General features: G+C 72.9%; 52 protein-coding genes, 1 tRNA gene and 1 pseudogene (2 of these 54 only partly in view). 21 read left to right on the forward strand and 33 right to left on the reverse strand.

Translation table 11 applies throughout. The annotated features are described in order from the left end of the window. Both CRYAR_RS37980 and CRYAR_RS37985 read left to right on the forward strand, forming a co-directional pair. Positions 1–42, forward strand: the 3' end of a protein-coding gene (locus tag CRYAR_RS37980; RefSeq protein WP_035858063.1) for an ester cyclase. The gene continues 387 nt to the left of window position 1, outside the view; only the last 42 of its 429 coding nucleotides appear in the window; the start codon falls outside the window, past its left edge; its stop codon occupies positions 40–42. A gap of 49 nt (positions 43–91) precedes the next feature. Then, a complete protein-coding gene (locus tag CRYAR_RS37985; RefSeq protein WP_035858067.1) occupies positions 92–2,779 on the forward strand; it encodes a helix-turn-helix transcriptional regulator in 2,688 nt (895 codons plus the stop codon). A gap of 44 nt (positions 2,780–2,823) precedes the next feature. Here the strand turns inward: CRYAR_RS37985 and CRYAR_RS37990 are convergent, their stop codons facing one another. The 4 genes from CRYAR_RS37990 to CRYAR_RS38005 all read right to left on the reverse strand — a co-directional run bounded on the left by CRYAR_RS37990 (position 2,824) and on the right by CRYAR_RS38005 (position 6,118). Further along, positions 2,824–3,444: an SRPBCC family protein gene (locus tag CRYAR_RS37990; RefSeq protein WP_035858070.1), complete on the reverse strand. Its 621-nt coding sequence runs from the start codon at positions 3,442–3,444 to the stop codon at positions 2,824–2,826. Positions 3,445–3,525: 81 nt separating this feature from the next. After that, on the reverse strand, positions 3,526–4,470 hold the full coding sequence (locus CRYAR_RS37995; protein ID WP_035858072.1) for an NADP-dependent oxidoreductase: 945 nt from the start codon (positions 4,468–4,470) through the stop codon (positions 3,526–3,528). Between the two features lie 76 nt (positions 4,471–4,546). Continuing rightward, entirely contained in the window at positions 4,547–5,401 is an 855-nt protein-coding gene (locus tag CRYAR_RS38000) for a helix-turn-helix domain-containing protein (protein ID WP_035858074.1), read from the reverse strand. 36 nt (positions 5,402–5,437) lie between these two features. Next, complete coding sequence (locus CRYAR_RS38005) at positions 5,438–6,118, reverse strand: VC0807 family protein (protein WP_051571471.1); 681 nt, start codon at positions 6,116–6,118, stop codon at positions 5,438–5,440. Positions 6,119–6,156: 38 nt separating this feature from the next. Here CRYAR_RS38005 and CRYAR_RS38010 point away from each other — a divergent pair, with 38 nt between their 5' ends. Then, positions 6,157–6,975 carry a PaaX family transcriptional regulator C-terminal domain-containing protein gene (locus tag CRYAR_RS38010; RefSeq protein ID WP_051571472.1) on the forward strand — a complete coding sequence of 273 codons (819 nt, stop codon included), beginning with the start codon at positions 6,157–6,159 and terminating at the stop codon, positions 6,973–6,975. On the opposite strand, the gene CRYAR_RS38015 is transcribed toward CRYAR_RS38010, so the two are convergent. The 3 genes from CRYAR_RS38015 to CRYAR_RS38025 form a co-directional block, all read right to left on the reverse strand. Then, positions 6,949–8,151 (reverse strand): MFS transporter, encoded by a 1,203-nt coding sequence (locus CRYAR_RS38015; RefSeq protein ID WP_035858076.1) that lies wholly within the window; start codon positions 8,149–8,151, stop codon positions 6,949–6,951. The two genes, CRYAR_RS38010 and CRYAR_RS38015, sit on opposite strands and share 27 nt — an antisense overlap. A 128-nt stretch (positions 8,152–8,279) precedes the next feature. Continuing rightward, positions 8,280–9,266, reverse strand: a complete 987-nt coding sequence (locus CRYAR_RS38020) for a hypothetical protein (RefSeq protein ID WP_051571473.1) — start codon at positions 9,264–9,266, stop codon at positions 8,280–8,282. A gap of 112 nt (positions 9,267–9,378) precedes the next feature. Further along, complete coding sequence (locus CRYAR_RS38025) at positions 9,379–10,851, reverse strand: tetracycline resistance MFS efflux pump (protein WP_035869477.1); 1,473 nt, start codon at positions 10,849–10,851, stop codon at positions 9,379–9,381. 196 nt (positions 10,852–11,047) lie between these two features. Here CRYAR_RS38025 and CRYAR_RS38030 point away from each other — a divergent pair, with 196 nt between their 5' ends. Beyond that, a complete protein-coding gene (locus tag CRYAR_RS38030) occupies positions 11,048–12,631 on the forward strand; it encodes a peptide chain release factor 3 (protein WP_245620595.1) in 1,584 nt (527 codons plus the stop codon). On the opposite strand, the gene CRYAR_RS38035 is transcribed toward CRYAR_RS38030, so the two are convergent. After that, positions 12,628–14,049 (reverse strand): FAD-dependent monooxygenase, encoded by a 1,422-nt coding sequence (locus CRYAR_RS38035; RefSeq protein ID WP_035858080.1) that lies wholly within the window; start codon positions 14,047–14,049, stop codon positions 12,628–12,630. The two genes, CRYAR_RS38030 and CRYAR_RS38035, sit on opposite strands and share 4 nt — an antisense overlap. 232 nt (positions 14,050–14,281) lie before the next feature. On the opposite strand from CRYAR_RS38035, the gene CRYAR_RS38040 reads away from it, so the two are divergent. Together CRYAR_RS38040 and CRYAR_RS38045 are read left to right on the forward strand one after the other, a co-directional pair. Beyond that, on the forward strand, positions 14,282–15,064 hold the full coding sequence (locus CRYAR_RS38040; protein WP_035858082.1) for a hypothetical protein: 783 nt from the start codon (positions 14,282–14,284) through the stop codon (positions 15,062–15,064). A 5-nt stretch (positions 15,065–15,069) separates the two neighbouring features. Beyond that, positions 15,070–15,444: a GntR family transcriptional regulator gene (locus tag CRYAR_RS38045; RefSeq protein ID WP_035869480.1), complete on the forward strand. Its 375-nt coding sequence runs from the start codon at positions 15,070–15,072 to the stop codon at positions 15,442–15,444. Position 15,445: 1 nt separating this feature from the next. Here the strand turns inward: CRYAR_RS38045 and CRYAR_RS38050 are convergent, their stop codons facing one another. Beyond that, positions 15,446–16,327: a TIGR03854 family LLM class F420-dependent oxidoreductase gene (locus CRYAR_RS38050; protein ID WP_035858084.1), complete on the reverse strand. Its 882-nt coding sequence runs from the start codon at positions 16,325–16,327 to the stop codon at positions 15,446–15,448. A 7-nt stretch (positions 16,328–16,334) separates the two neighbouring features. Next, positions 16,335–17,303, reverse strand: coding sequence for an SEC-C domain-containing protein (locus CRYAR_RS38055; RefSeq protein ID WP_035869483.1), 969 nt, complete (start codon positions 17,301–17,303; stop codon positions 16,335–16,337). Positions 17,304–17,385: 82 nt separating this feature from the next. On the opposite strand from CRYAR_RS38055, the gene CRYAR_RS38060 reads away from it, so the two are divergent. The 6 genes and pseudogenes from CRYAR_RS38060 (at position 17,386) to CRYAR_RS38085 (ending at position 22,817) form a co-directional block, all read left to right on the forward strand. After that, a tRNA-Met gene (locus CRYAR_RS38060) sits at positions 17,386–17,462 on the forward strand. Between the two features lie 407 nt (positions 17,463–17,869). Further along, positions 17,870–18,287 (forward strand): annotated as a pseudogene (locus tag CRYAR_RS51400) (RNA polymerase sigma factor); the annotation flags it as partial. Positions 18,288–18,469: 182 nt separating this feature from the next. Beyond that, complete coding sequence (locus tag CRYAR_RS38070) at positions 18,470–19,639, forward strand: cytochrome P450 (RefSeq protein ID WP_035858087.1); 1,170 nt, start codon at positions 18,470–18,472, stop codon at positions 19,637–19,639. Between the two features lie 18 nt (positions 19,640–19,657). Next, complete coding sequence (locus tag CRYAR_RS38075; RefSeq protein ID WP_035858090.1) at positions 19,658–20,932, forward strand: hypothetical protein; 1,275 nt, start codon at positions 19,658–19,660, stop codon at positions 20,930–20,932. A gap of 73 nt (positions 20,933–21,005) precedes the next feature. After that, positions 21,006–21,839, forward strand: a complete 834-nt coding sequence (locus tag CRYAR_RS38080) for an alpha/beta fold hydrolase (protein WP_035858092.1) — start codon at positions 21,006–21,008, stop codon at positions 21,837–21,839. A 24-nt stretch (positions 21,840–21,863) separates the two neighbouring features. After that, positions 21,864–22,817, forward strand: coding sequence for an NAD-dependent epimerase/dehydratase family protein (locus tag CRYAR_RS38085; RefSeq protein ID WP_035858093.1), 954 nt, complete (start codon positions 21,864–21,866; stop codon positions 22,815–22,817). Between the two features lie 159 nt (positions 22,818–22,976). Here CRYAR_RS38085 and CRYAR_RS38090 read toward each other — a convergent pair whose 3' ends face one another. From CRYAR_RS38090 to CRYAR_RS38100, 4 genes are read right to left on the reverse strand one after another with little or no spacing between them, the layout of a single operon-like run. After that, the gene (locus CRYAR_RS38090; protein WP_035858095.1) at positions 22,977–24,026 is read right to left on the reverse strand and encodes a hypothetical protein; all 1,050 of its coding nucleotides are present in this window, start codon (positions 24,024–24,026) and stop codon (positions 22,977–22,979) included. Positions 24,027–24,028: 2 nt separating this feature from the next. Beyond that, entirely contained in the window at positions 24,029–24,535 is a 507-nt protein-coding gene (locus tag CRYAR_RS38095) for a SigE family RNA polymerase sigma factor (protein WP_157018390.1), read from the reverse strand. Positions 24,536–24,556: 21 nt separating this feature from the next. Continuing rightward, complete coding sequence (locus tag CRYAR_RS51405; RefSeq protein ID WP_211247840.1) at positions 24,557–24,697, reverse strand: hypothetical protein; 141 nt, start codon at positions 24,695–24,697, stop codon at positions 24,557–24,559. Further along, on the reverse strand, positions 24,694–25,026 hold the full coding sequence (locus CRYAR_RS38100) for a VOC family protein (protein ID WP_051571475.1): 333 nt from the start codon (positions 25,024–25,026) through the stop codon (positions 24,694–24,696). Before CRYAR_RS38100 ends, CRYAR_RS51405 begins: the two co-directional genes overlap by 4 nt. Positions 25,027–25,066: 40 nt before the next feature. Between CRYAR_RS38100 and CRYAR_RS38105 the strand changes: the two genes are divergently transcribed. Further along, positions 25,067–25,321 (forward strand): hypothetical protein, encoded by a 255-nt coding sequence (locus tag CRYAR_RS38105; protein ID WP_035858097.1) that lies wholly within the window; start codon positions 25,067–25,069, stop codon positions 25,319–25,321. On the opposite strand, the gene CRYAR_RS38110 is transcribed toward CRYAR_RS38105, so the two are convergent. Both CRYAR_RS38110 and CRYAR_RS38115 read right to left on the reverse strand, forming a co-directional pair. Continuing rightward, the gene (locus CRYAR_RS38110; protein WP_157018805.1) at positions 25,304–25,951 is read right to left on the reverse strand and encodes a LuxR C-terminal-related transcriptional regulator; all 648 of its coding nucleotides are present in this window, start codon (positions 25,949–25,951) and stop codon (positions 25,304–25,306) included. The genes CRYAR_RS38105 and CRYAR_RS38110 overlap by 18 nt on opposite strands. Beyond that, positions 25,951–27,183 carry a sensor histidine kinase gene (locus CRYAR_RS38115; protein ID WP_211247841.1) on the reverse strand — a complete coding sequence of 411 codons (1,233 nt, stop codon included), beginning with the start codon at positions 27,181–27,183 and terminating at the stop codon, positions 25,951–25,953. Before CRYAR_RS38115 ends, CRYAR_RS38110 begins: the two co-directional genes overlap by 1 nt. A gap of 110 nt (positions 27,184–27,293) precedes the next feature. On the opposite strand from CRYAR_RS38115, the gene CRYAR_RS38120 reads away from it, so the two are divergent. From CRYAR_RS38120 to CRYAR_RS38140, 5 genes are all read left to right on the forward strand, one after another. Further along, positions 27,294–27,998, forward strand: a complete 705-nt coding sequence (locus tag CRYAR_RS38120; RefSeq protein ID WP_157018392.1) for a hypothetical protein — start codon at positions 27,294–27,296, stop codon at positions 27,996–27,998. Further along, the gene (locus CRYAR_RS38125; protein ID WP_035869492.1) at positions 27,998–28,855 is read left to right on the forward strand and encodes an ABC transporter ATP-binding protein; all 858 of its coding nucleotides are present in this window, start codon (positions 27,998–28,000) and stop codon (positions 28,853–28,855) included. The genes CRYAR_RS38120 and CRYAR_RS38125 overlap by 1 nt, the downstream gene beginning before the upstream one ends. Continuing rightward, positions 28,852–30,342, forward strand: a complete 1,491-nt coding sequence (locus tag CRYAR_RS38130) for an ABC transporter permease (protein ID WP_035858102.1) — start codon at positions 28,852–28,854, stop codon at positions 30,340–30,342. The genes CRYAR_RS38125 and CRYAR_RS38130 overlap by 4 nt, the downstream gene beginning before the upstream one ends. A gap of 135 nt (positions 30,343–30,477) precedes the next feature. Next, entirely contained in the window at positions 30,478–31,425 is a 948-nt protein-coding gene (locus CRYAR_RS38135) for a daunorubicin resistance protein DrrA family ABC transporter ATP-binding protein (RefSeq protein ID WP_035858105.1), read from the forward strand. Continuing rightward, positions 31,422–32,189: an ABC transporter permease gene (locus tag CRYAR_RS38140; protein WP_035858107.1), complete on the forward strand. Its 768-nt coding sequence runs from the start codon at positions 31,422–31,424 to the stop codon at positions 32,187–32,189. Before CRYAR_RS38135 ends, CRYAR_RS38140 begins: the two co-directional genes overlap by 4 nt. Here CRYAR_RS38140 and CRYAR_RS38145 read toward each other — a convergent pair. The 6 genes from CRYAR_RS38145 to CRYAR_RS38170 all read right to left on the reverse strand — a co-directional run bounded on the left by CRYAR_RS38145 (position 32,131) and on the right by CRYAR_RS38170 (position 40,049). Continuing rightward, a complete protein-coding gene (locus tag CRYAR_RS38145) occupies positions 32,131–35,199 on the reverse strand; it encodes an ATP-binding protein (RefSeq protein WP_051571476.1) in 3,069 nt (1,022 codons plus the stop codon). The genes CRYAR_RS38140 and CRYAR_RS38145 overlap by 59 nt on opposite strands. Further along, positions 35,196–36,578 (reverse strand): MFS transporter, encoded by a 1,383-nt coding sequence (locus CRYAR_RS38150; RefSeq protein WP_035858109.1) that lies wholly within the window; start codon positions 36,576–36,578, stop codon positions 35,196–35,198. Before CRYAR_RS38150 ends, CRYAR_RS38145 begins: the two co-directional genes overlap by 4 nt. A gap of 63 nt (positions 36,579–36,641) precedes the next feature. Then, complete coding sequence (locus CRYAR_RS38155; RefSeq protein ID WP_035858113.1) at positions 36,642–37,121, reverse strand: MarR family winged helix-turn-helix transcriptional regulator; 480 nt, start codon at positions 37,119–37,121, stop codon at positions 36,642–36,644. Between the two features lie 52 nt (positions 37,122–37,173). Next, positions 37,174–38,067, reverse strand: a complete 894-nt coding sequence (locus CRYAR_RS38160) for a CPBP family intramembrane glutamic endopeptidase (RefSeq protein ID WP_035858115.1) — start codon at positions 38,065–38,067, stop codon at positions 37,174–37,176. A gap of 72 nt (positions 38,068–38,139) precedes the next feature. Then, the gene (locus CRYAR_RS38165; protein ID WP_035858120.1) at positions 38,140–38,799 is read right to left on the reverse strand and encodes a response regulator; all 660 of its coding nucleotides are present in this window, start codon (positions 38,797–38,799) and stop codon (positions 38,140–38,142) included. Next, entirely contained in the window at positions 38,787–40,049 is a 1,263-nt protein-coding gene (locus CRYAR_RS38170; RefSeq protein ID WP_051571477.1) for a sensor histidine kinase, read from the reverse strand. Before CRYAR_RS38170 ends, CRYAR_RS38165 begins: the two co-directional genes overlap by 13 nt. Positions 40,050–40,187: 138 nt before the next feature. On the opposite strand from CRYAR_RS38170, the gene CRYAR_RS38175 reads away from it, so the two are divergent. Continuing rightward, on the forward strand, positions 40,188–40,376 hold the full coding sequence (locus tag CRYAR_RS38175; RefSeq protein ID WP_035858122.1) for a hypothetical protein: 189 nt from the start codon (positions 40,188–40,190) through the stop codon (positions 40,374–40,376). Here the strand turns inward: CRYAR_RS38175 and CRYAR_RS38180 are convergent. After that, positions 40,358–41,194, reverse strand: coding sequence for a DUF4037 domain-containing protein (locus CRYAR_RS38180; protein ID WP_035858124.1), 837 nt, complete (start codon positions 41,192–41,194; stop codon positions 40,358–40,360). The genes CRYAR_RS38175 and CRYAR_RS38180 overlap by 19 nt on opposite strands. Positions 41,195–41,205: 11 nt before the next feature. After that, positions 41,206–42,819: a C40 family peptidase gene (locus CRYAR_RS44215; RefSeq protein WP_084701490.1), complete on the reverse strand. Its 1,614-nt coding sequence runs from the start codon at positions 42,817–42,819 to the stop codon at positions 41,206–41,208. A gap of 315 nt (positions 42,820–43,134) precedes the next feature. Here CRYAR_RS44215 and CRYAR_RS38190 point away from each other — a divergent pair, with 315 nt between their 5' ends. Continuing rightward, complete coding sequence (locus CRYAR_RS38190) at positions 43,135–44,607, forward strand: DedA family protein (RefSeq protein ID WP_035858126.1); 1,473 nt, start codon at positions 43,135–43,137, stop codon at positions 44,605–44,607. 69 nt (positions 44,608–44,676) lie between these two features. Here CRYAR_RS38190 and CRYAR_RS38195 read toward each other — a convergent pair whose 3' ends face one another. From CRYAR_RS38195 to CRYAR_RS38225, 7 genes are all read right to left on the reverse strand, one after another. Further along, on the reverse strand, positions 44,677–45,324 hold the full coding sequence (locus CRYAR_RS38195; protein WP_035869502.1) for a response regulator: 648 nt from the start codon (positions 45,322–45,324) through the stop codon (positions 44,677–44,679). Between the two features lie 41 nt (positions 45,325–45,365). Further along, positions 45,366–48,827: a M12 family metallopeptidase gene (locus tag CRYAR_RS44745; RefSeq protein WP_063725823.1), complete on the reverse strand. Its 3,462-nt coding sequence runs from the start codon at positions 48,825–48,827 to the stop codon at positions 45,366–45,368. A gap of 14 nt (positions 48,828–48,841) precedes the next feature. Continuing rightward, positions 48,842–49,336: a hypothetical protein gene (locus CRYAR_RS38205; RefSeq protein ID WP_035858128.1), complete on the reverse strand. Its 495-nt coding sequence runs from the start codon at positions 49,334–49,336 to the stop codon at positions 48,842–48,844. 187 nt (positions 49,337–49,523) lie between these two features. Beyond that, positions 49,524–50,522, reverse strand: coding sequence for a chymotrypsin family serine protease (locus tag CRYAR_RS38210; protein ID WP_035858130.1), 999 nt, complete (start codon positions 50,520–50,522; stop codon positions 49,524–49,526). 147 nt (positions 50,523–50,669) lie between these two features. Next, the gene (locus tag CRYAR_RS38215; protein ID WP_211247842.1) at positions 50,670–51,527 is read right to left on the reverse strand and encodes an SMP-30/gluconolactonase/LRE family protein; all 858 of its coding nucleotides are present in this window, start codon (positions 51,525–51,527) and stop codon (positions 50,670–50,672) included. A 45-nt stretch (positions 51,528–51,572) separates the two neighbouring features. Beyond that, complete coding sequence (locus tag CRYAR_RS38220) at positions 51,573–52,805, reverse strand: MFS transporter (RefSeq protein WP_035858134.1); 1,233 nt, start codon at positions 52,803–52,805, stop codon at positions 51,573–51,575. Further along, entirely contained in the window at positions 52,802–54,013 is a 1,212-nt protein-coding gene (locus CRYAR_RS38225; RefSeq protein WP_035858143.1) for an MFS transporter, read from the reverse strand. The genes CRYAR_RS38220 and CRYAR_RS38225 overlap by 4 nt, the downstream gene beginning before the upstream one ends. Positions 54,014–54,115: 102 nt before the next feature. On the opposite strand from CRYAR_RS38225, the gene CRYAR_RS38230 reads away from it, so the two are divergent. Continuing rightward, positions 54,116–54,706: a CGNR zinc finger domain-containing protein gene (locus CRYAR_RS38230; RefSeq protein ID WP_035858145.1), complete on the forward strand. Its 591-nt coding sequence runs from the start codon at positions 54,116–54,118 to the stop codon at positions 54,704–54,706. 92 nt (positions 54,707–54,798) lie between these two features. Here the strand turns inward: CRYAR_RS38230 and htpX are convergent, their stop codons facing one another. Together htpX and CRYAR_RS38240 are read right to left on the reverse strand one after the other, a co-directional pair. Next, positions 54,799–55,692 (reverse strand): zinc metalloprotease HtpX, encoded by an 894-nt coding sequence (htpX, locus tag CRYAR_RS38235; RefSeq protein WP_035858147.1) that lies wholly within the window; start codon positions 55,690–55,692, stop codon positions 54,799–54,801. 113 nt (positions 55,693–55,805) lie between these two features. Further along, positions 55,806–56,682: the 3' portion of an NADH-quinone oxidoreductase subunit N gene (locus tag CRYAR_RS38240; protein WP_035858150.1), read on the reverse strand. 626 nt of this gene lie beyond the right edge of the window; 877 of the gene's 1,503 nt are visible here — the last part of the coding sequence; the start codon falls outside the window, past its right edge; it ends in the stop codon at positions 55,806–55,808.

The raw sequence follows: 56,682 nt of genomic DNA on the forward strand, positions 1-56,682 counted from the left end.
ATGCTCCTGCTGCTCACCCAGCTGCAGGTCAAGTTCGCCTGATCACTAGGGCATTTCGGGAGTTCGTGCGCGGCGCGTTACCGTTCACATCGTGTGGACGGCCGCGCCCGCCGATCGCCTCGTAGGACGACACGAGGAGATCCGGCGTCTCGACGAGCTGCTCGCCGCGGCGCGGGCCGGGACGGGTGGCGTCCTGGTGCTGCGGGGCGAGGCCGGCATCGGCAAGAGCGCGCTGCTCGACCACGCCCGCCGGGCCGCCACCGGCTTCCGGATCGTGGACGCGTCCGGGGCCGAGTTCGAGAACGTGCTGCCGTACGCGGCGCTGCACCAGCTGTGCGCTCCGTTCCTCGAGCACCTGCCGGACCTGCCGGCCCAGCACCGCGACGCCTTACGCGTCGTGTTCCAGTCCGCGCCCGGCGCCTCCGACCTGTTCCGGACCGGCCTGGCGACGCTCAACCTGCTGGCTACCGCGGCCCGCGACCAGCCGCTGCTGTGCCTCGTTGACGACGCGCAGTGGCTCGACGCCGCCTCGGCGAACGCGATCACGTTCCTCGCCCGCCGGATCACCGCCGAGCCGGTCGCGATCGTGTTCACGGTCCGCACCCCGGCTCCGGAGGACGCGCTGGACCGGCTCCCCGGGCTCACGCTCAGCGGGCTGACCGACCTGGAGGCGCGGACGCTGCTCGCCGGCAGCGGCGCCGCCCACCTCGACGAGGAGGTCCGCGACCGGATCGTCGCCGAGGCCCAGGGCAACCCGCTCGCGCTCCTCGAGCTCCCGCGGGCAGGCGGGTTCGCCCCGCCGGACACGACGTCGCTGACGAACCGGATCGAGGGCGGCTTCCGCGAGCGGCTGGCCGACCTGCCCGAGGCGGCGCGGATGCTGCTGACGGTGGCGAGCGCCGATCCGACCGGCGACCCCGGCCTGCTGTGGCCGGCCGCGCGACGGCTGCGGCTCGACGCGCCCGGTGTCCGCGCGACGGTGACCGACACCGGGCTGGTCGAGTTCGCCACCCGGATCCGGTTCTGCCATCCGCTGGCCCGGTCCGCGGTGTACCGCGCCGCGTCCGGCGAGCAGCGCCGCCGAGCCCACGAAGCGCTTGCCGACGTCACCGACCCGGTCACCGATCCGGACCGGCGCGCCTGGCACCGGGCCCAGGCCTGCACCGGGCCGGACGACGAGGTCGCGACCGCGCTGCAGCAATCCGCGGCCCGGGCCCAGACCCGGGGCGGGTTCGCCGCCGCGGCCGCCTTCCTGGAGCGCGCGGCGGCGCTCACCACCGACCCCGGCAAACGCGTCGAGCGGACGCTCGCGGCGGCGCAGGCCGGTCTCGACGCGGGCGCGGTGGACAGCGCGGCCGAACTCCTGCGGACCGTCGGGACCGACACGCTCGACGAACGCCGCCACGCCGAGGTCGACCTGTTACGCGGCCAGATCGCGCTCGCCCGGCACGACGCGGACGACGGCCCGATGTACATGCTGCGTGCCGCCGAGCGGCTACGTGACGTCGATCCGCGCCGGTCACGCGAATGCCTCGTCGACGCGTTGGAGATGAGCCTGTTCGTCGGCCGGCCCACCGGTGTCCTGGAGAAGGTGCTCGCGGGCGCCCGATCCGCGGCCCCGGCCCCGCCGGACCTGTTGACCGCGCTCGCCACCCTGGTCGCGGGCGGCCACCGGGCGGCCGCGCCGCTGATCCGCCGGGAACTCGAGAACGAGCAGCACCCATTGTGGATGCGGCGTCCGGCGCTCGCCTCGCTGCTGGCGGCCGAACTCTGGGACGCCAACGCGCACCGCGCCATCGCGGAAGGGATCGTCGAGGCCGGCCGCGAGTCGGGGTCACCGCTGCTGCTCCGGCTGGGCCTCGGCCAGATCGCGTCCAGCGCCGCGCTGATGGGCGACCTCGGCCGCGCCTACACGGCGACCGCCGAGGGGGAAGCCATCGCCGACGCGATCGGGATGGCTCCGGTGTACTACGACCGGCTGTACGTCGCCGCGGTACGCGGTGAGCGCGACGCCTTCGCGCTGTTCGACACGGTGACGGCCGCGGCGACCGCACCGGGATCCGGGCAGCTGGTGGCCAACGTGCACTGGTCCGCGGCCGTGCTCAACAACGGCCTGGCCGACTACCCGGCCGCGCTGGCCGCCGCTTCCCGGGCCGTCGCGTCCGGCGATCTGTTCCTCGCCGGGGCCGCGCTGCCCGAACTGGTCGAAGCAGCCGTCCGCACCGACGAGCCGGGCGCCGCGGCCACCGCGCTGGCGGAGTTGTCCGAGCGGGCGCTGGCCGCCGGGACGGAGTCCGCCTCCGGGATCGCGGCCTACGCCAGTGCCCTGGTGACCGGGGCGGAGAGCGACTACCAGCGCGCGGTCGAGGACCTGGAGAAGTCTCCGCTGGTGTTCTACCGGGGCCGCGCCCAGCTCCTCTACGGCGAGTGGCTGCGCCGCCAGGGGCGCCGACGCGACAGCCGCAGGCACCTCCGGATCGCCCACGAACTGTTCTCCGACGCGAGGATCGACGCGTTCGCCCGCCGCGCCGCCGACGAGCTCCGCGCCACCGGCGAGACCGCACGCAGCCGGACGACGCCCACCTACGAGCAGCTGACCACGCGCGAGCTCTACGTGGCCAGGCTGGTCGCCACCGGCGCGACGACGGGCGAGGTCGCGGCCAGGCTCTACGTCAGCCCTCGCACCGTCGACGCGCACCTGCGCAACATCTTCCGCAAGCTCGGCATCACCTCGCGTCGCCAGCTGAAGGACCTGCGCGGCCTCGGCACCGACACGTGATGCGGCCCCGCCGTGGGCGGGGCCGCATCAGCATCGGGTCGACGTCAGTGGCGGCCGCACTCCCGCTCGGCCGTCGTCTTGAGCTCTTTCAGCCAGGCGTCGAGCCCGGCGCCGAGCATCGCGGTCGAGAACTTGACGTCCCGCTCGGGCTGGGCGCCGCGCCAGGTCTCCTCGGTGCGGACGTGGACCCGGCCGTGGACCTCGCGGAACTCCCAGACGTGGACACCCTGGTCGATGCGGAGGCCGTTGCCGACCGCCGGACCGGTCCAGCGCAGGCACTTCTCGCGCTTCAGCTGCTTGACCGTCGAGGTGACGGCGAGCGTCGTCGCCGGGTTGAGCGCGGTCTTCGGCACCGGCGTCGTCCAGCGGAACGACGATCCGGGGCGCAGCGGCCCCCGGTCGAGGCGCTTGCTGGTGGTGACGGCCGCCTGCCACTTCGGCCACCGGGCGACGTCGGTCTGGATCCGCCACACGGTGCGCAGCGGTGCGTCGATCACCGTCTCCGCGCGGTAGCGGATTTTCGCGTCCGGGTCGGTGCCCCGCCCGGCGCACTGCGGAGCGCCAGGACCGGAGCCGGTGGCCGGCGTTGCTGACGCGGGCGCGGCGGCGACCGTCAGCACTCCGACGGCCGCCAGCATGGTCAGCATCGCTCGAGCAGTTCGCATCAATTTCCTCCGCAACGGACTTCGGATCGGACTCACCGAGAGTGCGCGCGGAGGGGCCTGCTTCGCGTCGGCAATAGCCACCTAGGCCGAGGGGGCGACGACGACCGCCTTGCCGGAGAGGTCGCCCGCGCCGGCCTGGGCGTGGAGTGCGGACAGGTCGGCCAGCGGCACCCGCTGGGCGACGTCGACGGTCAGCTCGCCGGTGTTGACCCGGGCGACCAGGTCGGCCAGCTGGTCGGCGTCGCTGCGGACGAACAGGTCGATGCCGCGGACGCCGCGCTGCTCGTCGGACGGGGCGGGCATCCAGACCGTGGTGTTGACCAGGGTGCCGCCGTCGCGGATCAGCGGGACGAGCGCCGCCAGCTGCTCGGGGGCGACTGGCGCGAGGTTGAGCGCGAGGTCGACCGGTTCCGTCACCGCCGCGGTCACGTCCGCGGTGGTGTGGTCGATCACCTCGTCGGCACCGGCGGCCCGGACCCGGTCGGCACTGCGCGGGCTCGCGGTGGCGATCACCCGGGCCCCGGCGCCCTTGGCGAGCTGCACGGCGTAGCCGCCGACCGCTCCACCGGCGCCGTTGATCAGCACCCGCTGCCCGGCGACCAGGTTGCCGTGCTCGAACAGCGCCTGCCACGCGGTGAGGCCCACCAGCGGCAACGCCGCCGCGTCGGCCAGCGGGACGGTCTTCGGGGCGGCCGTCAGGATCTCCGCCGGTGCGATCGCGTATTCCGCGGCCGCGCCGGTGCCCGCCATCGGCAGGAAGCCGACGACCTGGTCACCGACCGCGACGCTGTCCACCCCGTCGCCGACCGCGTCGACCGTGCCGGACACGTCGATGCCGGGGGTGTGCGGGAGCTCGACCGGGATCGGCCCCTGCATGAAGCCGCCGCGGATGTTGCCGTCGACCCCGTTGAACGACGTGGCAGCGACGCGGACCCGAACCTCACCGGCGCCGGGGGTGGGCTGCTCCACGTCCTCGTAACGCAGAACCTCGGGACCGCCGAACTCGGAAAAACGCACTGCCTTCATTGCTGGGCCTGCTTCCTGTGAGTGATCCGCGGCCCCGTCACCAGGGCCGCACTCAACATCGCAGGATCCGGCGCGGTCAGCCTGGGCCGAGTTGGCCCACCCGCACGACGGCCGGCCCGTCGGCGGCACCGACGACCTCGGCCAGCCGGGCCGCGTCGGCCGAACCCGGCGCCGCGGTGAGCAGCAGCGCGGTCAGGTCGTCGCCGGGGACCGCGAGCAGGCTGCCGACGAGGGTGACCGAGTGGCCGTCGGGGTGCTCGAACGTGGCGCTGCTCTCGTAGGCCGCCACCGGCCGCGGTGCGCGCCACAGGGCGTCGAACCGGCGGCTGTGGGTACGCAGCTCGTCGACGAGCGCGGCGAGGGACGCGTCGGCCGGGTACCGGAGCAGCGTGCTCCGCACCTGGGCGACGAGGATCGCCTCGTGATCGGACGCGTCGGCGTCGGACTGCTGGAACTGGTCGAACGGATCACAGAACGTACGCCAGGCGACGTTCCAGTCCCAGGGGTTCCCGGTGAGGGTCCAGTGCTCCAGGGCCAGGAACGCGCTGTTGACGGCGACCAGGTTCATCGCCGAGTCGGAGATGAACATCGGGGTGTCGGCGAACCGCTCCAGCAGCCGGGTCGCGCCGGGGCCGACCTCGTTGGGCACCTGCCCGTCGGCGGCGGCGTACCCCGCCAGCGCGCAGAGCCGCTCGTACTCGGCCCGCCCGACCTTCAACGCCCGGGCGATCGCGTTGACCACCCCGGCCGACGGATGGCTGCGCCCCTGTTCCAGCCGCCGCACGTAGTCCGCGGACATCCCGGCGAGGTCGGCGAGTTCCTCCCGCCGCAGCCCCGGGACCCGTCGGTCACCCAGCGCCAACCCGACGGTCGCGGGGGCTGTGCTCTCGCGCAGCTGGCGCACCGCGGCGCCGAACTCCTGTCCTCCCACGCCCTCATTGTGCCCTGACGTCCCACGGATGGGACCTCACGGATTCGCGGCCGCCGGCGGCGGTTCCGCGCCGGCCAGCCCGCGCCGCTGCGCCCCGGCCTGCGCCCGGCGACCGGCGGTGACACTCAGCGTGATCAAGCCGATGATGACGACGTACGGCACGACGTTGTTGACCACGACCATCGGCCCCGTGCCCAGGCGCCACGTCAGCACCGCCCGGATCACCGCCTCGCCGACCAGCGCGAGACCCCAGATCGTCGTCAGCCGCCGCTGCAGGCTGCGGAAGTCGGGGTGCCCCCAGAGTCCGTCCCACCAGTCACGCTGGGCCTTGGAGCCGTCGGTGGCGAACCGGCGCCCGAAATAGAACGTCAGCGGCTTGGCGACGACGAGCGTGACGAGGAACGCCAGCCCGATCACACCGGTGGTGATCGAGTCCTTGAGGAACACCGCCCGCGCGTCGTCGGAGAACACCGTCGTCGCGATACCGGCCAGCAGGCCCAGCAGCACGAACACGCTGAACTCGTCGACGTGACGCTGGCGGTGCAGGGTCCAGGCCAGCTCGGCGGCCGGCCAGACACCGGAGAGCAGGAGCGCCGGAACCTCACCCACCCCGGCGCCGACGAGCACGAAGTACGTCCCGATCGGTAACGCGATGTTCGCGACGAGCGGGATCACCCACGACTGCAGTACCGACTGGTTGCTGGCCGGCTTGTCCATGTCCGTGCCCCCGATATGTGACTTGGTAGCCTACGACCGTGAGCGAGGTTATCACGCGAGGATCGTCGGTCGGGCTCGTTCCGTTCCTGTTCGGCCTGGCCGGTCGCGCGGCTCTGCCCGGCGTCGGGCTGCGGCGGTTGCTCGGTGACCTCGGCCTCTCCGACGACGCGGCCCGCGCACTGCTGTCCCGGCTGACCCGCGCGGGCGAGCTGACGAGCGAACGGCACGGCCGCACGGTCGACTACCGGCTCGCCGGCAACCTCGCCCGTGGCTTCGAGCGCATCCGGACGTCCGGCCAGGCTCCACCGTCCGACTGGTCCGGCTCGTTCGCGGCCGTGCTCTACCAGGTACCCGAGGAGCACCGAGCGTTCCGCGACGCGCTGCGCCGAGCGGCGGTGCTCGCCGGTTACGGCATCCTGCAACCGGGCGTCCTGATCTCGATGTCCGAGCTCGGCACCCGCCTCGACGGTGTCCTCGCCGATCGGCCGGTGGAGGCCAGGGTCTGGCCGGCGCGGCTCGCGCTCGACGTCGACGACGCGGCCGCGGCGGCGTCGATCGCCTGGGGCCTGCCCGAGCTGGCCCGCGGCTACCACGTCCACCTGGGCCGCCTGGAGACCGCCGGAACGCGGACGCCCACCGACCCGCCCACGGCACTGCGCACCTACGCGGACACGCTGATGCCGATCCTGGTCGAGACGCTCCGCGAGCCGCGGTTGCCGCCGGCCCTGATGCCGCCGGACTGGCCCGGCTCCGAGCTCCGCACCGCCATCGGCCGGTACTCCGCCGTCACGGTCCCCGCTTTCACCGCCTACGTCGACGCCGTGACGAGCTCAGCGGGTGCGCGAGAGCGCGCCTGAGAGCGCGATGATGAGCACGCCCACGATCGCCAGGCCGGTGGCGATCAGCGCGGGAGCGCGATAGCCGAACCCGGCGGCGATGACGACCCCGCCGGCCCACGCCCCCAACGCGTTGCCGACGTTGAGCGACGCGTGGTTCATCGCCGCGCCGAGCGTCACCGCGTCGCCCGCGACGTCCATGAGACGCAGTTGCAGGTTCGTCACCACGATCGACCCGAGGCCGGCGAAGACGAACACCACCGGGAGCGCCCACCAGCCGTGCGGCGCGGCGAACCAGAACGCCAGCATGGCCAGCGTCGTACCGATGGCGCCGAACAGCAGCGACCGGTAGACCGACCAGGCCGCCAGCTCGCCGCCGGCCCAGGTGCCGACGGTCAGCCCGAGGCCGAACGCGAGCAGGAACAGCGGGACGGCGGACGCCGTGAGACCGGCGACGCCGGTCACGGTCGTGGCGATGTAGGAGTAGATCGCGAAGACACCGCCGAGGCCGATGGAGCCCGCCGCGATCGTCAGCCACACCTGGCCGCGGGTGAAGAACATCCGCGCCTCGGCACGGCCGCTGCTCTGGCCGGCGGCCGGCGTCGCGGGCACGAACGCGGAGATCAGCGCGACCGCGAGGGCCGCCAGCACGGCGCAGGCCAGGTAGGTCGTCCGCCAGCCCAGGTGCTGCCCCATCCAGGTCGCCGCGGGCACGCCCACGAGGTTCGCGACCGACAGGCCCAGCATCACCGACGCGATCGCGCGACCCCGCCGGGCGGGGTCGACGAGCGCGGCCGCCGCCAGGCTGGCGATACCGAAGTACGCGCCGTGCGGCAGCCCGTCGAGGAAACGCGCGGCGACGAACAGGCCGTAGTTCGGCGCGATGGCGGTGAGCAGGTTGAACGCCGCGTACGCGCCCATCAGGGCCAGGAGCAGCCCGCGCCGGGGCAGCTTGGCCCCGAGGATGGCCAGGATCGGCACGCCGACGACCACGCCGAGCGCGTACGCGGTGATGCCGTGCGCTGCTTGCGGCTCGGTGCGGTGGAGCCCTTCGGCGATCTGCGGGAGCACGCCCATCGTGACGAACTCGGTGGTGCCGATCGTGAACCCGCCGACGGCGAGCGCCAGCAGGCCCGGGACGGCTCGGGCGCGGCGGGGAGTGTCGGGGAGCGTGGCAACGGGCGACGTGACGGTCATTCGGGCGCGATTCCTCTGGGTCGGACGTCGTCACCCGTCTGGTAGCGGCAGGCCGATCGCCTCTCGGTATCTCGGCAACGCTGCCGTCCGGAAGAGTAATCCGCGTCGGTTGCTCCCGCCCACTCCCGTCAGTCGTCGAGGAGGGCCCCGATCCGGTCCAGCGCGGCGACCGCGTCCGCCTGGTCACGGCGCCCGAGGCCGCAGCTCGTCGACACGTCGACCCGGTCGCCGATCGCGTCCTCGACGTAATCGCGGACGCGCCGCTGAGCGGCCAGGTCGTGTCCCTCGTGGGCGTAACCGGCGACGACGCGCACGTCACGCGGCCGGAGACCGCGCAGCGGCCGGTAGAACGCGGGGTCGGTCGCCGGCGGTTCCGCGCCCGCCGCCAGCGGGAGGTGCACGAACTGCAGCGGGCGTGTCGCCGGCCACCGCTCGACGAGCGCGTTGGCCAGCTGGACGAGCGGCTCGGCGTCGTTCGGCGCCCCCAGCGCGCGGTGATTGAGATCACCGAGGCAGAGGTGCACGCCGAACCGGGCCCCGCGGGGGGCGCCCAGGGCCAGCGCCGCCACCCGTCCGGCGAGCAGCGCCGCGAGTGCTCGGCGGGCGGGGCGCGGCGCCCTGGTCAGGAGCACCGCCTCGGCCGGTAGCTCCAGCTGGAACAGCACGTCGTCGCCGTGCGCCTCGTTCATCGCGATCGCCAGCGCTTCGGCGAACGGCCGCTCGTAGCGCAGGACCCCGCGCGGACCGAACGTGAACAGGGCCAGATCGATCGCTCCGGGAACGCCGACCTGGAATCCGCCGACCCCGTCGGCACGGTGCTCCCGGTAGATCGGGTACGCCGCCCGCGCGGCCTCCGTGATGCCCAGCTCGAGGGTCGCGCCGTAGAGCCGTTCCCCGGGACGAACCCGGTAGCGGGGCACCGTGTCGTACCCGGAGAAGTCCCCGGGCCGGCTGATCTCCAGCGCCGGATGGTGACGGAAGTCATCGAGGACGTTCATGATCCACTGGCTCCGCTCGCCGGTTTCGCCGTCGGAGAGGTAGTCCAGGCGCCCCCGGAGGTGGTCGACCGCTAACCGCATCGCCTCGGCGGCGTCGGCCGCCGGGATACTGCCCACGAGGTGGGCTCGGCGTCCGCTAGTGGATCCAGGCACACGTCGAGCCTGTTCGGTCGGGCCTGGCGCCGCGTCGGCACTTCCTGCCTATTCGTCGAGTGCCTACTCACCGGCGTCACTCGCTGGTCGAGCGCGAGTTGGTCAGCGTGAGCGCGCCGCCGGCCGCGACCAACCCGACGATCACCGCCACCACCGCGTACGTGATCCGCTCGCCGTGGAAGAACGACGCCACCAGGCTCTCGCTCCAGGCGCCGGCCGGCAGCTGGGTGGTCACCAGCGCGGCGATGAACGTGCCGATCACCGCGGTTCCGACGCTCGTGCCCACCTCCTGCGCCGTGTCGTTGAGCGCGGTGCCCATCGAGGTGCGGTTGCTCGGCATCGCGTCGACGAGCTCGATCGCGCAGATCGTCATGACCGTGCGCAGGCCGATCGTCATCAGGACCAGGCACGCCGCGATCACCGGGTAGCCGTGGTCGACGCCCCAGGACAGACCGGCCAGCGAGGTGGCCAGGAAACCCGCCCCGACCAGGCACGCGATCCGGTGGCCGAACTGCTTCGCGAGCCACTCCGAGAGCGGGGTCGCGGCCAGCATCGTCACGATGATCGGCAGGTTGGCCAGGCCGGCGCGCATCGGGCTCCACCCGTAGGCGTACTGGAAGTGCAGGATCAACCCGAACATCACGGAGGCCATCGCGATCGACGTCCCGATCTGGGCGATCGCCGCGCCGCGCACGGTGCCGTTCGAGAACAGGCGGAGGTCGAGCATGGGAGCAGCGCTGCGCCGCTCGTGCCAGACGAACCCGACCCCGGCGGCGACGGCGCCGAGGATCGACGCGATCGTGATCCCGGAACCCCACCCGTTCTCGATCCCGCTGGTCAGCGAGTAGCAGGCGAGCCCGATCGCGGCGACGCTGAGCACGGCGCCCGGCAGGTCGAGAGCGTCGTCGGTCAGGTCCTCCTTCCGGTCGGCCGGGACACCGAACCGCACCCCGAAGAAGGCGACGAGCGCGATCGGGGCGTTGATCAGCAACAGCCACTGCCAGTCGAAGTGGGCCAGCACGGTGCCGCCGAGCACCGGCCCGAGGACGAAGCCGGACATGCCGACGACGATCATCACGGTCATCGCGCGCATGCGCAGGGTCTGGTCGTCGAAGAGACGGAAGACCAGCGAGTTCGTGATCGGCGCCATCGCCGCGGCCGCGATGCCGAGCCCGGCTCGCAGCGCGATCAGCTGCCAGCTCTCCGAGACGAAAGCCACGCCCAGGCTGAGCAGGCCGAACACGGTCAGGCCGACGAGCAGGACACGGCGGCGTCCGAGGCGGTCGGCCATCGACCCGGCGGTGAGCAGCAGACCGCCGAACGTCAACGCGTAGGCACCGGTGACCCACTGCAGGCCGGTGGTGCTGCTCCCGAGGTCACGGGCGATCGTCGGGAGCGCGATCGACAACAGCGTGTTGTCGACCATCTCGACGAAGAAGGCCAGGCAGAGGGCGGCCAGCGGAATCCAGGCCGCGCCCAGGGAGCGGTAGGTGTGCGACGACCGGCCAGAAGCGGCGACGTCGGTGGTGGCGGTCACGGTGGAACCCATCGGTAGGTACTTCGCGGTCATGAGGCGCGGTTGCGCACAGCAACGACCTTGGCCGCCACCGCAGTCAGATCGCGCACAGATCGCTGCCAACCGCCTCTCAGCGTGCTGTCAGCGCGGGAAGTCGGCGTTGGCGGACATCTACCGCGTCCGCATACGCTGACGGCCGAGACTTTGGTCAGCTGGAAGTAGGGATCTGGTGTCCGACCCGGACGTCGCCGTTCAAGCCCGCCGTCGGCGGACCTTCGCCGTCATCAGCCACCCCGACGCGGGAAAGTCCACGCTGACGGAGGCGCTGGCACTGCACGCCGACGCCATCACCCAGGCCGGGGCGGTGCACGGCAAAGCGAGTCGCCGCGGCGTGACCAGCGACTGGATGGAGATGGAGCGCGAGCGCGGCATCTCGGTCACGTCCGCCGCGCTGCGGTTCACCTACCGCGACACGATCCTCAACCTCGTCGACACGCCGGGGCACGCCGACTTCTCCGAGGACACCTACCGGGTCCTGACCGCGGTCGACTGCGCGGTGATGCTGCTCGACGCGGCCAAGGGCCTGGAGCCCCAGACGCTGCGCCTGTTCGACGTCTGCCGGCACCGCGGCATCCCGATCCTCACGTTCATCAACAAGTGGGACCGGCCGGGGCAGGACGCGCTCGGGCTGCTCGACGCCGTCGAGGAGCGTCTCGGCATCCGCCCGACGCCGGTCACCTGGCCGGTCGGCATCGCCGGTGCCCTGGACGGGATCGTCGATCGCCGCCGCGGCGACGAGGTCGTCGGGTTCGAACGCTCGGCCGGCGGCGCCACCGTGGCGGCGGAGAACGTGCTCGCCCCGGACGCGCTGCGTGGCAACGCCGCGTACGGCACGGCGGTCGAGGAGCTGGACCTGCTGAGCAGCATCGGCGCCGTCCACGACCCCGACGACTTCCTGGCCGGCAAGGCCACCCCGGTGTACTTCGGCAGCGCGGTGTCGAACATCGGCGTGCGTCACCTGCTCGACGGCATCGTCGACCTGGCCCCGTCGCCCGGCCCACGGCCGACCGCCGGCGGGCCACCGCGGCCGCTCGAGGCCGACTTCTCCGGCGTCGTGTTCAAGGTCCAGGCGAACATGGACCGGGCGCACCGGGACCGCATCGCGTTCGTCCGGGTGTGTTCCGGCCGGTTCGACCGGGGCATGCAGGTCGTCCACGCCACGACCGGCCGCCCGTTCAGCACGAAGTACGCCAGCTCGCTGTTCGGTCAGGAGCGCTCGACCCTCGACATCGCCTACCCCGGCGACGTGGTCGGCCTGGTCAACGCATCCGCGCTGCGTGTCGGCGACACCCTCTACACCGGGCGCGCGGTCGCGTTCCCGCCGCTGCCCGCGTTCGCGCCCGAGCACTTCGCCGTGCTCCGCCCCAAGGACCTCAGCCGGGTCAAGCAGTTCCGCCGCGGCGTCGTCCAGCTCGACGAGGAAGGCGTCGTCCAGGTGCTGGTGTCCGACCGCCGCGGCGAGCAGGCCCCGGTGCTCGCCGCGGTCGGTCCGATGCAGTTCGACGTCGCGCTGCACCGGCTGGCTCAGGAGTTCGGCGCGCCCGGCGTCCTGGATCCGCTGCCGTATCAGCTGGCCCGCCGCACCGACGCCGCCGCGGTCGGCGTCCTGGAGCGGGCTCCCGGGGTGGAGGTGTTCACCCGGACGCGGGACGGGGCTCTGCTCGCGGTCTTCCCGTCGCCCTGGCGGCTCTCCTCGGTGTCCCGGGACAACCCCGGCATCCGGCTCGACGACATCCTCGACAGCTCGAGCTAGGTGGCGGGGCCGAACCAGCGGGCGAGCCGGTCGTCCAGCTCGTGCTGTTCGTCACCGGCCCAGGCGACGTAGCCGTCGGGGCGGAGCAGGACGGCCGGAGCCTCCAGCGGCGCAGTGGGATCCGCGACGTGATCGACCCGGTCCGACCAGCGCCCGACGGCCAGGCGTCCGGTGCGGTCCAGCACCAGGCCCCGGCCCCCGTGCATCCGGTCGTAGAGGCTCCCCCCGGCGAGGGCGAGGTCACGCAGGCGGCGGCCGACCAGGTCGGGGCCGTCACCGACGTCGTAGCGGACGTCGATCGCGGTGATCTTCCCGATCAGGTGGCGGTTCACCTCGGGGAAGTTCATCAGCTCGGTGAGCAGCCGGCGCACGGCCTGCGGACCGGGTTCGGTGGACGAGAGCTCGATCTGGGCGCGGGTGTTGTCCAGGACGTCAGCGGCGACCGGGCGCCGTTCGGACTCGTAGGTGTCCAGCAGCGTGTCCGGCGCCCAGCCGCGGACCTGGGCGGCGAGCTTCCAGCCCAGGTTGAACGCGTCCTGCAGACCCAGGTTGAGGCCCTGCCCGCCGATCGGCGGGTGGATGTGCGCCGCGTCGCCGGCGAGCAGGACCCGCCCGACCCGGTAGTGCTCGGCGAGCCGGGTGGCGTCGCCGAAGCGTGACAACCAACGGGGTGAGTGCACCCCGAAATCGGTTCCGGCGAGCGCACGCAGCCGCAGCCGGAAATCGTCGAGCGTCGGTGGTTCCGCGCGATCACCGACTCCCTCGGCCGGAACGATCACGCGATAGACCTGGTCGCCGACCGGGCTCACCAGGAAGCGCGGGTCGGCCCGGCGACGCTCGGCCACCGTGGCGGCGATCTCCTCCGGTGGCGCCCCGGCCGCCATCTCGCCCATCAGCGTTTCGGTACGCGACGGCTCGCCGGGGAAACCGACGCCGAGCAGCTTGCGCACCGTGCTGCGGGCCCCGTCGCAGCCGACGAGGTAGCGCGAACGCACCGGTTCCGCGCCGTCGACCTCGACGGTCACGCCCTCGTCGTCCGACTCGAACCGGGTGACCGCGCACCCGTGCCGGAACTGGGCTCCCAGCGCGGCCGCGTGCTCCTCGAGCAATGTCACGATGACCGGCTGCGGAATGCCGAGCAGATAATCGTGCGCGGAGTCCAACCCGTCGGGGACCGGAGCCGGAATGGCCGCGAAGAAGCCGGCGGCCGGGCGCTTCCGCCCGCGCTCGGCGATGCGCTCGAGCAGACCACGCATCGCCATCAACTCGAGGCTGCGGATGTGCAGGCCGACGATCCGAGCGAACGAGACGGGTTCGGTCTCTTTCTCCAGGACGAGGACCCGGACGTCGTGCCGCCGCAATTCGGCCGCCAGCACGGCTCCGGTCGGTCCGCCGCCGGCAATGACTACGTCGAACATGTGGTGGTGCCTTTCGGGAGAGAGGCGCTCCCGGCGACACCTACGTCGATCGCCCGATCGTGACGGGAGGGGGAGCACCCACGCAGCCAACGGTCATGGGTCTCACCTCCTCCGGCAGGGTCACGGCTGCCCGCAAGCTACAAGACCGCGCGGCGGCCCGTCCACGGGATATTGACTTGTCGCAAGTCTTGTCTCAAGCTCTTGAGACAAGACTTGCGACGTTGGAGGTGCCATGTCTGCCGAAACCGTCCCGACGGAGATCAAGATCGCTCGCTTGTGGCTGGCCGCACGGGGCCTGACCGACGTGCGGTCGACCCCGGTGCTCGCCGCGCGCCTGACGGTCCGGCGGCGCTCCCGCGTGATCGCCGCGCTCGTGCTGGCCCTGTTCCTGATCGCGGTCGCCCTCGTCAACGTCGCCCAGCTGCCGTCCGACGCCGCCGACGACGAGCTGGGGTGGGGCCGGCGCGTGGCGTTGCTGGGGCTGGTGGCGCTGGTGCTCGGGCTGGTGCTGAGCCTGTCCCTGCTCGACCGGTGGGTCTGGCGGGTCGACCAGCGGGCGGCCGCGGCGCTGCCCCGCCGGGCCGCCCATCCCGTCCGGCCCGACTGGCGCACCGTGCTCGGCCGGGCGCGGGCCGCGTTCCTGGTGACGACGTTCGCGGCGGCGTCGACGCTCGCGGTCGCCAACCTGATCGTGCGCGACTCCACCGCGCGGTACGCGGCGATCATCCAGGTCGTCGGGTTGTGCGGCCTCGCGGTCGGCACGGCCCTGCAGCTGCGCCACGTGCTGACCCGCCCGGTCGTCGCCGACGACGAGAGTTCGCTGACCGCCGATTTCCTGATGCGGGTCGAGGATGCCCGGGAGATCGCGGTGCCGACGGCGGTGTGGTCACTGCCGGTCGTGTCGGTGTTCGCGACCGGGCTCGACTCGTGGACCTACGCCTGGCTCGCGTTCATCGTCGCGAGCGTCGTCGCGCTCGCGGTGATCACGGTGCTGACCGCGCGGGCCGCGAGGTGAAGCAGATGCTGGTCATCGACTCGTCCTCACCGACGCCGCCGTTCGAGCAGCTCCGGGCCCAGCTCGCGCAGCAGATCCAGGACCGCACGCTGGCCGTCGGAACCCGGCTGCCGACCATCCGCCGCCTCGCCGCGGACCTGGGGCTGGCGGTCAACACCGTCGGCCGGGCCTACCGGGAGCTGGAGGAGGCGGGGCTGATCGAAACCCGCGGGCACGCCGGGTCGTTCGTGTCCGCGGCCGGCGAACCGGGGCGCGCCCGGGCGCAACGCGCCGCCAGCGAGTACGCGGCGGTGATCACGAGCATCGGCCTCGACCCCAACGAGGCGCTCCGGATCGTCCAGGCGGCGCTGGGCCGGGGCATCCCCGACCCGACGGCCTGACTCAGGTCTCCAGCGGCTTCGCGTGCTCAGCGAAGGCGTCGAGGAAGGTGTCCCACTCCTCCGGGGTGATCACCGGGTAGAGCACGAACTTGGTGACGCCGGCCTCCACGTACCGCTCGATCGTCGCGGCGATCGCCGGCCAGCCCACCGGTACCAGCTCAGCCGGGTCGACGTCGGGCCGGCGGGCGCGGAGGGCTGCCGCCGTCCCGTCGGGCAGCGAACCGAACGCCACCGGCAGGCTCAGCCCGAAATGGTCCGGTTCGATCTCGCGCCCGGCCCGCTCGGCGGCCGCGTTGATGCTCACGATGCCGGCCGCCGTCTCCGCAGGCGTCTGCCGGCTGGCCAGCCATCCGTCGCCGAACCGGCCGACCCGCTCCAGCGCGGCCGGCACCGCACCGCCGAGCCAGATGTCGGGCCGGCGCTCCGGCCACTCCCCGATCCCGATGTCGTCGAACGAGAAGTGGTCGCCGTGGAAGCTGACCGTCGGCTCGGACAGCAGCCGGCGCACCACGGTGAGCGCCTCGTCGAAGACCGCGCCACGGCGGCCCGGTGGCACCGGGAACGCGCCCCGCTCGCTCGCGCGGGCCGGACCGAGGCCGACCGCGGGTAACACCCGCCGCGGAGCGAGCAGCGCGAGCGTCGCGAGTTCCTTCGCGAACAGCACCGGGTTCCGCCCGGGCAGCACGACCACACCGGTGCCGACCTTCAGCCGCTCGGTGCGGGCCAGCGCCCAGGCCAGGCCGGCCATCGGGTCGACCGACCGGGCCGAGAGCTGCTCGGAGAGCCAGAGCGAGTCGACGTCCAGCTCTTCGAGCCGGGACACCAACCGCTCCAGCGCTCCGGCGGGCAGCGAGCCGGTGCCCACCCCGATGCGGATTTTCACCCGCTTCTCACCCCCGCGAGCGGGGAAGGCAGCACTTCTTGTACTTGCTGCCGGAGCCGCACCAGCACGGGGCGTTCCGCTCGGGCGGCCAGTTGATGTGTTCGGTGCTGTTGCTGACGTAGGCCGCCCTGGTCTGCGGGTCGGCCGGGTCGCCGGCCGCCTCCAGGCCCGCGACCGTGCCGGGAACCAGCACCAGATCGGGCCCGGACCGCCGGACCAGCTCGCGCTCCAGCCGGGCCCGGTGCTCGTCCCAGTTCGCGCCGTAGGTCTCGGTCAGCGCCGGCCACCGCTTCACCAGCTCGTCGAACTCGGCCTGCGGCCAGAACACCAGGTCGTCGGTGGCCTCCGCGGCCGTGCGGGCATTGGCGTTGGCGAGCTTGGTCTCGAGCCGTTCGGCGAGCACGTCGTGCGCGTCGTGCGAGCGGCCGAGCGTGTGGCGGATGCGGTGGCGCTGCTGCAGCAGGAAGAACAGCAGGCCGGCGTCCTCGGCGCTGGTCGGGTCGGGGCCCTCGCGCTCGGCCAGGACCTCCTCGACCGCTCCGGTCAGCCACTCCTCCGCGAGCTGGGCGCGCCCACCGACGGCCAACGCCACGGTGAGGTACGCGGCCGCTTCGGTGTACTGGGTGAGCACGGGGCGCAGCGGCTCGAGCTCGGCCACCGCCTCGTCGTCACGGCCGGTGCGGAACAGGATCCGCGCCCGCAGTGCCCGGGCCGCCGCGGACTGGCTGTCTTCGCGTTTGCCGTACGCCTCGAGCGCGCGGTCCACGTACCGGAGAGCGGCGTCGAGCTTGGAGCGGCTCTCGGCGATCTCGGCGGCGAGTACGAGCGCGAGCCCGGCGTCTTCCGGGTCGGACAGACGACCGGCGTCCACGGCGCCCGACAACTCGGCGGCTATGCCGAGCGGATCGGCCGCGCCCAGTGCGGACTGTCGGATCTCTGCAAGGTCTGTGCTGGTCAGATCAGCTTTCAGCGCCACGCAGCAACCGTACTCCGCCGGAGCGGATTTGCCGTTCACGGGATAGCGAGCTAACGTTCACAACGTCCTCACGGGGACGCGGCGCGGGGTGGAGCAGCTCGGTAGCTCGCTGGGCTCATAACCCAGAGGTCGTAGGTTCAAATCCTGCCCCCGCTACCAAAGGAACGGCCCGGACGGTTTCCGTCCGGGCCGTTCCGTATGTTCCAGGTCACATCTCACCGGGTAGCGCGGCGCGCTGACCGGACCGCTCTTCTTCCGCCTCCGCGCTGATGCCGTCGCCGGGCTGGGCACGCCGGCACCGGCCGTCGGTCTCCGGCGCACGGCCGCCGACCCGCCCCGCGCCGGGTCGGTGCCGATCGGGTCGGGACTGTTCACGTTGGATCCCCGGTTCGGCTTTCGGCCGGCGCCCCCGACCGGACGTCCCGGCCCGCCGTCACGCACGGGGTGGCGTCACGTTCACCGCGCTGGAGGCCGCCGCGGCGGCGCTCGGCGTTGAGCCCCCATCGCCAGGTGGGACGACGCCGACGTTCCCTCCGAAGAGGGTCTCGGCCTCCCGGCGCCGGGAGGTGCCCGGCGCGCTGGTGCGCTTCGGCCGTTTCGACCTGGCCGAGGACGCCGTGCCGGTGGCGCTGCTCGTCGCGAGCCGCCGCGGGCCGACGACCGGCGTCCCGGAGGATCCGCGCGGGTGGCTGATCCGGATCGGGCCGCAAGATGGTCGACCGGCTCCGCGCCGAACAGGCCCGGCGGGCCCGCGAGCAACGCGTGCTCAGCGAGCCCGTCGGCCCGGAGCCCGCGGCCGACGACGGCCTGACGCCGTTGGCGCTGTGCTGCCACCCGGCGCTCAGCAGCGTCTCGCGGGTCGCGCTCACGCTGCGTGCCGTCGGCGGCCTCACGACCACGGAGCACGCCCACGGCACCAACGAGGCCACGATGGCGACCCGGCTCAGCCGCCCGAAGCAGCAGCTGACCCACACGAACGCGCGCGGTGCACACCGCCGCGTCGACGCCCGACCGCACCGACCGGCCGCAGATCGCGGCGCTGTACCTGGGGGTGGAGCGGCTCACCCGACCGCGCCGGTCCGGCTCAGCCGAGTCGTCGGGGTGGCCAACGCGTACGGCCCGCGCAGCCAACCTCCATAATCCCCCTTAATGGGTAAAAATAGGGCATGACCGCACTGCCGATGTACATGGCCAGGGACGGCTTCGATCCGGTGCCCGATCTCGTCGACGCTCCGCGGGTGAGCCGGGTCCGGACACCGTTCGGCGTCGACGCCTGGCTGGTCTCCCGGCGCGACGACGTCCGGGACGTGCTGTCCGACACCGGGCGGTTCAGCAACGCCAGGCGCTTGCGTGACTTCCCCGGTTTCGAGGACCTGGACGACGAGCAGTTCGCCCGCGCCCGGGCGGGGAACCTGCTCAGCTTCGATCCACCCGACCACACCCGCCTGCGTCGCTTCCTCACGGCGGAGTTCACCGTCCGGCGCGTCCGCGCGCTCGAACCCCGCGTGCACGAGATCGTCGACGAGCACCTCGACGCGATGGAGCGCACCGGTCCGCCCGTCGACCTGGTGCCGGCGTTCGCCCTGCCGGTGCCGTCGCTGGTGATCTGCGAGCTGCTCGGCGTCCCGTACCGCGACCGCGACGGGTTCCAGCAGCGCACGCGCGGGCTGCTCGACATCCGCACGACACCGAAGGAGCGCCGCCGGCTGGGTGACGAGTTGCGCGCGTACATGGCGTCGCTCGTCGAACGGGAACTCCGCGACCCCGGTGACGCGCTGCTCGGCTCGCTGATCCGCGAGCACGGCGACGACCTGTCGACCGACGAGCTGGTCGGCATGGCGCTGCTGCTGCTGATCGCCGGGCACGAGACCACGGCGAACATGCTCGGCCTCGGCACGCTCGCGCTGCTCCGTGCGCCCGCGCAGCTCGAGCGGGTCCGCGACGACGACGAAGCGGTCGGGCCGGCCGTGGAGGAGCTGTTGCGGTGGCTGTCGATCGTGCACGCCGGCGCGTTCCGCACCACGGTGACCGACGTGGAGTTCGGGGACGTGCGGATCCCGGCCGGGGAACTGGTGCTCTGCTCGCTGGCCGCGGCCAACCGCGACACCGCCACGGTCGACGACCCCGATCGGCTCGACATCGGCCGCGGCGAGATCGGGCACCTCGCGTTCGGGCACGGTGTGCACCACTGCCTGGGCGCCTCGCTCGCCCGCGTCGAGCTACGCGTCGCGTACCCGGCGCTGTTCCGCCGCTTCCCGGGCCTGCGCGAGGTGAACGCCGAATTCCGGGCGTCGCATGCCATCTTCGGCCTGGAGAGCTGTGTCGTGTCGTGGTGACGGCCCATACTCTCCGGCGTGGACGGTGCGGGGTGGCTGATCGGGCTGGTCGTGTTCGCGGTGGTCTCGGCCGGTGTCACCGCCGTGGGCACCCAGCGACGCCAGCGCCGGGTGGTGGGCGGTGAAACCGTGCGGTGCCGCACCACGCTGGTCGTCGGCGAGGAACGGCCGCCCTGGTGGCGGGGACTACGGGCCGGGTGGCTGCACTTCTCCCCCGGCCGCGCCGAATGGCGCAGCGCGTTCGGCCGGACGCACGCCGACCTGTCCGGTGCGCGGGTGCACGCGGTCAGCGGCACCGCGGGTACCTACGGCGCCGTCGGCGACACCGATCTCCGCCTGACCCTTGCGAACGGCGGGCGCGTGCGGCTGGACCTCAAACGCCGGGACGCGGTGACTCTCACCGGAGCACTCTCGGCCCGCGCCCCCCGCGGGAACCCGGCCCCGCCGGCGCGGCGCCGATGGCCGGTGATCGCGCTGGCGCTCTGCGGCGCCTGGCTGCTGACCTGGGCGCTCGACGGCCCGACCGTCGATCGGGACTGGACGGTCGTCCTGGCGCTGGCCGGGACGCCACTCGGGATCGCGGGGCTGGCCGGGCTGGCGTTCGACCACGGCGACCGGCGCACCCCGCACCGGACCCTCCCGGTGCCGGCCCGTCCGCTCGAACCCGAACTGCCGCCGCTGATCGAGCCGCGGTTCGACGACCTCGCCCCGTACGCGGCCCGCGAGGCCAGGCCGTACGTGTGGCTGGACCCGCGCCGGCCGGACGGGATCCGGCTGCGCCCCGGGCGTCCGGAGGTGCTCGATCGGCTGGGAGCACCGGCCGCGGTGATGATCCTCGTGGTGAGCGTCCTGCGTCCCACGTCGGTCACCAGCGTCGCGGCCATGCTGACGCTCGGCGCCGCGCTGCTGCTCGGCGTGTGGGCACTCCAGCGGGTCGTGACGCTCTTCCCCGCGCACCGCACGCTGCGCGCCCTCGCCGACCAGCCGGGAGAGGCGGTGTCCGGGCTGGTCACCGCGGACCCCGACGGAGCGCCCGTGCTCCTGCTCAGCGGTCGGGACCGGTGCCGGGTGCCGTTGCGCTGCCCGCTGCCGGCCGCCGCGCTCGATTTCACCGGCCCGCTCCGGCTCCGCTCCCACGACCGCCTGTTCACGTTCGACGACGTCCCCGGCGTCGCCCTGCTCCCCGACGGCCCGATCACGGCGTTGTCCGCCGATGAGCTCACCACTTTCTTCGACTCGGCCGGTGCCCTCCGCCGGGACGGCAGACGAGCCGCCGCCGGCTATCGCGTCTGACCCCACCCTTGACAGGTGAAGCTAACCGGATTAGCTTTTAGCTAAGCCTATTAGCTAGTGCCTGGAGGCAGCCATGACCGAGTTCCTCACCGTCGACGGCGGCACGATCGCCTACGACGTCACCGGCACCGGGCCGCTCGTCGTGCTCGCGCACGGCATGGGCGACAGCCGCGCGTCGTACCGCTTCGTCGTTCCGCCGCTGGTCGCGTCCGGCTACCGCGTCGCCAACGTCGATCTGCGCGGGTGCGGCGAGTCGAGCGCCGTCTGGTCGTCGTACACCCGCACCGACATCGCCGGGGATCTCCTCGCGGTCGTCCGGCACCTGGGCGGCCCGGCCGTGCTGGTGGGGCAGTCGATCTCCGGCGGCGCGGCCACCGTCGCCGCGGCGCTCGCCCCCGACCTCGTCGACGGCATCGTCGAGATCGCCCCGTTCACCCGCAAGCAGGCGATCAGCCTCGGATCCCTGCGTTCGAAGAGCTACCGCACCGGCATGGTCCGGCTGCTGATGATGGCCGTCCTGGGCAGCACCACCTGGTGGCACCGCTACCTCGACCACGCCTTCCCCGGGCGCAAGCCGGCCGACTGGAGCACCCAGCTGGAGAACAACCGGGCGATGCTCGCCGAGCCGGGCCGGATGAAGGCACTGCAGGCCATGGGCCGGACCCCGGCCACCGACGCCGCGGAGCAGCTGGCCGACGTCCGCTGCCCGGCGCTGATCATCGAGGGCTCCCTCGACCCCGACTGGGCCGACCCGCGCGCCGAGGGCGAAGCGATCGTGGCCGAGCTGCCGTCCGGCGTCGGCACGCTCGCGGTGGTCGACGGCGCCGGCCACTACCCGCACACCCAGTACCCCGATGAGACCGTCGCGCTGCTGTTGCCGTTCCTCGGGGCTCACGCGCGCGCCTAGAGCACGTCCGGGAAGATGACGGGTATGCGACGGGTAGTGGTGATCGGGGCTACGGGGCACATAGGCAGCTATCTGGTGCCGCGGCTGGTGCGCGCCGGGTACGAGGTGGTCGCGCTGAGCCGGGGTGAGCGCGCGCCGTACCACGAAGCTCCGGAGTGGCAGTCCGTCCAGCGGCTGACCGTGGACCGGGACGCGGAGGACGCGGCCGGGACGTTCGGCACGCGGGTGGCGCAGCTGGAGCCCGACGCGGTCGTCGACCTCATCTGCTTCACGCCCGACTCGGCCCGGCAGCTCGTCGAGGCGCTGCGGCCGACCCGGCCGCTGCTGCTGCACTGCGGAACGATCTGGGTCCACGGCCGCGCCGCCGGGGTGCCGATCACCGAGGACGAGCCGCGAACGGGCTACGGGGAGTACGGCACCGGCAAGGTCGCGGCCGAGGAGCTGCTGCTGCAGGACACCGGCGTGCCGACCGTGGTGCTGCACCCCGGGCACATCTCCGGCCCGGGCTGGCCGGTGATCACCCCCGCCGGGAACCTCGACCCGGACGTCTGGCGACGGCTGGCCACCGGTGAGCCGCTCGCCCTGCCGGCCCTCGGGCTCGGCGTGCTGCACCACGTCCACGCCGACGACGTCGCCCAGGCGTTCGAGAAGGCACTGACCCGGCCCGACGCGGTGGGGTCCAGTTTCCACGTGGTGGCCGAGCGGGCGATGACCTCGCGTGGGCTCGCCGCCGGTGCCGCGGCCTGGTTCGGCCGCGAGCCGGTGCTCGAGCTGGTCGAGTGGGCCGAGTTCGAGGAGCGGGTGGGGCCGGAGCACGCCGGGGTGACGCGCGACCACATCGAGCGCAGCATCACCGCCGACATCACGCGCGCCCGCACGGTGCTCGGCTACGCGCCGAAGTACACCGCGCTGGACGCCCTCCACGAATCGGTCACCTGGCTGGCCGCGAACGGCCACGTCGACCTCGGCGGCCACTGACCCCACCGGTCAACGTCGCCGGGGCCCGGCGGACGGGTGCGGCAGGGACGGCGAGCCGCCCGGCTCGGTGTTCGCGGAATACCAGGTGCTGTCCGACGTCAGGCCGGTGCTGCGACGCCTCGAGGCCCGCGAGACCGTCGGCAAACTCGTCCTCAAGCCCTAGCCGACGAACGGGCGCTTCCAGTTGTTCGGATCGCCGGGGTCGTCGACCAGTTTCACCGTGGACGCGGCGCGCCGGGCGACGTCGGGCTCGATCACCGGCCCGGAGCCCGTCACGGCCACCGGGACGACGCCCACCACGTCCTTCGTGGTCGGACGCACGACGGCGGCGTCGTCGGGCACCGTGTTCGTCGCCCCGCTGTCGTGCTCGTCGTCGCCGGCCAGCACGTACGGGGTCGACGAGCGCACGGCGTCCTGGTCGTTCGTGGCCGAGACCGTCACCCAGCTCCCGTACAGCCAGCGGCCGTCGGAGCTGAACTTGAGCACACCGGCGTAACGGCCGTCGGGGCCGGTCATCGTCGCGGCCCTGGCCAGTTTCAGCCCCCCGGGCGCCGGGACGGTGAACGGCATCCGCACCGGGGTGTTCCCCGTGGTCCGCAGCGCCTTGGCCAGCCGGACGGCCAGCTCGACCGGGTCGGACGAGTCGTAGATCTTGACGACGGCCCACGCGGTCGGGCCCCAGAACCACCAGAGCTCGCCGGCGCGGTCCGACTTCGGGTCGGGGCGGAGCCAGTGGCTGGGGTTGCCGTCGCCGTAGATGCTCGCGGCGTTCGTGGACGGCCACTCTTCGCTCGGCAGCACCTGCCCGGTGCCGTTGATGCTCAGCGTGGCCAGCGGCGCGTTTCCCTTCCCCAGCAGCGTGATCCGCTGGTAGGTGGTGGCGGACTCGTGCTCTTCGGCGACCACGCCCTCGGGGCGCCAGGTGAGTTCGAGCGCGAACCGGGTCGGGTCGAACACGTGCCTCGGCGACGGGTTGAACTCCGCCGGCGCGGCCGCGACCGACGTCGGCTCGTCGTTGCGCAGCGTCGGGAGCAGGGCCAGCACGAGGCCCAGCGCGACGACGAACGCGCCCGACGTCAGCCCGGCGATCCGGTTCCGGCGGCGGCGACGCTTCACGCCGGCGATCGCCCGCCGCGGATCGACCCGGCTGGGCGGTGGTTCGTCGGCGACGAGGGTGCGCAGCAGCGTCGCGGCCCGGTAGTCGTCCATCATCAGCTCCTCGTCGCCGCGGCGGTGTCGTTCTCCGTCAGGGCTTCGCGCAGCTTGGCCAGGCCGCGGGCGGCCTGGCTCTTCACCGTGCCCGGACGGCAATGCAGGGTCTCGGCGGTCTGCTCCACCGAGAGGTCGCAGTAGAAGCGCAGCACCAGCACCGCCCGCTGGCGCGGCGGCAGGGCGCGGAGCGCGTCCTCCACGAGCAACCGTTCGGCCACGTCGGGCCCGGGGGTGGCCAGCTCGGGTGGCCGGTCGAGCAGCACCACCCGGCGGGCCCAGCCCGTGCGCTGCTCGCCCAGGAAGACGCGGACCAGCACGGTCCGCGCGTAGGCGATCGGCTCCCGGGCCCGGCCCGCCTTCCCCCAGTGCCGGTACACCCGCTCCAGCGTGCCCTGGACGAGGTCGTCGGCTCGATGCCAGTCCTGGCACAGCAGGTAGGCGACCCGCCGCAAACTCGGTAAGACCCGGTCGACGTACTCCAGGTACGCCTCGTCGTCGGTGGTCACCGAACCTCCTGCTCTCGCGTCTCACCCTCCAGATGCGGACGGGTCCGATTCGGGTTGCACGAGATCGGCGGCATTCTCGAGCGCGTCGGCCGCGCGCTCCCGCTCCTCCGGGGTGAGGACGACACCCGCGACCGGGTCGTCGGCGGCGTCGGGCCGTGTCAACGCGGTGTCGAGGATCCGGGCTCCCTGCGCGGTCTCCCCGCGGGAGTCGGCCTGGTCATCCGCGGAACGCCCGACACCAGCACCTTGCCGTAGGCGGCACGCATGCCCGCAGCGAAGGCCCGGTGCATACCCGCGACGTCCGGCGTCACCACCAGACACGACCCGTACGACTGCGCCGGCTCGAACCCGGGCATCGCGAAGAAGTGCAGCCCCACGTCCGCTCGTCGCACCACCACGTACGGGTGGGGTTTGTGCTGCTCGTAGGTGGTGCGGAAGCCGAGCGCCAGGTAGAACGTCTCGATGTCGTCGATGGCGTCCGTTCGCAGCACAGCCGGAGTGCGCCGAGGTGACCGCGCTACGGTGACGGCCATGTTCGGCGACCCGGTGCAGACCTTTCAGGTGAACGCGGAGGCGATCCTCGCCCAGCAGTTCGATCCCCGCCGGTACCCGCACCGGCACCTGGTGATCGTCGGGTCCGGGTTGCGCTGGGTGGAGCAGCTGGCCCGGGTGATGGCCGCCGTGGAGATGCTCACCACGGTCGGGTTCGAGCTGGTCACGGTGGGCGAGAACGAGCAGTCACATATCCGCTACGCGGTGCTGCGCCGGTCAGCCCCGGCTGCGTAGCCAGGTCAGGACGGCCAGCACGCGGCGGTTCCCGTCGGTGGCCGGGGGCAGGTCGAGCTTCGTCAGCACGTTGCCGACGTGTTTGCCGACCGCGGCCTCCGACAGGAACAGCCGACGCGCGATCGTGGCGTTGGAGTGCCCCTCGGCGACGAGCTCGAGCACGACCCGTTCCCGGTCCGAGAGCCGGCTCACCGGGTCGTTGCGCCGCCGCAGGAGCTGCCGGACGACGTCCGGGTCGACGACCGTGCCGCCGTCGACGACCCTGCGCAGCGCGGCGACGAAGTCCCCGACGTCCACGACCCGGTCTTTGAGCAGGTAGCCGACCCGGTGGCCGTCCGCGGACTCCAGCAGGTCGGTCGCGTACGCGTGCTGCACGAACTGGCTGAGCGCCACCACGGCCAGCTCCGGACGACGTTCACGCAGCGTGAGGGCGGCGCGCAGCCCTTCGTCGAGGAAACCCGGCGGCATCCGCACGTCGGTGATCACCAGCTGTGGCTCCAGCCGGGCCGCCGCGGCCAGCAGGGCGTCGGCATCACCGACCGCGGCCACCACGTCGAACCCGAACCGGCCCAGCACCCCGGCGAGCCCTTCGCGGAGCAGCACACCGTCCTCGGCCAGCACCGTTCGAATCAGTTCCACGGCAGCTCCACCCGCATCGTCGTCGGTCCGCCGTCCGGACTGGACAGCAGCAGCCGGCCGCCGGCCGCCCCGACCCGGTCGGCCAGCCCGGTGAGGCCGGTGCCGCGGTCGGGCGACGCGCCGCCGCACCCGTCGTCCCGGACCACGACCGTGAGGAGCTCACCCTCCTGACGGAACGTCACCGCGGCGGACGACGCCCCGCTGTGCTTCGCGACGTTCGTCAGCGCCTCGGCGACGACGAAGTACGCCGTGCTCTCGACGTGCGACGCCGGCCGTCCCGGCAGCGACGTGTGCACGGTGACCGGCACCGCGCCGCGGTCGGCCAGCTCGCGGACGGCGTCGGGCAGCCCGAGATCGGTGAGCAGCTGGGGGCGGATGCCGTGGATGAGCTCACGGACCTCCACCATCAGGTTCTTGGCCTGCTGGTGGGCGTCGGCGACGGCCTCCGACGCGGGCGAGCCGTCGTCGAGCAGCAGCCTGGCCACGCCGAGTTGCAGCGAGAGGCTGACCAGCCGCTGCTGGGTGCCGTCGTGCAGGTCACGTTCGATCCGCGTCCGCTCGGCCTCGAACGCGTCGACGAGCCGGGCCCGCGACCGCGTCACCTCGATCAGCTCCTCGGACTCGCCGACCAGCGCCCGCGCGGCGGCGGCGTGCGCCCAGGCCGCGACCCCGAGCAGGTACGGCAGCGCGGGCAGGAAGGTCAGGCCCACGACCGTGTACGGCAGCGCCTCGGAGACCGTGGACGCCGTCCCCACCCCGAGCGCCACCGGCCCGTCCCCCACGGCCAGCGGGGCGAACAGCCAGCTCACGGTCAGCACCAGCACGAGGCACAGGGCACCGTAGAGCACCGGACCCGCGGTCAGGAGCAGCACGGCGTAGGCGACCTCACGCCAGGTGGCGGCCTCGGTGTAGCGCGTGCGGAGCCAGCGTTCGGCCCGGACCGGCCGGTGCCCGGAGCGGACGGCCCGGTACCCCAGCAACCGCAGCCGCGCCCGCTCGACGTCGGCCAGCGGCATCGCCACCAACGGGCCGAGGCCGACGAGCAGCGCCAGCCCGGGCAGGATCCAGATCGGCTGGAGCCGGGAGTAGGCCAGCAGCAGCGGCAGGCCGAGCAGACCGAACGGGACCGCGGCCGCCACCCCGACCGGCACCGTCGACGCCAGGTACCCGATCGCGCGCCACGGCCCGACGGTGAGCAGGTATCGACGGTCGAGAACGTTCACCGGCGCCAGTGAACCGCCTGCCCGGCGCGTTGTCGGTAGAGCCAGGTCTACCGGGATGCGATGGCTACGGTCCGTGTGGCGGCCCCGGCCCCGCTGGTGTGCTCGGTCGCATGAGATTTCGCCTGGCACCGATCCTGGCGGCGGTCGTCCTCAGCGCCGCCTGCACCGACGTGAGCTCGATCAACGAGACCAGCCGGGACCAGCGTTCGTTCCCGCTGTCCGGTACGGCGCTCGTCGTCGACGCGACGGGCACCAGCGTCCGGCTCGTCGCCGGTGACGACGACGAGGTCGGCGTCGACCGCGAGCTCACCGGCAAAGCCACCGCCGACGGGCAGGCGTCCTGGTCGATGAGCGGCAACCGGCTGACGCTGCGCGTCACCTGCAGCGGTTTCGTGCCGGACTGCAGCGGCCTGCACGTCGTGCAGGTCCCGGCCGGCGCCGCGGTGACGATCACGAGCGACTCGCCGGTCCGCGCCGTCGCCCCGGCCGGCCCGCTGACCGCCACGGTCACCGGCAGCTGGCTGCGTGTCGAGGACCCCTCCGGGGTGTTGCGCCTGCGGGCCGAGGAGTCGGTGACCGTCACCGGCGCCACGGCGGGCGACGTCACGGCCGCGTCCGGGACCCGGGTCGAGCTCGGTTTCCGCGCGGCTCCGGAGCGCGTCGACGTCCAGGCGACCGACCGGGCCACGGTCGCGCTCCCGAAGGGCCGGGAGACCTACCGGGTCGACTGCGCCTGCACCGCGCCGAACGACCCCACGAGCGAACGCACGATCACCGTCCGGGCGCGTACCACCCAGATCCGGAAGGCCGCGTGATGCTGGAACTCGTCGAACTCGCCAAGGACTACCGCACCAAACCACGCGCGGTCGACGACGTCACGCTGCGCCTCGACGCCGGTGTGCTCGGCCTGCTCGGCCCGAACGGCGCCGGCAAGTCGTCGCTGATGCGGATCGCCGCGACCGTGACCAGGCCGACCCGGGGCCACGTGCTGTTCGACGGCGTCGACGTGGTGAAACGGCCGGACGCGCTGCGTCGCACGCTCGGCTACCTGCCGCAGGACTTCGGCGTGCACCCGCACCTGACCGCGGTCGAGTTCCTGTCCTATCTCGCCGCGGTCAAGGGCCTGTCGAAGCGCTCGGCGCGCCGGCGGATCCCGGAGCTGCTCGAGCTGGTGAACCTGAGCGCGGCGGCCAAGCGCCCGCTGGGCGGCTACTCCGGCGGCATGCTGCGCCGTGTCGGCATCGCCCAGGCGCTGCTCGCCGACCCGCGGGTGATCGTCGTCGACGAGCCGACCGCCGGTCTCGACCCGCAGGAACGGGTCCGTTTCCGCACGCTGCTCAGCGATCTGGCGTCCGACCGGGTGGTGGTGTTGTCGACGCACATCGTATCGGACCTGGAGACCGTCACCGACGACATCGCGGTGCTCGCCGGCGGCCGCCTGGTGCACCGCGGGAGCCTCGACCGGCTGCTCGGCACGGTGGCCGGGCAGGTGTGGGAGATGACCGTCGCCCCGGCCGACGTGCCCGCGGTGCAGGCGGGGCACGTGGTCACGAGGCTGATCCGCACACCGTCCGGGGTACGGGTGCGGGTGCTCGCACCGTCCCCGCCGGGCGCCGACGCCGAGCCGGCCACCCCCGACATCGAGGACGCCTACCTGGGCCTGGTCCGATGATCCTCGCCGTGGCCAGAGCCGGGTTCCGCGAACGTCGCCGCCGCCCCGCCTACGCGGTCGTCCTGATCGCCGCGGTCGGCCTGGGCTACCTGGCGATCCCGGCGCCCGATTCACACTGGACGATCGTCAGCCTCGGTGGTTACCGCGGCGTCTACAACAGCGCGTACACCGGCACGGTCGCCGCGCTGGCCGGCGCGCTCTGGCTGTGCGTCGGCGGCTTCTTCGTGGTGCGGACCGCGCTCGCGCAGGACCGGGCCACCGGCGTACGCGAACTGCTCGTCGCCTCCCGCATACGCAGCGCGTCGTACCTGGTGGGCACGTTCCTCGGCAACTTCCTCGTGCTGGCGTCGATGGCCGGGGCGCTCGCGCTCACCGCGGTGATCATGCAGCTGGCGCGGGGCGAGTCGGCCGCGCTGTCCCCGGTCGCGTTGCTCGCGCCGTTCGTGCTGTTCACGCTGCCGGTGCTCGCGGTCACCGCGGCGCTCGCGGTGCTCTGGGAGACCGTTCCCGGGCTGCGCGGAGGCTTCGGCAACGTCGTCTGGTTCGGCGTCGCGCTGGTCGGGATGATCGCCGCGCAGTCGCCGACCGCCCCGCTCGGCGGCCTCGGCACCGGCCTGCTCACCGACTCGCTGCGTACCGCGATGACGGCCCAGGGCCTGCGTCCGGAGGAGGGTGCGATCGGCTTCATGTACCTCGACACCCCGCCGACCACGTTCGTCTGGACCGGGCTGCCGGTCACCGCGGAGTTCGTCGGCCAGCGTGCGCTGCTCGTGCTCGCCGCGGTGGTGGTGGCCGTGGTGCCCGCGCTCTGGTTCGCGCGCCTGAGCCCGCTCCGGTCGTCCGGTGGCCCGCCGCGGACGGTTCCCGCTCACCCCTACAACGCTGATCACGCCGCTCCGGTCGCCTACGCGCGCGGTGCCGAGGCGGCTCCTTCGACCCTCGCCCGGCTGGTCGTCGGAGAGGCCAGGGTGCTGCTGTCCGGTGTCTCACGGTGGTGGTGGGCGGTGGCCGCGGTGCTGTTCGTGGCGGCGATCTTCGTGCCGTCGCGGGCGTTGCTGCTGGCGTCGTGGGGCTGGCCGGTACTGGTGTGGTCACGCCTCGGCCTGCAGGGCCGCGACGTCGGCGTCGACGCCCTGCTGGCCGCCGCCCCGCGGCCGGTGGCCCGGCTGCTGGCCGAGTGGGTGGCCGGCGTGGCGTTCACGGCCGCGGTCGGCGGCGCGGCGATCGTGCGCAGCGCCCCGGAGGCGTGGTCCGGCGCGCTGTTCGTGCCGTCGCTGGCACTGCTGCTGGGGTTGGTCAGCGGCGTCCCCCGGCTGTTCCAGGCGCTCTACCTGACCCTCTGGTGGTGCGTGGTCAACGAGTTCGCCTTCCTCGACTACCTGAGCGCGGTCCCCGGCGGCCCGAGCCCGCTGGCCGTCACCGCGGTCTCGGCCGCTCTCCTCGCCCTGGCCGTCGCGGTGACCACCGCCAGAGTCCGCCTCCGCTGACCGTGGGCGGTTCCGCGGCCGGCGGCCGACCGCGCGGTCGTGGAACCGCCGTGGAACGCGACGGAACCACGGCGGAACCGCGACGGAGCCACGGTCCCCGATCGTCATCGGCAAGCCCATGACGGAGGAGGAACCGTGACCAGTCCCCAGCCGGCGATCGCAGTCGCCGGGCTGCGCAAGTCGTTCGGCGAGCAGGTCGTGCTCGACGGCATCGACTTCGAGGTAGCCGCCGGAACGACGTTCGCACTGCTCGGCCCGAACGGCGCCGGCAAGACCACGACGGTGCACATCCTGTCGACGCTGCACTCGCCGGACGCCGGGGACGTGCGTGTCGCCGGGGCCGACCCGACGAAGAACCCCGACGCCGTGCGCAAGGTGATCGGCGTGACCGGCCAGTTCTCCGCGGTGGACGGCCTGCTCACCGGCGCCGAGAACCTGATGCTCATGGCCCGGCTGCACCACCTCGGACGTGCCGACGGCCGGCGTCGCACCCAGGAACTGCTGGAGCGGTTCGACCTGGCCGACGCCGCGAACAAGCAGGCCTCCGCGTACTCGGGAGGCATGCGGCGTCGCCTGGACCTGGCGATGACGCTCGTCGGTGATCCCCGGATCATCTTCCTCGACGAGCCGACGACCGGCCTCGACCCGCGCAGCCGGCAGACGATGTGGGAGGTCATCCGGCGGCTCGTGGCCGACGGCGTGACGATCTTCCTCACCACCCAGTACCTGGAGGAGGCCGACCAGCTCGCCGACCGCGTCGCGGTACTCGACCACGGCAAACTGGTCGCCCTGGGCACGCCGGACGAGCTGAAGCGTCAGGTCTCCGGCGGTCACGTCCGCCTGGTGTTCGCCGACCTCACCGCGCTGGAGGCCGCCGCCGCCGTCCTCCCCGACGCCGAGCGGGACGGCTTGGCGCTGACCGTGCCCGGCAACGGCAACGTCCGCGCACTGCAGGCGCTGCTCGACCGCCTGTCCGCCGCCTCGATCGAGGTCGAGGAACTGTCGCTGCACACGCCGGACCTCGACGACGTGTTCTTCGCCCTCACCGGCGCCCCCACCGCGAAGAAGGAGACGGTTCGATGACGTACGCCCTGAGCGACTCCGCCACGATGTTCCAGCGGAACATCAAGCACCTGCTCCGGAATCCGACCGCGATCATGGTCTCGGTGCTCATCCCGGTGTTCCTGTTGCTGCTGTTCGTCGGCGTGTTCCGCGCCCTCGGGCAGGCCGCGGCGGGCGACGGCGAGTACATCGACTACCTCGTCCCGGGCATCCTGCTGATGACGATCGCCTACGGCGTGCAGTCGACGACGCTGGCGGTGAACCAGGACATGACCGAGGGCGTGATCCAGCGGTTCCGCACGATGGCGATCGCGCCGTCGTCGGTGCTGACCGGTCACGTGCTGGCCGCGCTGGTCCGGACGCTCGTCAGCATCGCGCTGGTGCTCGGCGTCTCGCTGGCTCTGGGGTTCCGGCCCGACGCCGGGCCGCTGGACTGGCTGGCCGTGCTCGGGTTGGTGACGCTGATGTCGCTGGCGCTGGCGTGGCTCTCGGTCGCCGTCGGACTCGCCGCGCCGACCGTCGACTCGACCGGCGGCTTCCTGATCATCATCCAGCTGCTGCCGTTCATCAGCAGCGCGTTCGTCCCCACCGACACGATGTCCGGCGCGATCCGCTGGTTCGCCGAGAATCAGCCGTTCACGGTGCTCATCGATGCGATCCGGGCGCTGTTCTCCGGTGCGGCGGTCGGTTCCGACGGGTGGGTCGCGGTCGCCTGGTGCGTCGCGCTCACGCTCGTCGGCTACGGATGGTCGCGGGCGGCGTTCCGGAAGATCCGCGTCCGCTGAGCGCGGCGTCGGCGGCCAGCACGTCCTGGGCGACGGTCGGGAGCTCGTCCCGCGTGAGCGTGGCGTACTTCTCGACCGCCGCCCGGTAGGCGTCGGTGTCGGCGACCCGGTCGCGGACGCGGGCGATACCGGAGACCGACGACGGGAAGCCGCCCACGGCGCCGCACCGCTCGGCCAGGGCGACCAGCTCGGCATCCGCCCGCACGGCCGCGAGCGCCGAGAGCACCGCGGCGCAGGCGGACAGCGTCGGCGCCGGGTTGCCGGCCAGGAGCGTCGCGGGGTCGATCGCGGCGACCAGGTCGAGCCGGTCGGCCCCCGCGTGGGCCAGCACCGCGGCGGCCTGGGCCTCCGCCGCCCAGGACAGCCCCGACGACGTCGCGTCGTCGGAGACCTTGGCGATGTCGACGACCGACCGCCACATCGTCAGGCCGGTCTCGGCGTCGCCCCGCTGGAGCGCGAGCTCGGCCCGGAGCGCGAGGTCGAACCCGTACATCGTGGTGCGCTCGTCCGGGTCGTGGCGCATGCACTCGGCCAGCCACTGCTCGGCCTCGTCGATCCGGCCCGCGCACAGGTTCGCGAAGACGAGCGCCCACCGGATCCGGGTCGCGGTCGCCCAGGCCCCCAGCTCGTTGAAGACCTCGAGCACGACGCCGAAGTGCATCCGCGCCTCCTCGGTGCGGTCGATGTCGAGCAGCTCGCCGACGCGGGAGTGCGCGGCCGCGCGGATCCACCGGTTACCGGCGTCGCCCAGCACGTGCAGCGCCCGCTCCGCCGCGGCCAGCGCCGCCACCCGATCGCCTGCGCCCTCGGCGGTGTAGCTCAGCACGCTGTTGGCCACCGCGGCCAGCATCGGCTCCGGCCGCTCGGCCAGCGCCCGCACCTCGTCCGGGCCGTCGCAGCGCAGCACGGTGTCGGCCGCGCTGATCAGCGTCGTCGGGGCGGTCGGCGGGAGTCGGCGCGCGGTGACGATCGACCGGCCCGCCCGCTCCGGTTGGAGCAGCCCGGCGCTGATCGCGATGAGCACCATCGCGGCCCGCGCCACCTCGACGCTCCCCGGTTCGGGGCGGTAGTGCGACAGCGCCCAGGCCGGCTCGTCGACGAGCGGCAACAGCTTGCCGAGGTTCGACTCCACCATCCACAGTCCACCGAGCGCGGCGACGGTCGCGGCCACGCTCGGGCCGTCGGACCGCTCGACCGCGATCCGCAGGGCGAGTGCGAGGTTGTCCTGCTCGGCGCGGATCCGCCGGACCGTGGTGATGAAGTCCGGCCCGAACAGACCCTCGTGGTTGGCGACGCTGACGTCACGGGCCCAGGACAGGAAGCGGTCGTCGACGGCTTCGGCCTCCCCGGACTCGGCCCGGCGCAGCGCGCTGAACTCACGCACCGTCTCCAGCATGCGGAAACGCAGTTCGGAACCGGTTTCGACGACGGTGAGCAGCGACTGGTCGACGAGGTGCTCGAGCGTGTCGCTCTCGAAGCCGAAGCTCTCGGCGGCCGCCCCGGTGAAGCCGCCGGGGAACACCGACAGCGCACGCATCGCGGCCTGGCTCGACGGGGTCAGCAGATGCCAGCTCCAGTCGATGACCGCGGAGAGCGTCCGGTGCCGTTCCGGGGCGTCCCGGGAGCCGCCGCGCAGCAGCGTGAACCGCTTGTTCAGCCGGTCGGCGATGTCGCGCACGGAGAGCGCGCGGATCCGGGCCGCGGCCAGTTCGACGGCGAGCGGCAGGCCGTCGAGGTGACCGCAGACCTCGCGGACGATGTCGTCGGGCAGGTCGGCGCCGGGGCGCACCGCCCGGGCCCGCTGGCGGAACAGCTCCTCGCTGTTCTCGGGGCTCAGCTCGGGCAGAAGATGGACCGCCTCCGACGAGAGGCCGAGCGGGGTGCGGCTGGTGGTGAGCACACGCAGCTGCCGGCTCCGCGCCACCAGGCGGTGGACCAGCTCGGCCGCGCCGCGGATCACGTGCTCGCAGTTGTCGAGCACGAGCAGCGCCGGGCCCAGCGCCTCGGTGAGGCTGTCGACGGCGTCGCCGGGGCCGGCCACGACCCCGAGCGCCGTCATCACCTCACCGAGGACGTCGTCGTCGGTGACCACGCCGGCCAGCGGGACGAAGTGGACGGTGGTGCGGTCGGACGCCCGGGCCACCGCCTGCGCGAGCCGGGTCTTGCCCAGCCCGCCGATGCCGATGATCGACGTGACCCGGGACGTGCGGACGAGCGCGGCGACCGCGGCCAGGTCGCCGTCGCGGCCCAGCAGCGGGTTGGGGTCGAACGGAATGCCGTGGTGCTCGGTGCGGGCCTTCGGCCGGAGCAGCTCGGCGTGCGTGGCCTGCAGCTCCGGGCCCGGGTCGGCGCCGAGCTCGTCGCGCAGGGCGCGGCGGTAGGTGTCGTAGCGGGCCAGCGCGGCGGCCGGACCCTGCGTCGCGGCCTCGGCCCGGAGCAACTGGGCCAGCAGTTCCTCGTCGCGCGGTGCCTCGGCGGCGAGCTCGGTGAGCGGGCCGATCGCGTCGGCCCACCGCTCGAGACGCGCCAGCGCGAGCGCACGGGCCCGGGTGAGCACCGCGCGGGTGACGGCCCGGTGCGCGCGTAGTTCCCCGAGCGGATCGGTGGCCGCGGGCGGGGTGCCTGGACCGAAGAGGGCGAGGCCGGCCTCGGCGGCCTCCAGCGCGGCCGGGTGCGCGCCCCGCCGGGCCGCCGCGGTCGCTTCCGACGCTCGGAGCAGCACCGCCGACGCGTCGACGTCCTCCTCGGTCAGCGCGAGCCGGTAACCCCTCGGCGTGCTCACGATCAGATCAGGGCCGAGCGCCGCCCGGGCCCGGAACACCAGCGCCTGCAGCGCCTTGGTCGGGTGCTCCGGCCGCTCGTCCGGCCAGAGCTCGTCGATCAGCCGGTCGGAGCTCGGCCCGGCCCGGAGCTCCCCGGCCAGCAGGGCGAGGAGACGCTGCACCCGGGGGCCGACCACGTCCACGCCGCGGTGAGCCACCCGGGCCAACAGAACAAGCTGGACCGTCACACGTTCAGGCTAGTGACCTCCGCCGGGGCCTCGTGGCGTTGCCGGAGCAATGCGAACGCGAGGACGAACGCGGCGACGAGCAGCGCGGTGCCGGCCGCGAACGCCGCGTGGTACCCGCCGGTCAGTGCCGCGGCCCGGCCGTCGTCGAGCAGCGACTCGGTGCGTGCCGCGGCGAGTGTGGAGAGCACCGCGATCCCCGTCGCCATCCCGATCTGCTGCGTGGTGTTGAACAGCCCGGACGCGAGCCCGGCGTCGTCGGCCTTCGCTCCCGACATCCCGAGCGACGTCAGCGCGGGGAGCGCCAGCCCGAAGCCGGCCGCGAGCACCATCAGCGGCAACAGGTCGGTGACGTAGTCGGCACGCACCGGGACGCGGGTGAGCAGCGCGAGCATCAGGATCAGCAGGCCGATGCCGGCGAGCAGAACCCTCCGCTCCCCGAACCGGGCGTTGAGCCGCGCCGCGGCGCCGAGCGAGACCGCCCCGATCGTCAGCGCGGCCGGCAGCATGGCCAGCCCGGTCTCGGTGGCGTCGTAGCCCTGCACGTTCTGCAGGTACAGCGCGAACAGGATCTGGAAGCTGAACAGCACCGCGACCATCAGCACCTGGACGCCGTTGGCCACCGCGACGCTCCGGGTCCGGAAGATCCGTAGCGGCATGAGCGGGGTCGCCGCGGTGGCCTGCCGGGCCACGAACCCGGCCAGCAGCGCGAGCCCGCCGACGCCGACGAGCGGGGACCGGGTCACCACCGCGTAGATGCTCGTCATCAGGCCGGACGTCACCAGCACCGCGCCCAGGACGTCGGCGCCGGCTTTCAGTCCGATACCGCGGTCGTCCGGCAGCGCCGGAAGTGCCAGCGCGATCGCGGCGACGCCGATCGGCGCGTTGATGAGGAAGATCCAGTGCCAGCTCAGCGCGTCGGTGAGAACACCGCCCACCACCTGGCCGATCGAGGCACCGGCCGCCCCGGTGAAGCTGAACACCGCGATCGCGACCGACCGTTCCTTCGCCTCGGTGAACAGCGTGACGAGGATGCCGAGGCTGACCGCTGCGCTCATCGCGCTGCCGACGCCCTGCAGGAAGCGGGCCGCGATCAGGGCGGCCGGGCTGGTCGCCGCCCCGGCGAGCACCGAGGCGAGCGTGAACACGATCGAGCCGGCCAGGAACATGCGTTTGCGGCCGATCAGGTCTCCGAGGCGGCCGGCGAGCAGCAGCAGGCTGCCGAACGCGATCAGGTAGGCGTTGACCACCCAGCTCAGGCCGGCGGTCGAGAGCGCCAGGTCGGCTTGGATGGCCGGCATCGCCACCGTGACGATGCTGCCGTCGAGCACGCTCATCAACAGGCCGGTGGCGATCACACCGAGAGCGATCCAGCGGGACATGACGGTCCTCCTGTATTGGCTACAGGTAGGACCTTAGTAGATAGTTTTGTTGCAGACAATCTCTCACGAACGTTGTCTGGCGCGGCGGGCCTGGCCCTCCGCGGGCTGGGCGAGGTGGCCGGTGGCCAGGGCGGTCAAGGCCGCGAGCAGCGCGTCCCGGTCCTCGACCGCCAGCGATCCGAGGGCTTCGGCGTGCACGCGGTCGACGATCTCCTGGCTCTGCCGCGCCACCTCGACGCCCTTCTCGGTGACAGCGATGATGCGAGCCCGGCGATCGGTGCCGGACGGTCGACGCTCGGCGAGGCCGGCCTCGTCCAGAGCGTCGACCGTGACGACCATCGTGGTCTTGTCCATGTCGCCGATCTCGGCGAGCTGGGCCTGGGTCCGCTCCTCCTCGATCGCGTGGACGAGGACGCAGTGCATCCGGGCCGTGAGCCCGATCTCCGCCAGCGCGGCCGCCATCCGGGTCCGCAGCACGTGGCTCGTGTGGTCGAGCAGGTACGAGAGGTCCGGGCTCGTGCGGTTGGGCGCCATCGCAGTCATGCCTCCAGCGTACGACTGGTTCCGTTACGGATCATCCGCGTCCGAACCGGGGTCACACGTGAACCGGTTCGGCCGGGCGCTCCCTCTCCTCGGTGGTGTCCAGACCGAGGCGGCCACGGGTGGCGACGATGAGCACGAGCGCGCCGATCGTCGTCACGATGAGCAGGCCGTGGAGCGTGTCCTTGGCGTGGTCGAGCCGCGGGAAGATCTCCGGCCACACCAGCGAGTAGGTGCTGTTGATCAGCGCGTGCAGCAGCATGACCAGCGGCAGACTCTGCCCGGACCGGTTGAACACCCAGGTCATCACCAGGCTGAGCGGGATGCAGGAGGCGACGAACTCGACCGGCTGCACCCAGCTGACGTCCGGGTAGCCGCCCCACTCGGTGAGGAACAGCGGCAGGTGCCAGCAACCCCAGAGCAGGCCGAGCACGCAGGTGCCGAGCACCGGCCCGAACCGCCGCTGCAGCCGGGGCAGCGCGAAGTCACGCCAGCCCGGCTCCTCCGCCGTGGCCGTGGTGACGAACTGCACGATCACCATCGGCACGAACGCGATCGCGATCATCACCGACGGCACGCGGATCTCTTCCCAGGCGGCCGGCAGCGCGGCGGTCCCCAGCAGGATCGCGGCCGGGACACCGAACAGCACGCCGAGGAACCAGCCCCACCCGACCCGCCAGCGGAAGAGCCGCGCCTTCCAGTGCCGGAGCCCTTCCCGGCCCTCGCTGACCGTGGTCACGATGAACGCGGCCGTCAACGGCCCGAGGTACGCGCCGGGAAGTAACCCGACGAGCTGGCCGCTGCCGCCGATGTCGGGGATGTGGATGTCCGGCTCCACGTTCGTGCCGTGGTCGCCCAGCACGTACGGCATCCACATCATCCAGCTGAGGCCGAAGGCCAACAGGAAGAAGCTCGTCAGGGGATAGCGTCGGATCGCGTTTTTCAGCATGGACAGAGTTCATCGGTCCGGGGCCGTCCGAACACTCCCGCACGATGCCGTCCCGCGGTAGCGCCTGCTGTACTACTGCTTGCGCCGCACGTCCTCGAGGTAGCGCAGCACCGCGGTGACCCGGCGGTCGTTCTCGTCGTCGGGCGGCAGGTCGAGCTTCGCGAAGATGCTGCGGATGTGCTTGTGCACCGCCCCGTCGGTGACGACGAGCCGCTCCGCGATCGCCGCGTTGCCCAGGCCCTCGGCCATCAGCGCGAGCACGTCCCGCTCGCGCGGGCTCAGCCGCTCCAGCCGCGGGTCCGTGCGCGTGCGCGAGAGCAGCTGCGTGACGACGTCCGGGTCGATCGCGGTGCCCCCGTCGGCGACCCGGTGCAGCGCCTCGAGGAACTGCTCCACGCGTCCGACGCGCTCCTTGAGCAGGTAGCCGAGCCCGCTGCTGCCGCCGGCCAGCAACTCGGTGGCGAACGCCTGCTCGACGTACGCGGACAGCACGAGGATCGCCAGCTTCGGATGGCGCCGGCGGGCCTCGACCGCGGCCTTGATGCCCTCGTCGGTGTGCGTCGGGGGCATCCGGACGTCGACGAGCGCGACGTCGGGGCGATGGGTGTCGATCGCCGCCAGCAACTCGGCCGCGTCACCGGCCGTCGCCACCACGTCGAGCGCTTCGGCTCTCAGCAGGAGAGCGAGCCCTTCACGCAGCAGCGCGTCGTCCTCACCGATCACGATCCGCACGGCAGCTCCACGGCGAGGATCGTAGGCCCTCCCTTCGGGCTGTCGAGACGCAGTACTCCGTCGTAGGCCTCGATCCGGCGCCGGATGCCGTCCAGTCCGGATCCGTGCTGCGAGTCGGCGCCGCCGTGCCCGTCGTCGGTGATCTCGACGTACAGCGTTCCGCCGCGCAGCGCGGCGGACAGTTTCGCGGTCCGCGCGCCGCTGTGTTTCGCCACGTTCGTCAACGCCTCGGCGGCGACGAAGTACGCGGTGGCCTCCACCGAGGCCGCGCATCGCCCGGCCACGTCCACGTCGGCCTCACAGGGCACGGCCGACGCGCTCGCCAGACCGGTGAGGGCCCCGGCCAGACCGCGGTCGGCGAGCACCGGCGGCAGGATGCTGCGCGCCACCGCACGCAGGTCGGCCAGCGCGGTCTCGGCGGCGTCCTGCGCGCGGGCCAGGATCGCCTCGACCTCGTCGGGGTTGCGCGCCAGCGCCCGGCGAGCGGCGCCGAGCAGCACGTTCACCGCGACGAGCCGGTTCTGGCTCCCGTCGTGCAGCGCCCGTTCGATCCGCCGGAGCTCGACGGCGTGTGCGTCGAGCGCGGCGGCGCGGGTGGAGGTGAGCTCCGCGACACGCATCGACAGGTCGACGCTGGGGTCCGGGACGAGAAGTGTGCGGGCCGGCCACGACTGCAGCCGGGCCATGTTCGGGACGACCCCGACGATGACCGCGACCCAGCCGACGCCCAGTAGCGAGACCCAGAGCGCGCCGAGCGTGCTGTGCACCGTGCCGACGCCGATCGAGGTGGCGGTCGGATCGTCGGGCAGCAGCCGCCAGTAGAGGAAGAACGTCAGGTCGCGCACCGCCAGCAGCGGCAGCAGCGCACCGAGGAAGCCGAGCCCGAACCCGAGCGTCCCGTGACCGGCCGCCCAGCCGACCTCGCGACGCAGCGACCGGTCGGCCAGCGCGCCGCGGACACCCGGCGCCGGCGGGGGGAGGTCGGGCAGGTCGATGCCGTACCGGGCCAGCCGGTGGCGTTCCCGGTTCGCCAGCGCCCGCACCAGGCGCGCCGCGGCCGGAACGGCGAGCAGGCCGACGCCCACCACCGACGTGACCGCGGTGACGAGGACGATCGCCACGACCGCGAACGCCGCGGCCGCGGTGCCGAACCCGCCGACCAGCTGCTCGATGCCGATCCAACCCCGGCGGACCGCACGGCCGATCGCCGGGCGGAGGCTGCTCCGCGGTCGTACCGGGTCAGTGCTCATGATCGACGACCCTAGGCCGCCGCCGGTCACCGGGCAGTACAGCAGGCTGTACTCCGGCTGGGCAGGTGAGGGGCTCGGCGTCGCCGCTCGGAATTCGTAGCGTCGTTGTCATCACCAGTCACCGACGAGGGAGCACCGATGTCCGACCACTCCACTTCCACTCCGCAGGTTCTGCGCCCGCTGCTCTGGGTGCTGCTGACGATCGGCATGGTCGGCAACCTGGCCAGCTCGCTGCTCGGCGGCCCGGTGGCCGTCCACACCGCGTTCGGGGCGCTCACCGTCGTCAGCGGCATCGCGCTGGCGGTGAACTACCTGCGGAAGCGTTGACCGCAGCTCGCCGAGGTGGCCGCGATGAGTCGGCCCGCGGTGTGCCGGGCGGCGCGGAGGTCGATCTCCGATCGGCCCAGGCCGGCCAGCACCCCGTGGGCCGCTTCGGCGAAGTCCAGCGGCGCGCCCGGCAGCGCGGCCGCGGCGTCGACCGCGCCTTTTTCGTTGATCAGCCACGCGCCCGCGTGCGCGTGGAGCGCGTGGGCGCAGAGCCCGACGACGCGGAACAGACAGCCGGCGACGTAGGCCGTGTCCCGCCGGCCGACGCCTTTCCGCGCGATCGTCAGCGCGAACTCGGCCTCGCTCAGCGCGGTGGTGACGACCCGGCGGCGGAGCTCGGGCGGGTAGTCCTGCGCCTGCGCCCGCAGCGCGGTGAGGACACCGGACGGATCGGCCAGGACCCGGCCGAGCGCCACCTCGCCGACGTACGAGAAGTCGGGCACGCCCAGCGGGTGACCGACCTGGAAATGGAAGCGGAACCGGCCGTCGCGGGCGTCGCGCCAAGCGGTGTCCACGCGGTCGAGCTCGCGGTAGATCCAGTCGACCGGGGTGCCGGCGACGTCGAGCCAGCCGCCGCCGTCGACCCACGGGCCCCACGCGCCCCGGGCGCTGACCTCCGCGTCGGGCCCGGCGAGTTCACGGGCCAGCACACCGAGCGCGTCGACGTCGAGCGGCGGCCGGTAGTACAGGCCGAGGTCGACGTCGGAGGAGTCGATCGGGGCGTCGCGGGCGCGGCTGCCGCCCAGCATCACGCCGACGATCCCTGGTACGTCGATCAGCCGCTGCGCCATCTCGTGCAGTTGGTGGTCGCTCAGCACCCCAGCATGATCTAACAGGCGGGCTCGGACGGGCTGGGACTCGGCGTCGGCGTCGGCGCGCCGGAGGGCGTCGGGGTGGTGGTGGGGGTGGGGCTCGCGCCGCAGGTTTCGTCGCTGCTCGCGGAGGAGCTGGATTTGCTCGGGGAGGGTTCGCCCGGGGTTGCAGCTGTGGAGGGGGACGGAGAGCCGGAGCCGCTCGGGGACGCGGAGCCGGTCGGGCTCGCGGAGCCGGTCGGGCTCGGGGAGCCGGTGGGGCTCGGGGAGCCGGTGGGGGTCGGGCTCGGGGTGCCGGAGGTGCTCGGGCTCGGGGAGCCGGTCGGGCTCTGGCTCGGTGATGGGGGGCCGATCGGGGACGGGGTGCCGGACGGTGACGCGGACCCTGACGGCGACGGCGAGCCCGACGGGGAGCTTGACGGCTTCGTGGACGGCGGCGTCTCCGGGGACGGCGCCGGTGCCGGAACCGGGCGCGGCTTCACGCTTCCCGGCGCGACCCGCGTCGCGGCGTAGAACTCCTCCCACCACACCGGCGCGATCCGCACGACGTCGCCGGTCGTCGGCGCGTGCAGCATCTTCCCGCCGCCGAGATAGATCGCCACGTGGTGGATCGAGTCCCAGTTGGACTTGTCGGTCGCGAAGAACAGCAGGTCGCCGGGGAGCAGCTCGCTCGTCGCGACCAGCTGCGTCGACCGGTACTGCGGACGAGCCGTGCGCGGCAACGAGATCCCGGCGTACGCGAACGCGGTCTGCACGAGCCCCGAGCAGTCGTAGGTGTCCGGCCCTTCCGCGCCCCACACGTACGGCTTCCCCCGCTGGGCCAACGCGAACTCGATCGCGCTCAGCACCGCCGGTGCGGCCACGCCCTTCGCGTCCCGGATCCACTCCGACGACCGCGCCGCGTCCACCGCTTCCTGGCCGGCCTGCGCGGCGTCGATCACGTGCTCGCGGCCCGACCGCAGCTTCTTGATCTCCGTCGCCCGGCGCGACAGGTCCGCCCCGAGCTTCTCGACCCGCTCCGCCGCGGCGTCGGCCAGCGCGGTGGTCACGTTGACGTCGCTGATCGCCGTACGTTCCGCGACCTCGGCTCCGGCGACGCGCGCCTCCGCCGAGTCGGTCCCGGGGTCGGGGTGGCCGAACATCCGGCGGCGCGGATCGCCGGGTAACACCGACGGCTGGTCGGCCGACTCGATGTAGGTCCTGCGCGCCCACTCGTCGAACGCCGACCGCGCGGCCGCCACCTCGGCGGTGGCGCCGGAGCGGCGGTCCTCGGCCCGCTCCTGGTCGCCGCGTGCGGTGGACAGCTCGCCCTTGGCCTCTTCCAGCCGCTCCGCGACCGCTTCGGCCGCGATCTGCTTCTTCTTCACCTGCTGCGCGAGGGTGAGGTTCTCCGGGGTCCGCGTCTTCTCCGGAGTATTCGTCTTCGCGGGGGTCTGCGTCCTCGGGGTGGCCGGGGTGGCCGTTTCACCGGCCGGTGCCGGTACCGGCGGCTCGGCCCGCACCACCTCCGCCGTGCCCGCCAGCAGCCCGGCCGCGAGCACCGCGGCGAGCGCCATCGAGGTCCCGCGTCGCCCGATCATCGCGTCGCCAAGTACCCGGGCCGCCACCGGCCCAGTCCTGACCACCCGCATTGATCGACGCAAAAGCACATCCTCACCAGAGCTATGCCCGACGCGACCTACGTTTCCATCGTTGCCCCAATTGACGGCTGACGCATCTTCAAACGGCAGAAAACCTGAAGATGCACGGCTTCGCGAACCATCCACCTTCCGTCGTCGTGTACCTACCGCTGGTCACGAACACGCACGGGAAGGATGGGCCCAGTGATGCAACACGGCTGAATCTCAGGGTGGGCTCCCAGGGCTCTCCCCGATGTGACCGACTGTCCGATGACGAGAGTCTGCAGGCGCCCGGCCGACGGAGCCGGTCACGCCGGAGGTCACCCCATGCAGGCCGTGCTGGACAGCCTCCTCGGTCTCCCGGCGCCCGTCGTCGTCGTACTCGCGTTTCTGATCTTGGCCGGTGAGCCGGCCCTTCTCCCCGGCATCCTGCTGCCGAGCGTCTCGACCGCACTCGGGTTGGGCTTCCTCGTCGACGGCGGCACGATCAACCTCCCCACCGCCCTGGTCACCGCCGTCGTGGCGGTGGTCGCCGGTGACGTCTGCGCCTACGTGGTCGGCCGTCGGGGCACGGGCGGGCGGCGGCGCAGCGGCCTCGTCCAACGGCGCCTCGACGGTGCGGTGAACCGGGCGTCCGCGCTGATCGCCCGGCACGGCGGCCGGTCGGTGTTCTTCGCCCGCTGGGTGGTCGGCGCCCGGACGCTCGTTCCCCGCCTGGCCGGCGCGGGCCGGATGCCCCCGGGCACGTTCCTGCGTCACAGCGTCCCGGCCGGGGTGTTGTGGTCGGTGTGCTGGGTGGGCGCCGGGCAACTCGCCGGGAGTTCCTACCGCCAGGTCTCGGCGGTCGCGGGGCAGGCGACCCTCGGGTTCGTGGTGGCCGTGGTCGCGGTGGTCGCCGGTGTCGTCGCCGGGCGGCGGCTCGGGCGGCTGGCCGGCACGTCCACCGTGCGGCTCGTCGCGGCGCTCGCCGCGATCGGCGGTGCGCTGACCGCGCTGGTGGTCGTGGCGGTGCGGGCCGGTGGCCTGCCGCGGGTCGACGAACCGGTCGCGGCGGCGCTGGACTCACTCTCCTGGGGTGGCCTCGATCTCGCCGTCCGGGTCGTGCTGACCTCGACGCCCTCGTACACGGTGATCGCGATCGCCGCCGTCGTCGTACTGCTGCGCCCGGTGCGCTCACCCCGCCGACGCGGCGCGCTGGGGCTGCTCGCGTCCGGCGGGGCGGTGGTGCCGCTGATGATGCTCGTCGTCGTGCTCAACGTCGCCGAGACGGTGGCGCACAGCGAGCGGCTGTTCGCCATCCAGCACGCGACCTCGACCACCGCGATCGTGCTCGCGGCCTGGACGGTGGCACGCAAGCAGCACACGCGGCTCGGCCAGGGTTCGGCGTGGACGCTCGGAGCGGCGGCGGTCGTCGTGCTGGCCGCGGGGCGGATCTATCTGGGGTGGGGGTCGGTGAGCAGTACCGTCGCGGCCCTGCTCATCGGTGTGGCCTGGGCGGGGGTGTTCGCCGCAGCATGGGCGGCGACCCCGGGCACCCAGGCCACGGTGAGGGACCGGAAAGGATCAGGCCGCCAGACCGCCGGTTCGCCCGAACATGCGGCGGCGGAGCACGGCTACCGGGCTTCCCCGGTGAACCAAGCTGTTGTGCAGCTCGAGAAGGGCCTGGACCTCGGCCCGGTTGTTGCTCGACGCTCCTGGCTGGGCGCAGGTTCCACAGTGAAGTTCGAACATGACGGTTACCTCCTGGCCCTACCGGCGCCGACCGCTCCGGACGGTCGGTTCGCGATCCCCACCGGATAAATCCGGTCTTTGGGTAGTCCCCCGTGGATTCAGGTTAGAAACCCGTTCACGCAACCTCACGCTGTGCAATCAGCGCACGATCCCGGCGTCCCGGGCAAGTAGCGCAGCCTGGACGCGATCGCTCACGTTCAGCTTGTTGAACACTGCGGACATCTGATTACGAATCGTCTTCTCGCTGACGTTGAGGTTGCGGGCGATCTGCGCGTTGGTGTCGCCCATCGCGAGCCGGTTGACGATCTCCAACTCGCGCGTCGTGAGCTGGTCGAACGGCGGGGGCAGCACGGCCGGGGCGCGGCGCAGCGCGGTGAGCACCGTCGGACCCACCCGCGGCCCGAGCACGACGCCCCCGCTGGCCACCGTCCGCAGAGCGTCGATCACCATGTCGGGGTCGGTGTCCTTGAGCAGGAACCCACGGGCACCCGCGTTCAACGCCTTGGCGACGATGTCGTCGTCGTCGGCCATCGTGAGCATCAGCACGGCGGTGTCCGGGCAGGCCTCGAGAATGCGTCGGGTCGCGTCGACACCGTCCCCGTCGGGGAGCACGACGTCCATCGCGATGACGTCGGACTGGCACGTGATGGCCTCGCGCACGGCCTCCTCGACGCTGGCGGCCTCGGCGACCGCGCTGACCCACGGTTCGTCCTCGAGCATCACCTTGAGTCCACGCCGGACCACGGGATGATCGTCGACGATGAGGACCCGCTTCGGCTCGTCCACCGGTGTGCCTCCCTGGAACGACCACGCGCCGCTCACCGGAATCACACCACGCTCGTCATCGGGACGGCGACCGTGGTCGGAGCACCGCCGGTGAGAACAGGGCACGCGGCGGCGGTGACGAGGTCGCCGGTGGCGATCGCTCCGTCGCCGGACACGTCCACGTGGGCTTCCACCGTGTAGACCGCGTCCGGGTCGACGCCGGTGACCGGCACCCGGAACGGGATTCCGGCGCCGCCGCCGAGCAGGACGTTCGACATCGTCACCTCGCCGACCGGGCTCATCGGTCCGCCCGTCGTCGTGGTGTCGCGCACGCTGACCACGACCGTGGCGGCCCGGCCGCCGGGCCCGTCGTCCGGGAGGCGCAGCACTCCGGTGACCGCTTCGACGTCGGCGCCGACCGGCGCGGGGGCGGGCGCGGGCGCGGGCGCGGGTGCGGGGGCGGGTGCGGCACCGGGCGCGGGCGCGGGGGCGGGCGCGGGCGCGGCGCCGGGGGCGGGAGTCGGTTCGGGGGTGTCCCGGTACATCTGCTCGATCACCCGGCAGTCGCCGTCGGAGAGTTGGCGACGCTGGCCGAGCGGGAGACCTGCCGGTGGGGTGTGGACGGTGTCGAGCGTGCGCTCGCCGTTGGTCGAGAAGGCCACCCGGGGGTAGTGCATGATCGACTCGTAGTCGTAGGGGCCGACCTCCGGGCCGACGGCCTGGATGAGGAAGTTCGGCCGGGCCTCGGTGGTGATGTTCTGCCAGTGGATCGTGACGTAGTCGTCGCGGTCGGTGCGGCAGTGTTCGTGCCAGCGACCGAGCGTGTGCACCATCTCGTGCAGCACGCGCCCCATCTCGCCGCCGGCGAGGATCTCGATGTGCTGCTCACCGCCGATGCGGCCGACGCGCGAGGCGAAGGAGTCGCCGAGCACGAAGCGGACGTAGTCGGAGTGGGTGTCGGTCCGCGGGACGAAGCGGATGCGGGTGCGTGTCTCCAGGTGCTCGATCGCCTCCGCGACGTGCTCCTCCGGCCCGACGTCAGCCGCGACCTCGAACGGCACCACTCCCCCTTCCCACAACCGCACCACCGTCCCCACCCCCTCCGCCACCACGTCCGGGAGGAGAGATGGCGTCCCAGGCGCGGGCGCCACGGGTGCTGCGGTCCCGGACGCCGCGATCCCGGGCGCCGCAGAAGCTGACGCGGACGCAGGCGCAGCAGGCGCTGGCGCGGAAGCAGGCGCCGCAGACGCAGACGCGGGTGCGGGTGCCGCAGACGCGGGTGCGGGCGCGGGCGCGGGTGCGGGAGCTGGCGCTACGGGAACGGGTGCCGCAGGTGACGCAGGCGCTGGCGCGGGGGCTGCGGGCGCTGGCGTAGCAGGCGCTGGCGCGGGGGCTGCGGGCGCTGGCGTAGCCGGCGCTGGCGGCGCGGACGCGCCGCCCGGGAGCGCGGGCTGGGCGGCGGGCGTCAGGGCTGGGGCGTCGGCCGCTCGTGGGATGGGGAGCGCGGGCGATCGGCGCGCGGGTGTGCCGTTGACGACGGCCGGGGTGGGGGCGGGCGGCTCGACCAGCATCAGCGATGCGGCCGGGAAGTGAACCCGCACCGTTGTGCCCGTCGGCTGCGCCGGGACGATCTCGCACTCGCCACCCAGCTCCCCCGCGCGATCGCGCATCGAAGCCAACCCCACCCCGGCCCGCACCGGGCCGGTGATGCCGACCCCGTCGTCGGTGACCTCGATCGTCAGATCGCGCCCCCGCCGCACGGTGACCAGGCAGTTGCGCGCCCCGGCGTGCCGGGTGACGTTGTTCAGCGCTTCGGCCACGACCCGGTACGCCGCCACCTCCACCGCGGCGGGCAGGCGGTCGAGGTCGTCGCGCACGTCGAGCTGCACCGACAACGCCGAGCTGTCGAAGCGGCGGCACTCGTCGCGCAGGGCGACCGCGAGCCCGCGGTCGAGCGCGGGCGGGCGCAGCTCGTCGACCAGCCGCCGCACCTCGGCGGTGCACGCCGCCAGGTCACCGGCGAGCGCGTCGAGGATGTCACGCACCCGCCCGGGCCCTGCGAGCTTCCGCGCGGCACGCACCTGCATGGACATCCCGGTCAGGCTCGGGCCCAGCCCGTCGTGCAGGTCACGGCGCAGCCGGCGCCGCTCCTCCTCCTGCGCCCGCACCAGCCGTTCCCGCGACTCCTGCAGGTCCCGGGTGAGACGGCTGGCCTCGACCGCCACCCCGGCGTGCAGCGCGATGTCGGCCAGCAGCTGCGTCTCCCGCGGCGTGAAGTGCCCGCCGTCGGTGCGCGGCGACACCAGCAACCGTCCGATGTGCTCACCGCGGGAGAGCATGTCGAACGCCTGCACGGTCGGCCCGACCTGCCCGTACCAGGCCAGCAGCCGGGAGCCGTGCTGCTCGGCCACCTCCACCGCCACGTACGGAACCTGCAGCGAGCTGGCGATCGTGCCGGTGAGCAGCGGCAGCACCGCGTTCGGTTCGGCGGTCTGACCCAGCACGTCGCCCATTTCGGCGATCACCTTGTACGGGTCGTGCCGGTCGCCGTAGAGCAACTGGTTGACGCCCTGCTGCACCCGGCGATGCAGCGGCGCGTACGCGATCGCGATCACCCCGGTGGTGACGAGCGAGATCGAGTCGCCCGAGGTGTTGCGCATGATCACCTCGCGCAACACCGTGACGATCGCGACGAAGCCGACCACGACGAGCGCGGTCATGACCAGCCAGACCAGCGTGCGGTTGAGCACCCGGTCGAGGTCGTACAGCCCGTAGCGGACGATCGCGACGGTCATCCCGAGCGGCACCGCGACGGCGGCGAGCACGTACCCGCCGTCGAGGTTGAAGAACGTGAGCCCCCAGCCGAGCAGCAGCAGCACGACCGCGGGCAGCAGACACGCGAGCTGCTGCCGGGTGTCGCTGTCGGCGCGACGCCAGCGTGACCACAGCGCGGCGAGCACGCACAGCCCGGCCGCCACCGTGAGGAACACCCCCACGGCGAAGATCCGGAGCACGAGCTTCGTCGTGGGCGACGGCTCGACCGCGACGTTGCTGAGCAGCGTCCGGGGTTCGTCGGCCGCGACCGCGGCCAGCGCCACCGTGCTGAGCAGGGTGAGCGCCGCGAGCGCGAGTGCGAGCCACCGCCAGCCCCGGCCCGGTAATCGCCCGTCGGGGAAGAACAGGAGCGCCAGGAAGAGCAAGCCGTAAGCCGGCCACCAGGTCCACTGGCTGAGCCAGGCGACCGGCTCCCACCGACTCCAGCTGACGGCCACCGCGCTCACCGCGGCACTGGCGCCGGCCGCCAGGAGCAGCCGGCCGACCAGATGTTTCGGCACGGCGACCAGGATGAGGAGACCCATCGCCGTGCCGGAGATCGCCAGCGCGATGCTGATGCCCACCGGTCCCGTGTCCGCGTCGGTGCCGCCGTCGAGCTGCCCCACCAGGATCGCCGCGACGACCAGCCCGACGACGAACAACCCCGCGACGGTGCGGGGGGTGAACCAGGACAGTGAGGGTGAGCGCATCGGGTGCCGTTCGTTCAGCTGATCTTGTGCATGAGGTTGTGGAACCAGTTGCCGGGGTCCTGCTGCCCGGCGTCAGCCGCGGTCGCGGCGTGGGTGACGCCGCTCAACGCCGCGACGCTGTCGAGCAGCGACTTGCCCGTCAACGCCGGGAGCTCGCCGAGCGCCTCGTCGACGCTCAGGCCGTAGTCCTCGGAGATCTCGTCCGGGTGCGACGAGGTGTACTCGGCCAGGTACGCGAACACCGCGGCGATCCGCGTCTGCACGGCCGCGGGGTCGGGCTTCTCGTTGGTCTTCACCAGGCCGCGCAGCGTCCACGTCTCGTCGAACACCGGGGCCAGGCGCTGACCGTCCTGGTCGAAGAAGTCGAGCCCGCGCGGCGGCTGGAGGTGCACGCCCTCGTGCGTGGCCAGTAAGTCGCTGACGTTGCCGAACAGGTGCGCGAAGCGGTCGTTGACGTCGATGACGAAGACGGTCTCCGTCGGGGCGGTCTCGTGGTCCGAGATGGTCACCGGATGTCCTTCACACTGTGGATGGAGCGGGTGCTCCGTCGATAGGTCAATGGTGGGGTATGCGGGACGGTCGGCGCGCACGAGTGAGGGCCGAGATCCCCCTCGGATCCCGGCGCCCACCCGAGGACGTCGTCCTCACCCGGCCCCCCAGCTCTCACGTCCGCCGGCCCGCGGAAGTTCGCGCCGCTCAACCGTCGGTGACGCGAACCGCCAGCAGGGACTGGACGGCGACGATGTTGTTCAACACGCTGACCCGGCCGGAACCGGCGAACAGCAGGCCCACGGCGCCCTCGTCCGGGTCGGTGACGAGGCTGCCCGAATCGCCGCCGGCCGACATGTTCGTCGTGACGATCTGCTGGCCGAACCGCGCGATCCGCCCCCGGTCGTAGTGCACGTCGACGGTCACGTTGACGTTGAGCACGTAGCCGGTCGTGAAGTTGGTGGTGCGGCCCCACTTCTGCAGGGTGTCGTTGATGTTCGGCTTCGGGTTGAGCGTCGTCACCTCGCCGGCCCAGTAGACGCGGCGATCCGTGCCGTGCACGCCCTCGGCGATCGCGGCGTCCACGAAGTTCACCGGCTTGCGCCGGCCGTCGTGGAAGTGGATCGGAACGAAGCGCACCAGCCGACCGATCACGTCGGCCGGGTAGCGACCCCCGTCGACCAGGGCCGGCTGCAGCACCGGATCACCCGAGCGGCCGGCGTTGCAGTCGGCGAGCGCGTAGTTGGTGCTGAGGATGTAGTAGCGGCCGGCGTTCGGCTCCACGTCGAAGCACCCGGCACCGAACGTACCGGCGTTGCCGCGGAAGTGGCCGACGCTGACCCCGGCGAACGCGGGCCGCACCCGCTGGCCGAGCTGGAACGGCCCGACGCCGAGCGACGCGGTGGCGCTGCCCCGGTCGGCCCAGGGCTGCGGGCCGCCGCCGGCGCGGATGAGCCCGACTTCCTGCACGTCGGTCGGGATGCCGTCGAGCTCCGCCGGGACGAGCGCGGTCGGAGCGAGGTAGCGGGCGTCGACTTTCCGGTGGACCAGGACGGTGATCGCTCGTTCGCCGGTGTTGATGCCACCGCTGTACCGGTGGCCGAGACCCACTCCGACGACGTTCGGGCGGCCCAGCAGGGCGTCCTGGTACTTGGTCTGGGTCTCGACCAGAGGAAGGAACTCTGTCCGGACGACCTGGGGAAGCATTGCGGTCCCTTCGGGGGAGAACCGAATGGCGACTACGTTGCTCTCCACCTTGGTGGGTCCGCTGACCCGGTCGACAGAGACGCCAGTCCCGAGTACTCGGGCACCCTGCCCGGACACTCGGGACCGCGCTCGGTCGTCGGAGAAAACCTAACCCGCGAACGGGAACGGCGTCAGCCCGCGGACGCCGGGCCGGACGTGGAACAGCGCGCCCGCCTGCGGCTCGGCGCCCTCGGCGAGGTTCTCCCTCGTCGTCGTGACGAACAGGTCGCGGTCGACGAACGCGCAGGACGTCGGCTGGCTGACCGGCAGTTCGACGACGAGGTCGAGCCGTCCCGACGAGTCGTAGCGGTGCACGGCGCCGGCCCCGTAGAGCGCCACCCAGACCCCGCCGTCCGCGTCGATCGTGAGTCCGTCCGGCGTGCCCTGGTCGATCGCGACGAACTCGCGCCGGTCGTGCAGGTCCCCCGAGGAAGGATCGACGTCGAACACGTCGACCCGCTTGGTCGGCGAGTCGACGAAGTACGCGCGGGTGCCGTCCGGCGTCCAGGACAGGCCGTTGGAGACCGCGAGGTCGGTGAGCACCACGTGGACGCTCCGATCCGGGTCGAGCCGGTAGAGCGTGCCCCGGCCGGGCTCCTGGTCGTAGGACATCGTGCCGCAGTAGAAGCGGCCGCGCGGGTCGGCTCCGCCGTCGTTCATCCGGATACCGGGCTCGGTGAACGCTTCGATCCACACCGGCTCGGCCTCGTCGGGCGCGTCCAGATCACCGGGGTCGAGCAGCGCGAATCCCCGCTCGGTGGCCAGCACCCAGCCGCCGTCCCGGCGGGGGCGCAGCGCCGCGGCGACGTCGGACACCGCACGCCGGGTGACTCTGCTGGTGAACGGGTCGTACGTGAGCACGGCCCCCTTCATCAGGTCGACGAAACGGAGAGTGCCCTCGGCCGTGTCCCAGACCGGGCCCTCACCGTGCTCCGCACACGCGTCGGTCACCTGCTCCGCTTGCACATCCACCTCCTGTCGACGGGCTACCAGTACCCCGCACTACCGCCCTTAAGCGGAGCGCGTCATCACGCGGCGCAGCGCGTTGCGCGGTACGCCCGCGGCGATCGCACCGGCGGCGGTGGTGAGCGCGGCCAACGCGAACGCGATCGCGACGCCGGATTCCCGCTCGACCAGCACACCGGCCACCGCCGCGCCCGCCGCCGAAGCAGCGAACACCACGGTCGCGACCCAGGTGTAGGCCTCGTTCACCATGCCGGCCGGCGCGATGCGCGAGACCAGCGTGTTCTCCACGGTCAGCGCCGGGGCCAGGGTCAGCCCGGCGACCACCAGGACCACGGCCATGAAGCCCGCCGTCGGCACGAGCGCCATCGTGGCCAGCCCGGCCGCGACCGCACCGAGCGCGACCGCCCACTGCGTCGGCAGCGACCGCCGGAACTGACGGGTGCCGTACCAGAGCCCGCCGGTGACGCTACCCACGCCCCACAGCCCGAGCAGCAGACCGGCCAGCCCATCGGCGTCCGCACCGGACCGCTCGGCGGCGAACGCCGGAATCGCGACGCCGACGACACCGAACGCGAACGCCAGACCGGACGAGACCGCGAGCAGCAGCGGCATGCCGAGCGCCACCGCCGGGCCGAGACCACGGGCGGGAGCCCGGCCGGGCTCCGGACGCCAAGCGCGCGTCGCGCGGCCGGCGGCCACCGCGAGCGTGCCCACGACCGCCAGCACCGCCGCGACGATCAGCGAGACCGAGGGCTCGGTGACGATCGCCAGCGCGCCGACGACCATCGGGCCGAGCACGAACACCAGCTCGAACGCGGTCGTCTCCAGGGCCAGCGCGGCCTCGCGCAGATGGTTCGCTCCGGGCGCGGACGTGAGCTCGGCCCAGACGCTGCGCACGGTCGCGGTGAGCGGGGGCAGGCTGGCGCCGAGCAGCGCGGAGACCGCCCACAGCACCGGAACCGCCACCCCGGAACCGGCGGCGAGCAGCACCGCCGCGGTCGCGAGCGGCCAGGCGATCGCCGTGCCCACCAGCACCGGAGCGGGCCGGACCCGATCGGCCAGCCGGCCCAGGACCGGTCCGACGACCGCGGTCGCCACCGCGTACGCAGCGCTGGCGACGCCGGCCGCCGCGTACGAACCAGTGGACTTCTCGACCAGCAGCACCAACAGCAGCGGCGCCATCCCGACCGGGAGCCGGCCCAGGATGCTGCCGACGAGCAGCGTGCGGGCTCCGGGCAGCCGCCACACTTCCCGGTAGCGGGCCAAACCGGCACTCACGACGACACCTTCCTAGGGGTAAGTCCGATACCCGGGGCGGCGGCTACCGCCCAGGCGATCGCCGCGGCCAGCGCGGCGAGGAGCAGCGCCGCGGTCACGCCGCCGGGCCGGTCGACGAGCAGGCCGCCGATCGCGGTCCCGGCCGCCACCGCGGCGTACGTGATCGTGGACAGCCAGGTGAACGACTCGGTGAGCGAGCCGCGCGGCGCGAGTTCGGCCACCAGCGAGTTCTGCACGGTGATGGCCGGGGCGAACGCGGTGCCGCCGAGGAAGAGCACGAGGCCGATCAGCCAGGCGTTGCCGAGGAACGCCAGCGGGGCGAAGCCCACCGCGCACGCCGCGAGCGTCCACCGGTACTGCCGGACGATCGGCACCGCGAAGCGCTGGGCGCCGAACCACAGGCCACCGATCGCGCTCCCGACGCTCCAGACCGCGAGCAGCACGCCGGACAGCGCCGGGGTGCCGTGCGCGTCGGCGAAGCCGGCGACCGCGGCCTCGATCGCGCCGGTGCCGAACAGCAGCGCGAACGCGACGACGAGCGCCGGAACCATGCCGCGGGCACGCAGCGGCGTGCGCCGGACGGTGCCCGGCTCGGTCGGCCGGGGCCGCCACCGACGGCTCGGACGGCTCGCGGCGACGGCCAGCGACCCGATCAGCGCGGCCGTTCCGGCGCCGGTGAGCGCGATCACCGGCCCCCAGGTCCCCGACGTCAGCGCGACGAACGTGGCGACGAGCACCGGCCCGATCATCCAGACCAGCTCGAGCGCGATGGCGTCGAGCGCGAACGCCGTCTGCCGGGTCGCGTCGCTGCCCGACAGGTCGGTCCAGATCGCGCGGAGCGTCGAGTTCAGCAGCGGAACCACGGTTCCGGCGAGCCCGGCGGCCAGGTAGACGGCGATCAGCGGGGCGTCGGAGAGCGCGGTGAGCACGAGGACGGCGACCGCGAGCGGGTAGCCGACGCCGGTACCGATCAGGACGGCGGTGAAGCCGCGCCGGTCGGCGAACCGGCCCAGCAGCGGGGCGACGGCCGCCGTGGCCAGACCGTACACACCGACCGCGATCCCGCCTACCCCGTACGAGCCGGTGCGGTCGGCCAGGAACAGCAGGATCGCCAGCGGGGCGATGCCTGCGGGTAACCGGCCGACGATTCCGGCGACGATCAGCAGCGGGGCCGACGGAAGGCGCCAGAGTTCTGCATATTGGCGCATGACGCGTCGAACCTGCCTTCTCACTCAGACTGTTATGGGCATTAAGGCTTTAGCCCCCTACACTTGTTCCCGACACTACCTCTGGACGCGGTAGGTGGCCAAATGGAATACGACACTTACAACGCTGACGCGGTGCAGCTCGCGGTGGACCTCGCCAACCTCGCTTCGGCGGATGACGTCGCGGTGGCCGATCTCTCTCCGGGCAGCGAAGAACTGCGGGCGGCGGTCGAAACCTTCGTCGCGGCACACGTCGACTGGTTCACCGAACTCGCGGTCGTGCCGCTGACCGGCGGCGACGTCGACGAGATCGCCGAACTCTCGCACGGCCTGCGCGACGTCGCCGGGGCCGACACCGATCAGGAGTCGGTCGATCGGCTCAACGCGCTGCTGCACCAGTGCCGACCGGTGCCGCGCGCCACCGACCACGACGGGCGGATGCACCTCCACTACTCCGACGACGACGCCCCGCTGACCGAGCAGCTCGGCGCCACCGTGTCGATGGCGTTCGCCAACGTCATCGTCCGGCAGGGGCGGAATCGGATCGGAATGTGCGCCGCGACCGACTGCGCCAAGGTGTTCGTCGACACGTCACGCAACCGGTCGCGCCGCTACTGCTCCGAGACCTGCGCGAGCCGCACCACCGTGTCGGCCTACCGCAAGCGCCAGAAGGCCGGCGCGGCCAAGAGCGAATAACCGAGGCTCCCGGGGGCCTACCGCCGCTCCCGTAAGCCCGGGAACACGCGGGCGCCCACCCGGAATCTCCAGGCGGGCGCCGACGGGTGGGCTTACCGGCGGTAGTCGGTCGGGGCGCCCGGGGACGGCAGGTACTTGGCCATGTCCTCCAGGCGGGCGACGCGCTGCTCCATCGGGGGGTGGGTGCTGAACAGGTTCGCCACCCCGGACTTGCGGAACGGGTTGTCGATCATCAGGTGGCTGGACGAGAGCAGCCGCGACTCCTGCGGCAACGGCAGCGTCTGCGTGCCCATGTGGATCTTGCGCAGCGCGCCGGCCAGGGCCAGCGGGTCACTCGTCAGCTTCGCGCCGTCGGCGTCGGCCTGGAACTCGCGGCTCCGGCTGATCGCCAGCTGAACCAGCGACGCCGCGATCGGCCCCACGATCAGCGTCAGCAGGAACACGGCCGGGTTCGGGGCGTCGTCGTCGTCGCCCCCGCCGATCGGGATGAAGAACGCCAGGTTCGCGATCATCGTGATCATCGTGGCCAGCGCACCGGCCACCGACGAGATCAGGATGTCCCGGTTGTAGACGTGGGACAGCTCGTGCCCGATCACCGCTCGCAGCTCACGCGGGGTGAGGATCTGCATGATCCCCTCGGTGACCGCGACCGCGGCGTTACGCGGGTTGCGTCCGGTCGCGAACGCGTTGGGTTGGTTGGTCGGGCTGACGTAGAGCCGCGGCATCGGCTGGCCGGCGACGGTCGCGAGCTCGCGGACCATCGCGTACAGCGCGGGCTGGTCGACCTCGCTCACCGGGTAGGCGCGCATCGACCGGAGAGCCAGCTTGTCGGAGTAGAAGTAGCTGAACCCGTTCATGCCGATGGCGATGACCGCGGCGATCAGCACGCCGGTCGACCCGCCGAACAGGTATCCGACGGCCAGGATGAGGCCGCTGAGCACGCCGAGCAGTAGCGCAGTCTTCAGCCCGTTGAAGTGGTGGTGCACCCTTCCTCCAGGCGGTTGAGCTCGGAGCCGGAAAAGGCTCCGCAATCGGTAGAACGCGAGCCACGGCTACGACGTTCCCGTCGTTAACCCAGCTCACACCCGACTACGGCGGGTCACAGCAGAGCGTTCGCCACGCTCGCGGCGGCGTCGAACACCCACTGCGGCCACGCTCCGAGCACCACTCCCGCCGTCGCCGTCACCGCCACCGTCGCGCCCACCACCACCGGTGCCGACGTCGGGCGCGCCCCGTCGGCGGGCGCGAAACAGGCGGTGGCGACGCGGGCGTAGTAGGCGAGGCCGATCACGGCGTTGAGCGCGATGACGACCGCGAGCCAGCCCGCCGAGCCGTCGAGCGTGGCCTTGATCACGACGACCTTCGCGAACAGCCCGGCCAGCCCCGGCGGCAGACCGGCGAGCCCGGCCAGGCCCAGCACGAGCGCCGCCGTGGCCCGGGGAGCCCGGCGCGCGGCCCCCGCGAGGTCGTCGAGCGTCCCGCCTTCCGCGGCGCCGCGCAGCGCCACGACCGCGGCGAACACCCCGACGCCGGCCACGAGGTACAGCGCGGTGAACCCGGCCACCCCCGCGACGGCGTCCCGGAGGCCGTCGCCGCGCGCCACCGCCAGCGGCGCCAGCAGGTAACCGGTCTGGGCCACCGACGACCAGGCCAGCAGCCGCAGCACCCGGCGCTGACGCAGCGCGACCAGGTTGCCGACCGTCATCGTGCCCACCGCCACGACCGCGAGCACCGGCCCGACGACGTCGAGCATCGGCCGCAGCGCGATCCCGACCGTCACCACGACCGCGACCGCTCCACCGAGCTTCGAGGCGGTGCCCAGCCAGGCCGCGACCGGCAGCGGCGCCCCGTCGTAGGTGGCCGGCGCCCAGGCGTGGAACGGCGTGGCGGCCAGCTTGAACAGCAGCCCGGCGAGCACGAGCAGCGCCGCCGCACCCACGAGCGGCAGGTCGCGGGCGTCGGGCCGGGCCGCGAGC

Origin of the sequence: Cryptosporangium arvum DSM 44712, assembly GCF_000585375.1 — a bacterium.
GTDB lineage: Bacteria > Actinomycetota > Actinomycetes > Mycobacteriales > Cryptosporangiaceae > Cryptosporangium > Cryptosporangium arvum.

Excerpts from the sequence above, each read along its gene's own strand:
- CRYAR_RS37990 (WP_035858070.1), bottom strand. The coding sequence starts at position 3,444 with ATGCGAACTGCTCGAGCGATGCTGACCATGCTGGCGGCCGTCGGAGTG.
- CRYAR_RS37995 (WP_035858072.1), bottom strand. The coding sequence starts at position 4,470 with ATGAAGGCAGTGCGTTTTTCCGAGTTCGGCGGTCCCGAGGTTCTGCGT.
- CRYAR_RS38005 (WP_051571471.1), bottom strand. The coding sequence starts at position 6,118 with ATGGACAAGCCGGCCAGCAACCAGTCGGTACTGCAGTCGTGGGTGATC.
- CRYAR_RS38015 (WP_035858076.1), bottom strand. The coding sequence starts at position 8,151 with ATGACCGTCACGTCGCCCGTTGCCACGCTCCCCGACACTCCCCGCCGC.
- CRYAR_RS38025 (WP_035869477.1), bottom strand. The coding sequence starts at position 10,851 with ATGGGTTCCACCGTGACCGCCACCACCGACGTCGCCGCTTCTGGCCGG.
- CRYAR_RS38035 (WP_035858080.1), bottom strand. The coding sequence starts at position 14,049 with ATGTTCGACGTAGTCATTGCCGGCGGCGGACCGACCGGAGCCGTGCTG.
- CRYAR_RS38040 (WP_035858082.1), top strand. The coding sequence starts at position 14,282 with ATGTCTGCCGAAACCGTCCCGACGGAGATCAAGATCGCTCGCTTGTGG.
- CRYAR_RS38045 (WP_035869480.1), top strand. The coding sequence starts at position 15,070 with ATGCTGGTCATCGACTCGTCCTCACCGACGCCGCCGTTCGAGCAGCTC.
- CRYAR_RS38070 (WP_035858087.1), top strand. The coding sequence starts at position 18,470 with ATGACCGCACTGCCGATGTACATGGCCAGGGACGGCTTCGATCCGGTG.
- CRYAR_RS38080 (WP_035858092.1), top strand. The coding sequence starts at position 21,006 with ATGACCGAGTTCCTCACCGTCGACGGCGGCACGATCGCCTACGACGTC.
- CRYAR_RS38085 (WP_035858093.1), top strand. The coding sequence starts at position 21,864 with ATGCGACGGGTAGTGGTGATCGGGGCTACGGGGCACATAGGCAGCTAT.
- CRYAR_RS38090 (WP_035858095.1), bottom strand. The coding sequence starts at position 24,026 with ATGGACGACTACCGGGCCGCGACGCTGCTGCGCACCCTCGTCGCCGAC.
- CRYAR_RS38105 (WP_035858097.1), top strand. The coding sequence starts at position 25,067 with ATGTTCGGCGACCCGGTGCAGACCTTTCAGGTGAACGCGGAGGCGATC.
- CRYAR_RS38120 (WP_157018392.1), top strand. The coding sequence starts at position 27,294 with ATGAGATTTCGCCTGGCACCGATCCTGGCGGCGGTCGTCCTCAGCGCC.
- CRYAR_RS38125 (WP_035869492.1), top strand. The coding sequence starts at position 27,998 with ATGCTGGAACTCGTCGAACTCGCCAAGGACTACCGCACCAAACCACGC.
- CRYAR_RS38130 (WP_035858102.1), top strand. The coding sequence starts at position 28,852 with ATGATCCTCGCCGTGGCCAGAGCCGGGTTCCGCGAACGTCGCCGCCGC.
- CRYAR_RS38140 (WP_035858107.1), top strand. The coding sequence starts at position 31,422 with ATGACGTACGCCCTGAGCGACTCCGCCACGATGTTCCAGCGGAACATC.
- CRYAR_RS38150 (WP_035858109.1), bottom strand. The coding sequence starts at position 36,578 with ATGTCCCGCTGGATCGCTCTCGGTGTGATCGCCACCGGCCTGTTGATG.
- CRYAR_RS38155 (WP_035858113.1), bottom strand. The coding sequence starts at position 37,121 with ATGACTGCGATGGCGCCCAACCGCACGAGCCCGGACCTCTCGTACCTG.
- CRYAR_RS38160 (WP_035858115.1), bottom strand. The coding sequence starts at position 38,067 with ATGCTGAAAAACGCGATCCGACGCTATCCCCTGACGAGCTTCTTCCTG.
- CRYAR_RS38170 (WP_051571477.1), bottom strand. The coding sequence starts at position 40,049 with ATGAGCACTGACCCGGTACGACCGCGGAGCAGCCTCCGCCCGGCGATC.
- CRYAR_RS38175 (WP_035858122.1), top strand. The coding sequence starts at position 40,188 with ATGTCCGACCACTCCACTTCCACTCCGCAGGTTCTGCGCCCGCTGCTC.
- CRYAR_RS44215 (WP_084701490.1), bottom strand. The coding sequence starts at position 42,819 with ATGCGGGTGGTCAGGACTGGGCCGGTGGCGGCCCGGGTACTTGGCGAC.
- CRYAR_RS38190 (WP_035858126.1), top strand. The coding sequence starts at position 43,135 with ATGCAGGCCGTGCTGGACAGCCTCCTCGGTCTCCCGGCGCCCGTCGTC.
- CRYAR_RS44745 (WP_063725823.1), bottom strand. The coding sequence starts at position 48,827 with ATGCGCTCACCCTCACTGTCCTGGTTCACCCCCCGCACCGTCGCGGGG.
- CRYAR_RS38210 (WP_035858130.1), bottom strand. The coding sequence starts at position 50,522 with ATGCTTCCCCAGGTCGTCCGGACAGAGTTCCTTCCTCTGGTCGAGACC.
- CRYAR_RS38225 (WP_035858143.1), bottom strand. The coding sequence starts at position 54,013 with ATGCGCCAATATGCAGAACTCTGGCGCCTTCCGTCGGCCCCGCTGCTG.
- CRYAR_RS38230 (WP_035858145.1), top strand. The coding sequence starts at position 54,116 with ATGGAATACGACACTTACAACGCTGACGCGGTGCAGCTCGCGGTGGAC.